49 protein-coding genes (1 of these 49 running past the window's edge) are annotated in these 57131 nt (G+C 68.9%); 25 read left to right on the top strand and 24 right to left on the bottom strand.

The genetic code is table 11. From position 1 onward, the window contains the following. Positions 1–611, bottom strand: the 5' portion of a protein-coding gene (locus EBL85_RS07505) for a bifunctional diguanylate cyclase/phosphodiesterase (protein ID WP_123142560.1). It extends 1483 nt beyond the left edge of the window; 611 of the gene's 2094 nt are visible here — the first part of the coding sequence; it begins with the start codon at positions 609–611; the stop codon falls past the left edge of the window. A 115-nt stretch (positions 612–726) separates the two neighbouring features. On the opposite strand from EBL85_RS07505, the gene EBL85_RS07500 reads away from it, so the two are divergent. From EBL85_RS07500 to EBL85_RS07490, 3 genes are read left to right on the top strand one after another with little or no spacing between them, the layout of a single operon-like run. Beyond that, positions 727–1065, top strand: a complete 339-nt coding sequence (locus EBL85_RS07500; RefSeq protein WP_123142562.1) for an Hpt domain-containing protein — start codon at positions 727–729, stop codon at positions 1063–1065. Then, positions 1065–2297 carry an EAL and HDOD domain-containing protein gene (locus EBL85_RS07495; RefSeq protein ID WP_123142559.1) on the top strand — a complete coding sequence of 411 codons (1233 nt, stop codon included), beginning with the start codon at positions 1065–1067 and terminating at the stop codon, positions 2295–2297. Before EBL85_RS07500 ends, EBL85_RS07495 begins: the two co-directional genes overlap by 1 nt. A gap of 11 nt (positions 2298–2308) precedes the next feature. Beyond that, positions 2309–3241, top strand: a complete 933-nt coding sequence (locus tag EBL85_RS07490) for a DUF3298 domain-containing protein (RefSeq protein WP_165913549.1) — start codon at positions 2309–2311, stop codon at positions 3239–3241. A gap of 105 nt (positions 3242–3346) precedes the next feature. Here EBL85_RS07490 and EBL85_RS07485 read toward each other — a convergent pair whose 3' ends face one another. Next, complete coding sequence (locus tag EBL85_RS07485; RefSeq protein WP_123139769.1) at positions 3347–3700, bottom strand: HMA2 domain-containing protein; 354 nt, start codon at positions 3698–3700, stop codon at positions 3347–3349. 310 nt (positions 3701–4010) lie between these two features. On the opposite strand from EBL85_RS07485, the gene EBL85_RS07480 reads away from it, so the two are divergent. After that, a complete protein-coding gene (locus EBL85_RS07480; RefSeq protein WP_005220313.1) occupies positions 4011–4361 on the top strand; it encodes a cupin domain-containing protein in 351 nt (116 codons plus the stop codon). 8 nt (positions 4362–4369) lie between these two features. On the opposite strand, the gene EBL85_RS07475 is transcribed toward EBL85_RS07480, so the two are convergent. The 5 genes from EBL85_RS07475 to EBL85_RS17075 all read right to left on the bottom strand — a co-directional run bounded on the left by EBL85_RS07475 (position 4370) and on the right by EBL85_RS17075 (position 8257). After that, positions 4370–6508, bottom strand: a complete 2139-nt coding sequence (locus EBL85_RS07475; protein ID WP_123142557.1) for a heavy metal translocating P-type ATPase — start codon at positions 6506–6508, stop codon at positions 4370–4372. Between the two features lie 73 nt (positions 6509–6581). Next, entirely contained in the window at positions 6582–7007 is a 426-nt protein-coding gene (locus EBL85_RS07470) for a hypothetical protein (protein WP_123139771.1), read from the bottom strand. After that, the gene (locus tag EBL85_RS07465) at positions 7004–7180 is read right to left on the bottom strand and encodes a hypothetical protein (RefSeq protein WP_062276597.1); all 177 of its coding nucleotides are present in this window, start codon (positions 7178–7180) and stop codon (positions 7004–7006) included. Before EBL85_RS07465 ends, EBL85_RS07470 begins: the two co-directional genes overlap by 4 nt. Continuing rightward, positions 7173–7520, bottom strand: coding sequence for a magnetosome protein MamC (locus tag EBL85_RS07460; RefSeq protein WP_132230531.1), 348 nt, complete (start codon positions 7518–7520; stop codon positions 7173–7175). The genes EBL85_RS07465 and EBL85_RS07460 overlap by 8 nt, the downstream gene beginning before the upstream one ends. Next, positions 7517–8257 carry a hypothetical protein gene (locus EBL85_RS17075; RefSeq protein WP_148040523.1) on the bottom strand — a complete coding sequence of 247 codons (741 nt, stop codon included), beginning with the start codon at positions 8255–8257 and terminating at the stop codon, positions 7517–7519. The genes EBL85_RS07460 and EBL85_RS17075 overlap by 4 nt, the downstream gene beginning before the upstream one ends. A gap of 266 nt (positions 8258–8523) precedes the next feature. Here EBL85_RS17075 and EBL85_RS17070 point away from each other — a divergent pair, with 266 nt between their 5' ends. From EBL85_RS17070 to EBL85_RS07435, 4 genes are all read left to right on the top strand, one after another. Then, positions 8524–9027, top strand: a complete 504-nt coding sequence (locus EBL85_RS17070) for an HMA2 domain-containing protein (protein WP_148040522.1) — start codon at positions 8524–8526, stop codon at positions 9025–9027. 218 nt (positions 9028–9245) lie between these two features. Continuing rightward, positions 9246–11630, top strand: coding sequence for a phosphoketolase (locus EBL85_RS07445; RefSeq protein WP_123139774.1), 2385 nt, complete (start codon positions 9246–9248; stop codon positions 11628–11630). Positions 11631–11704: 74 nt separating this feature from the next. Next, positions 11705–14218 (top strand): glycogen/starch/alpha-glucan phosphorylase, encoded by a 2514-nt coding sequence (locus EBL85_RS07440; protein WP_123139775.1) that lies wholly within the window; start codon positions 11705–11707, stop codon positions 14216–14218. Between the two features lie 186 nt (positions 14219–14404). Continuing rightward, positions 14405–14830 (top strand): PIN domain-containing protein, encoded by a 426-nt coding sequence (locus EBL85_RS07435; RefSeq protein WP_123139776.1) that lies wholly within the window; start codon positions 14405–14407, stop codon positions 14828–14830. Between the two features lie 26 nt (positions 14831–14856). On the opposite strand, the gene EBL85_RS07430 is transcribed toward EBL85_RS07435, so the two are convergent. Beyond that, positions 14857–15174 (bottom strand): hypothetical protein, encoded by a 318-nt coding sequence (locus EBL85_RS07430; protein WP_123139777.1) that lies wholly within the window; start codon positions 15172–15174, stop codon positions 14857–14859. Positions 15175–15344: 170 nt separating this feature from the next. On the opposite strand from EBL85_RS07430, the gene ruvB reads away from it, so the two are divergent. Then, positions 15345–16385 carry a Holliday junction branch migration DNA helicase RuvB gene (gene ruvB, locus EBL85_RS07425; RefSeq protein ID WP_123139778.1) on the top strand — a complete coding sequence of 347 codons (1041 nt, stop codon included), beginning with the start codon at positions 15345–15347 and terminating at the stop codon, positions 16383–16385. Positions 16386–16422: 37 nt separating this feature from the next. Further along, entirely contained in the window at positions 16423–17055 is a 633-nt protein-coding gene (locus tag EBL85_RS07420) for a trimeric intracellular cation channel family protein (protein WP_005220290.1), read from the top strand. Here the strand turns inward: EBL85_RS07420 and EBL85_RS07415 are convergent. Genes EBL85_RS07415 through EBL85_RS07405 form a run of 3 tightly spaced genes read right to left on the bottom strand, consistent with a single transcriptional unit; the run spans position 17034 to position 19978 of the window. Next, complete coding sequence (locus EBL85_RS07415) at positions 17034–17708, bottom strand: uracil-DNA glycosylase family protein (RefSeq protein WP_123142555.1); 675 nt, start codon at positions 17706–17708, stop codon at positions 17034–17036. The two genes, EBL85_RS07420 and EBL85_RS07415, sit on opposite strands and share 22 nt — an antisense overlap. A gap of 18 nt (positions 17709–17726) precedes the next feature. Further along, positions 17727–18308 carry a DinB family protein gene (locus EBL85_RS07410; protein ID WP_123142554.1) on the bottom strand — a complete coding sequence of 194 codons (582 nt, stop codon included), beginning with the start codon at positions 18306–18308 and terminating at the stop codon, positions 17727–17729. Continuing rightward, a complete protein-coding gene (locus tag EBL85_RS07405) occupies positions 18305–19978 on the bottom strand; it encodes a glutamine--tRNA ligase/YqeY domain fusion protein (RefSeq protein ID WP_123142553.1) in 1674 nt (557 codons plus the stop codon). The genes EBL85_RS07410 and EBL85_RS07405 overlap by 4 nt, the downstream gene beginning before the upstream one ends. 549 nt (positions 19979–20527) lie before the next feature. Between EBL85_RS07405 and EBL85_RS07395 the strand changes: the two genes are divergently transcribed. Both EBL85_RS07395 and EBL85_RS07390 read left to right on the top strand, forming a co-directional pair. Continuing rightward, positions 20528–20836 (top strand): DUF1840 domain-containing protein, encoded by a 309-nt coding sequence (locus EBL85_RS07395; RefSeq protein ID WP_123139782.1) that lies wholly within the window; start codon positions 20528–20530, stop codon positions 20834–20836. A 138-nt stretch (positions 20837–20974) separates the two neighbouring features. Then, a complete protein-coding gene (locus EBL85_RS07390) occupies positions 20975–21727 on the top strand; it encodes a PEP-CTERM sorting domain-containing protein (protein WP_123139783.1) in 753 nt (250 codons plus the stop codon). A gap of 71 nt (positions 21728–21798) precedes the next feature. On the opposite strand, the gene gltX is transcribed toward EBL85_RS07390, so the two are convergent. Continuing rightward, positions 21799–23214, bottom strand: coding sequence for a glutamate--tRNA ligase (gene gltX, locus EBL85_RS07385; protein WP_123142552.1), 1416 nt, complete (start codon positions 23212–23214; stop codon positions 21799–21801). A 257-nt stretch (positions 23215–23471) separates the two neighbouring features. On the opposite strand from gltX, the gene EBL85_RS07380 reads away from it, so the two are divergent. Then, on the top strand, positions 23472–23843 hold the full coding sequence (locus tag EBL85_RS07380) for an Mth938-like domain-containing protein (protein WP_223806088.1): 372 nt from the start codon (positions 23472–23474) through the stop codon (positions 23841–23843). A gap of 20 nt (positions 23844–23863) precedes the next feature. Beyond that, positions 23864–24562 (top strand): hypothetical protein, encoded by a 699-nt coding sequence (locus EBL85_RS07375; RefSeq protein WP_123142550.1) that lies wholly within the window; start codon positions 23864–23866, stop codon positions 24560–24562. Here EBL85_RS07375 and EBL85_RS07370 read toward each other — a convergent pair. The 8 genes from EBL85_RS07370 to mtnA all read right to left on the bottom strand — a co-directional run bounded on the left by EBL85_RS07370 (position 24541) and on the right by mtnA (position 35474). Then, positions 24541–25407: a prephenate dehydrogenase/arogenate dehydrogenase family protein gene (locus EBL85_RS07370; protein WP_123142549.1), complete on the bottom strand. Its 867-nt coding sequence runs from the start codon at positions 25405–25407 to the stop codon at positions 24541–24543. The two genes, EBL85_RS07375 and EBL85_RS07370, sit on opposite strands and share 22 nt — an antisense overlap. Beyond that, positions 25404–26516 carry a histidinol-phosphate transaminase gene (gene hisC / locus EBL85_RS07365; RefSeq protein WP_123142548.1) on the bottom strand — a complete coding sequence of 371 codons (1113 nt, stop codon included), beginning with the start codon at positions 26514–26516 and terminating at the stop codon, positions 25404–25406. The genes EBL85_RS07370 and hisC overlap by 4 nt, the downstream gene beginning before the upstream one ends. Before the next feature lie 141 nt (positions 26517–26657). Then, on the bottom strand, positions 26658–27758 hold the full coding sequence (gene pheA / locus EBL85_RS07360) for a prephenate dehydratase (protein ID WP_123139788.1): 1101 nt from the start codon (positions 27756–27758) through the stop codon (positions 26658–26660). 2 nt (positions 27759–27760) lie between these two features. Continuing rightward, entirely contained in the window at positions 27761–28945 is a 1185-nt protein-coding gene (locus EBL85_RS07355) for a 3-phosphoglycerate dehydrogenase family protein (protein ID WP_123142547.1), read from the bottom strand. Between the two features lie 53 nt (positions 28946–28998). Beyond that, on the bottom strand, positions 28999–30084 hold the full coding sequence (gene serC, locus EBL85_RS07350; protein WP_123142546.1) for a 3-phosphoserine/phosphohydroxythreonine transaminase: 1086 nt from the start codon (positions 30082–30084) through the stop codon (positions 28999–29001). A 33-nt stretch (positions 30085–30117) separates the two neighbouring features. Continuing rightward, positions 30118–32730, bottom strand: a complete 2613-nt coding sequence (gene gyrA, locus EBL85_RS07345) for a DNA gyrase subunit A (protein WP_123142545.1) — start codon at positions 32728–32730, stop codon at positions 30118–30120. Positions 32731–33259: 529 nt separating this feature from the next. Continuing rightward, positions 33260–34309 carry an EAL domain-containing protein gene (locus tag EBL85_RS07340; protein ID WP_123139792.1) on the bottom strand — a complete coding sequence of 350 codons (1050 nt, stop codon included), beginning with the start codon at positions 34307–34309 and terminating at the stop codon, positions 33260–33262. 109 nt (positions 34310–34418) lie between these two features. Continuing rightward, complete coding sequence (mtnA, locus tag EBL85_RS07335; protein WP_123139793.1) at positions 34419–35474, bottom strand: S-methyl-5-thioribose-1-phosphate isomerase; 1056 nt, start codon at positions 35472–35474, stop codon at positions 34419–34421. 70 nt (positions 35475–35544) lie between these two features. On the opposite strand from mtnA, the gene EBL85_RS07330 reads away from it, so the two are divergent. The 3 genes from EBL85_RS07330 to EBL85_RS07320 all read left to right on the top strand — a co-directional run bounded on the left by EBL85_RS07330 (position 35545) and on the right by EBL85_RS07320 (position 43077). Further along, entirely contained in the window at positions 35545–36861 is a 1317-nt protein-coding gene (locus tag EBL85_RS07330) for a TRZ/ATZ family hydrolase (RefSeq protein WP_123139794.1), read from the top strand. A 201-nt stretch (positions 36862–37062) separates the two neighbouring features. After that, a complete protein-coding gene (locus tag EBL85_RS07325; RefSeq protein WP_123142544.1) occupies positions 37063–39249 on the top strand; it encodes a tRNA(Met) cytidine acetyltransferase TmcA in 2187 nt (728 codons plus the stop codon). Between the two features lie 162 nt (positions 39250–39411). Beyond that, on the top strand, positions 39412–43077 hold the full coding sequence (locus tag EBL85_RS07320) for an ABC transporter substrate-binding protein (RefSeq protein WP_123142543.1): 3666 nt from the start codon (positions 39412–39414) through the stop codon (positions 43075–43077). 6 nt (positions 43078–43083) lie between these two features. On the opposite strand, the gene parE is transcribed toward EBL85_RS07320, so the two are convergent. Further along, positions 43084–44970 (bottom strand): DNA topoisomerase IV subunit B, encoded by a 1887-nt coding sequence (gene parE / locus EBL85_RS07315; protein WP_123142542.1) that lies wholly within the window; start codon positions 44968–44970, stop codon positions 43084–43086. 120 nt (positions 44971–45090) lie between these two features. On the opposite strand from parE, the gene EBL85_RS07310 reads away from it, so the two are divergent. From EBL85_RS07310 to EBL85_RS07275, 8 genes are all read left to right on the top strand, one after another. Beyond that, positions 45091–45333 carry an exodeoxyribonuclease VII small subunit gene (locus tag EBL85_RS07310; RefSeq protein WP_062276649.1) on the top strand — a complete coding sequence of 81 codons (243 nt, stop codon included), beginning with the start codon at positions 45091–45093 and terminating at the stop codon, positions 45331–45333. Next, complete coding sequence (ispA, locus tag EBL85_RS07305) at positions 45326–46225, top strand: (2E,6E)-farnesyl diphosphate synthase (RefSeq protein WP_123139798.1); 900 nt, start codon at positions 45326–45328, stop codon at positions 46223–46225. The genes EBL85_RS07310 and ispA overlap by 8 nt, the downstream gene beginning before the upstream one ends. Before the next feature lie 127 nt (positions 46226–46352). Continuing rightward, entirely contained in the window at positions 46353–47201 is an 849-nt protein-coding gene (folE2, locus tag EBL85_RS07300) for a GTP cyclohydrolase FolE2 (RefSeq protein ID WP_123139799.1), read from the top strand. Between the two features lie 10 nt (positions 47202–47211). Beyond that, a complete protein-coding gene (locus EBL85_RS07295; protein ID WP_123142541.1) occupies positions 47212–47934 on the top strand; it encodes an alpha/beta fold hydrolase in 723 nt (240 codons plus the stop codon). Further along, entirely contained in the window at positions 47931–49133 is a 1203-nt protein-coding gene (locus EBL85_RS07290) for a Bcr/CflA family multidrug efflux MFS transporter (protein ID WP_123142540.1), read from the top strand. Before EBL85_RS07295 ends, EBL85_RS07290 begins: the two co-directional genes overlap by 4 nt. Then, positions 49130–49819, top strand: a complete 690-nt coding sequence (locus tag EBL85_RS07285; protein ID WP_123139802.1) for a Crp/Fnr family transcriptional regulator — start codon at positions 49130–49132, stop codon at positions 49817–49819. Before EBL85_RS07290 ends, EBL85_RS07285 begins: the two co-directional genes overlap by 4 nt. A 244-nt stretch (positions 49820–50063) precedes the next feature. Continuing rightward, on the top strand, positions 50064–50249 hold the full coding sequence (locus tag EBL85_RS07280) for a DUF2892 domain-containing protein (protein WP_062276659.1): 186 nt from the start codon (positions 50064–50066) through the stop codon (positions 50247–50249). Between the two features lie 225 nt (positions 50250–50474). Further along, on the top strand, positions 50475–51740 hold the full coding sequence (locus tag EBL85_RS07275) for a diguanylate cyclase (protein WP_165913539.1): 1266 nt from the start codon (positions 50475–50477) through the stop codon (positions 51738–51740). On the opposite strand, the gene EBL85_RS07270 is transcribed toward EBL85_RS07275, so the two are convergent. The 3 genes from EBL85_RS07270 to EBL85_RS07260 all read right to left on the bottom strand — a co-directional run bounded on the left by EBL85_RS07270 (position 51737) and on the right by EBL85_RS07260 (position 56555). Further along, positions 51737–52846 (bottom strand): osmoprotectant NAGGN system M42 family peptidase, encoded by a 1110-nt coding sequence (locus EBL85_RS07270; protein WP_123142538.1) that lies wholly within the window; start codon positions 52844–52846, stop codon positions 51737–51739. The two genes, EBL85_RS07275 and EBL85_RS07270, sit on opposite strands and share 4 nt — an antisense overlap. Beyond that, positions 52843–54591: an N-acetylglutaminylglutamine synthetase gene (gene ngg, locus EBL85_RS07265; protein ID WP_123139805.1), complete on the bottom strand. Its 1749-nt coding sequence runs from the start codon at positions 54589–54591 to the stop codon at positions 52843–52845. Before ngg ends, EBL85_RS07270 begins: the two co-directional genes overlap by 4 nt. A gap of 188 nt (positions 54592–54779) precedes the next feature. After that, a complete protein-coding gene (locus EBL85_RS07260) occupies positions 54780–56555 on the bottom strand; it encodes an N-acetylglutaminylglutamine amidotransferase (protein WP_123139806.1) in 1776 nt (591 codons plus the stop codon). Between the last annotated feature and the right edge of the window lie 576 nt (positions 56556–57131).

The following is a 57131-nucleotide window of genomic DNA, read 5'->3' as shown; positions in this document are numbered from 1 at the left end:
AGCCGGGGGCGATCGGCGGGGTGGACCAGCGCCAGCACCGAGGACACCCGCTCGAGCGCACCGGCATCGACCCCGAGCAACACGGCCGCGTCATCGGACCAGGACAGCGCATCATCCTCCAGCGACCATTGCCAGAAGGTCAGCCGCGCGATGCCGCGCGCCACCCGCTCGTGCTGACGATTGCGCCGCACCTGCAGGTTGAGTGCACCGGCGTGCAGCGCATAACGGACCCGCTGGCTCAGCAGCGACCAGTTGATCGGCTTGACCATGAAATCGGTGGCGCCGGCCTCCAGCGCCGCCTCGATGGTCTCGACCTCGTCGGCCCCGGTGACCATGATCACCGGCGTGGCGATCTCGACCTCGAGCGCGCGGATCCGCCGGCAGACCTCGAGCCCGTCCATCCCCGGCATGCAGACATCGAGCAGCACCAGATCGGGCTGAATGCGGGCAAAGCACTCGAGCGCCTGGGCGCCATCGGCGGCGGCCTCGACGGCGAACCCCTGGCGGCGCAACGCGCCACAGATCAGCCCCCGGGTCGGGGCATCGTCATCGACGACCAACACCCGCCCGAGCGCACCCGTCCCCTGCGTATCCGCCCCCTGCGTCCCCATCTAGTCCTCCATCTCCCGATGGCCCGCGATCTAAGGTTGAGGCAGGGGCAACCGATACAAACCGTCGCGGCTCGAACGGCACCCAGTCAGCAGCCACAAGCCCGAGGTGATCATCATGCACCATGTCGACCCCGAGACGATCGCCGAGCTGCGCGACCTGCTCGACGAGGAGCTCGACGCCATCATGCTCGCCTTCGCCCAACAGCTCCCCGTCCAGCTCGAGCGCCTGGAGCAGGCCTCACCGAGCGAGTGCGGGGCGCTGGCCCATGCCCTCAAGGGCAGCGCCGGCAACATCGGCGCGACCATGCTGGCCAGCGCGGCCGGCGCGCTCGAACAGGCCGCGCGCGCCGGCGAGCCCGAGACGATCGCCGCGGCCCGCGCGCGATTGCGTCCACTGGCCAGCGCCGCCCTGGACGAGCTGCGCGCGCTCGGCGCGCTGCGCGAGGCGCCCTGATGCCCACATCGCTCCAGAGCGCGGGCGCCATGCGCCCGGTCTTCGTCGGTCGCCAGCCGATCTTCGACGCCAGCGCGGGGATCGTCGGCTTCGAGCTGCTGTTTCGCGCCGGACACACCGACAGGGCCGCGATCGACGACAGCGACCGCGCCACCACCGAGCTGCTGCGTACCGTCTTCGTCGACATCGGCGTCGAGAACCTGGTCGGTGACCGGCTCGCCTTCATCAACCTCTCGCCGCGCTTCATCGGGCGCGAGGTGATCGCCGCCCTGCCCGCCGAGCGCACCGTACTCGAATTGTCGGTCAGCGCCGGGATCGGTCCCCAGACCCTAGCCGCCATCCGTCTGCTCAGGGACCAGGGCTTCAGGGTCGCGCTGCAGTGCACGGGCGCGGGCGCGCTGCCGGCGCACGCGCTCGAGGCCGTCGATCTGGTCAAGCTCGACGCCCGCGCCACCGCGGCACCGGAGCTCGAGGCGCAGTGCGCCCGGCTCGCCGCCCACGGGCTCACCCTGATCGCCGAGAAGATCGAGGACGAGACCACGCTCGCCCGCTGCCGGGCGCTGGGCTTCGATTATTTCCAGGGTTTCTATCTCTCCTACCCCAACGTGATCGAGGGGCAGCGCATGGCCGGCGCGGCGCTCGCGCTGCTGCGCCTGATCGAGACCCTGCAGCGCCCCGATACCACGGTGGCCGAGATCAACCGCAGCATCACCAGCGACGCGGCGCTCAGCCTGGAGATCCTCAGGCTCGCCAACAGCCCCCGCTTCCGTCGCCGCGAACCGATCGAATCGGTCGAGCACGCGATCGTCGTGCTCGGGCGCGACACCATTCGTCACTGGGCGCTGCTGCTCACGCTGCGCCGCACCCAGGGCTCGCCGGTGGCGATCGAGCAGATCCTGATACGCGCACGCATGGGCGAGTTGCTCGCACCCGTGCTCGCACCCGGTGATGCACCCCAGCGCTACTTCACCCTGGGGCTGCTCTCGGCCGTCGAACGCTTCCTCGGCGTCGCGCTCGAGGAGATGGTGGAGCAGGTGCGACTGGGACCGGAGCTGCGCGCGGCCCTGTTCAATCATGAGGGGATCATGGGGCTGGCGCTGGAGATCATCGAGGGATTCGAGCAACCCGACACCCCCTTGCCCGACGACCTCACGGTCACCGCCGAGGCGCTCTCGACCCGCTATATTCAGGCCATCGACTGGGCGCGCGAGACGCTCGACACACTGAAATGAAGGACGATCGAATGGATGTGACGCGTCATTGCACCGCCGCGCTGCTCGGTGTCGCGCTCCTGCCGACACTCGCTGCCGGCGCCGGGTTCGACTGCGAGCGCGCCTCGACCCCGATCGAGCACAGCATCTGCGCCGACGCCGAGCTCGACGCGCTCGACGCCCGGCTCGCCGAGCTCTATCGCGCCGCGCGCGAGCGGCTCGCGCCCGCCGAGCGCGAGGCATTGCGCCAGACCCAGCGCAGCTGGCTCGCCGCGCGCAACCGCTGCGGCCCGGATCGAGACTGTCTGCGAGCGCAGTATCTGCAGCGCATCGAAACGCTCGCACCACCACGGGCACGGCTCACCCGCACCGGCCCGCACTACCAGCTCGAGGCCAGTTATCCGGTGTTCGCCGGGGCGCCGGAGACGATCAACCGCGCGGTGCGTGCATTCGTCCAGGAGCAGGTCGATGCCTTCCTCGCCAGCACCGAGGAGCTCCTGGCCGATCCCGAGCCGCCGCTCGGACCGGCATGGTCGTTCGCGCTCGAGGGCGAGGCCGGCCACCGCACCGACACCCTGCAGGTCGTCGCGTTCGAGGGCTATGCCTATTACGGCGGGGCGCACGGCATGCCGCTGTTCGCGCCGCTGCTGCTGGATCTGTCCGAGGCCCGCGCGCTCGACCCGGCGGAACTCTTCCGCGCCGACAGCGACTGGCTCGCGCGGCTCGCCCGACTCAGCCGCGCGGCACTCGCCGGACGCGACCTGCTCGGTGCCGATGCCGACTGGGTCAACCAGGGCACCGCGCCGGTGGCGGAGAACTATCAACTGTTGCTGCCCGGCCCCGATGGGATCACGGTGATCTTCCCGCCCTATGCGGTCGCCGCCTATGCCGCCGGCGCACAGCGGGTGCTGATCCCCTATGCCGAGATCGACGACCTGCTCGCACGCCCCCTGCGGGCGCCTTGAGTCAGGCGCGCCGGAACCGGACGCGATGGCGCGGGTCGAAGGCGATCGCCCGCATCCCGTCCCGCCGCTATTGCGAGACCGGCGGGGACGGGATGGGGGCGGCGATCAGAGCAGCACGCTCACCAGCTTGTAGGCCGAGCGCTCCACCGCCTTGTTGACGAAGGCGCCGACGAGCGCCTTGCCGAACAGGGTGCCGGCCCTGGTCGCCAGCTCACCGGAGCGTGAGTCGATCTCGACACAGCCATGACGCTCGAGGGCCTCGAGCAGCTGGGCACGACCGATGCGTGCCGGATCATAGAGCAGGGTCAGGCTCGATGCGCGCGGATTGAAGCGCACCTCGGTCACCCCCTCGAGCGCCTGCAGCTCACGCTGCGCCTCGCCGTCGAGCAGCGAGCGACAGCGCAGTGCCGCCGAGCGGATACGCAGTCGCCCTGGAACATGATGGATGTAGTGACTCATGGAACCCTCGGTACTCTCGTCGCTGGAAGGTCATCGATGTGCCTGGCCTGTCGCCGGCGCCCACCGGCCCGGGAACAACCGAATCCGTGCCGTTTCGCGTCGTCGCTGCGCTCCTGCAACGGCCTGTCGGAGTGTCGTCGTCCCGACGCCATCGCAAACGCGAACGGTTATCGATAATAGTTCTCGATCAGGCATTAAGCAAGGGTTGTGCGCGTTTGTTTCTTGCCGACAACCTTGCTATTTTCGATCGAATCAGCGGGATCGGCCCGCCCTCTTCCACCTCAAGCTCGCGGAGCGTTAGAACGATTTCATGAAAGAAGCAGACTGGCTCCTCTTCCAGCTCGACGACCTGGTCTCGAGCGTCGATCGCAACGGTGTCGCCTTCAAGGAATTCCTGCGCACCCCGTCGCTCTCCTGCTCGGTCTATCACCTCCCGGCAGGCTCCAAGGACATGGCCAGCGCCCATGAGGAGGACGAGCTCTATCTGGTGCTCGAGGGACGCGCGCAACTGCGGGTCGGCGACAGCGTGCGGCTGGTCGAGAAGGGCACGCTGATGTACGTGCACGCCGCCTGCAGCCATGCCTTCTTCGACATCGAGGAGGATCTCACCGTGCTGGCCTTCTTCGGCGCGCCGGTACGCGCACACCTGCAGCGCGGCTGACCCCGCTCTCAGTCGTCGACCGGCGGCGCGAGACGACGCTCCTCGGCACCATCGAAGTCCACCCCGCGCAGGGCGTTGAGCAGCACCGCCAGGGTGGTGCCGTTGTGCAGCACCGCGCTGGCCAGGGGCGAGACCCGACCGCTCGCCGCGCCGACCAGGATCGCGGTGTTGATGCCGACGGCGGCGCGGAAGTTGTTGCGGATCAATCGCATGGTGCTGAGCGCCAGGGCGCGCGCGTCGGCCACCGCATCGAGCCGATCGTCGGTGAGCAGGATGTCGGCCGTGGCGCGGGCGATATCGGCACCGCGCGGCATGGCGATGCCTACATCGGCGGCAGCGAGCGCCGGACCGTCGTTGACCCCGTCGCCGACGAAGGCGACCTTGGCCCCGGCATCCTGCAGGCGCATCAGGATCGCCGCCTTGTCCTCGGGCGCGACCTCGGCGTGCACCGCGTCGAAACCGAGCTCGCGACCCAACGCCTCGGCCTTGCTGCGGCGGTCGCCGCTGATCATCACCAGCCGCTCGATGCCGAGCGCACGCAGCCGCGCCAGCGTCTCCGGGGTCTCGGGGCGCAGCGTGTCGCGCAGCGCGATCAGCCCGACCGGGCCCTCGCGGTTGGCGACGAAGAGCAGGATCTTGCCGGCGTCGTGGAAGCTCGAGATACGCGGCTCGAAGGGCGAGAAGTCGATGCCCTCGTGCTCCTCGAGATAGTGACGGCTGCCGATCATGATCCGCCCCCCGGCGACATCGGCCGAGAGCCCGTGGGCGACCAGATAGTCGACCTCGCCGTGGCTGATGTGCTCGAGTCCGCGCGCCTGTGCGGCGTCGACCACGGCGCTGGCGATCGGGTGCGAGGCGTGCTCCTCGATCGAGGCGACCAGCGCGAGCAGGTCACACTCGTCGCACCCCGGGTGGGTGGCGAGCACCTCGACATCGGTGACCGCCAGCTCGCTGTGGGTCAGGGTGCCGGTCTTGTCGAACACCAGGGTATCGACCCCGGCGAGCTGCTCGATCGCCTCGCCACCACGCATCAGCACCCCATTGCCCGCCGCACGCGCCATCCCCGACTTGATCGCCACCGGGGTGCCGAGCTTGAGCGCGCAGGCATAATCGACCAGGAACACCGACTGCACCCGACGCAGGTCGCGGGTGGCGGCATAGACCGCCGCCCCCGTGCCCAGGGTCAGCGCCACGCGCTGATCGGCGAGCCGATCGGCCTCGCTCTGGGTGACCGAGCGCTTGGTGAGCGCATCGCCGATGAAGCGCGCCACCCGCGCCGAGGTGGTCTCGGCGCCGACCTGGGTGGCCTCGATGCGCAGCCGCCCCTCGACCAGCACCGAGCCGCAGATCACCCGTCGATAGACCGACTTGCGCACCGGCACGTCCTCGCCGGTGACCGCCGACTGATCGACCAGCGCCACCCCGTCGATCACCCGACCGTCGACCGCGATGCGCTCCCCCGGCCCGACCTGAACGATCTCGCCGACCTCGACCTGATCGCCGGGCACGCGCACCAGCTCACCGTCGCGCTCGACCCAGGCCGGCGCGGGGTCCGGGCGCAGCAGCCGCGCCAGCATGCGATCGGAGCGACGCGCGGTGCGCTCCTCGAGATAGGCGCCGAGACGCAGCAGCAGGTCGGTGACGGTGGCGGCATAGACCTCGCCACGCGCCGCCGAGAGCCCTACCGCCACGGCATCGAGCACCTCGACCTTGACCCCTTCGTTGACCAAGGTGTCGACCCCGCGCGCCAGCGTCGGCGCGGCACTGGTCACCGCCAGCGCCAACCGCCAGCTCGGCGGCAACAGCGGCAGCAGCGCCAGCGCCAACAACGAGGTCGCCACCGGCGCCAGCCCCGAGTCCGGCTCGCCGGCGGACACCGGCAGCGCGTCGTGACCGACATGGGGCACATAGGCGCGCAGCCGCTCGATGACGCGAGCGCGCGCCTCGGGCGTAGGCGTGAACTCGATCACCAGCGAACCCGTCGCCACCCCGGTACGCACCTCGCGCACCTCGGGCAGGGCATCGAGCCAGAGTTCAAGGGTGTCCGGTGCATAACCGGGGGCGCCGAGGGCGGGGAGACGCAGCCGCAACCGACCGGGCAGCTGGTGAACGACGCGATAGCGCAGCGCGGGCAAGGAAGGGGTCACGAGATCAGGGTCCTGAACTGGGCGTGGGCGGGCGGACGCACCCGCCCACGTGGGCTGGGGGAGAGGGTGACGCTCAGGGATCCTGACGCTGCGAGGCGTGCCGCAGCTCGGCCTCGGCGTCGCCGAAACGCTCCTTGATCTCCTCGACCCCGCCCTGGACCATCGCCCAGGCGCGTACCATGCCGTTGATCGCGGTGCGCTGCACCTGCTCGTTGGTGAGCAGATAGGTCGCAGCGGCGCCGATCACCAGCCCCTTGAGGAAGCGGTCACGCGACAGCGTCGCCAGCGTGCCCTGCTGGTTCTGGGGGTTCCACTGGGGCTGCTGCATCGCCATGGGCGCATGATAGCCCTGGTAGTAATAGGCCTGTCCCTGAGGCGGAAGAGCCGCACCCTGGCCCTGGTGATACTGCTGATACTGCCCACCCTGGGCCTGTCCCTGGGGGGCACCCCCCGGTTGGCCCTGGGCGCCCTGCCCTGGATAGCCGTATTGATTGCTCATGCCGAGTCTCCTGTGGTCGGTCGTGCGTTGTTCGGTGCCGGTTGCCGGTTGCCGCGCGCCTTGACCAGGCCACGCAGCAACATCACCAGTGCCGCGCCGGTGATCAAACCGCCGATGCCCTCGGCGATGTTCTTCGTGACCCCGTGCTGATGACGTTGACGTTGATCAGTCATGCATATCCCCATCGGTCCATTGACGCAGCCCGTAGAAGACCGCCGACCCGGCCAGGAACATCAGCCCGAGCCGCAGCGCCCCCTGATCGGCGACGGTGGAGGCCACGGCGCCGGCCGCAGCGGTGGCCACACCCGCGGCCACCGCGCTCTTGCCGGTCTCGACCAGGGCCAGGTTGGGAAGCTGCTCGCCGGCCTGGATGCGATCGACCTGACGGGCCGCGGCGAGACTGCCGCCGATCACCGCACCGAGGGTGGCGAGCCGCACCAACGACCCGCAATCGCTGCTGATCGCCGGGGCCGTGGGCGCCGTGCCCGGCCAGAAAACGGGAGGCTGGCTCATGCCTTCTGCTCCTCGCCACCACCCTGACCCTTGTCGCCACCGAAGAGGGTGCGCTGGACCGAGCCGTTGGTGAACACCAACACGGCGGCGGCACCGAGCAGCGCGCCCTTCCAGAAGTCGGTGTCATTGAAGTCGATCAGCTTGGAGAGGCTGTTGAGTCCGTTGCCACCATTGGCCAGCTCATCGACCAGTTCCGCCACCCCGGCGCCGGCGCCGTGCTGGGCACCGAACCCCTGGTGCGCACCGGCCCCCGGGGGATAACCACCCGGCGCCGCGCCATGACCGGCCCACTCGGGCTGCCCACCCTGGTACGGCGCGCCCTGATAGGGCATGGCCCCAGGCGGCATGCCACCGGGCTGATAGCCGTACTGCGGCGGCTGCGCCCCCGGGTACGGCTGTCCCGGATACGGCTGCTGCGGCGGCATCATCCCCGGCATCCATTGCGGCTGGCCACCGGCCTGAGGCCCATATCCACCCTGCGCGGTCTGTGGTCCCTGGGGCTGAGCCGCGGCGGCGCCCGGCGGCGGCGCGCCCCAGGCCGGCTGCGGGGCCTGCTGCTGGCCGGGGTGCATGCCCATGCCAGGCTCCTGGCCCTGCGCCGACCAGGGTACGCCGGCGCCCTGGACACCCTGGCCCGCAGCGCTGTCGCAGCCCTCGGCCTGCCAGGCCTGCGCGCCCTCCTGGCCGCCTCCGGGCATATCCGGTCGCGCCTGCGCCTCTGACTTGTGTTCGCTCATGGTGACTCCGCTTGGATGGATGGGTTGCGGCACCGCACTCGAGACGGTGCTCATCGTCGTCCTCGACCTCGCGATGCACGGACCGCTCGATCGAGACCGCAGCGGTGGGGGCACCGCACTGCCACGGCGGACGGTCCCGACTGGAGAATAAAGTTAACGCAGCCGCCCGTCGTAAACAATAACGATTTACGTTTGCATAGAGAGCGGGGCGCGGTTAGACTCGGAGGGTCTGGAGATGGTTGGAGTATCCCCCGGAGGAACCAGCGATGCCGTCCGTACCCGCAGCACGCCAGGGGCAGCCGCCCCCGGTCTCGATCTGTCATCAGGTGCCGGGGCGCGTGCGGCTGCGCGTGCCGCTGCTGCTCGCCGAGCCCGCTGCGGCGGCGGCGCTGGTCAAGGCGCTGCGCGCCCTGCCCGGGGTGGAGGGCGTACGCAGCAATCCGGCCTGCGCCAGCCTGGTGGTGCGACATCATGCGTCCCAGCCACTGGCGGCGAGCACCATCCTCTCGACACTGACTCCATTGATCCATCAATCGCGTCCTCCGGCGGCCGCTCCTCTGGTCCATCCTATACGAAAAACGCCAAAGTGGAACAGGGCGCACCCCCAGCGCGTACAGCGCCGGCGCTCGCGTACCGACTGCCCGCTGTGCCGACTCAAGCTCAGGGCGGCGCGCTGGATCATGGCCGACGTGTGGCGCTGCTGGCAGGAGCGTACGCGCGCGCGTATTCGTACCCTTATGGTCACGGCGCTCTCGCCGCTGCGTCACTGACCGAGCCGACACCGCTCACACGCCCGAATGGCGATGCCATAAAAACTTAATATTCAGCGCATTGCCATATGACCTTGACGATGCCCGGTGATGTCGCGGCGCCATGGCGCCATCACGCACCCACCCGCCCCCACTCGGCCATCCTGTCTGGCCTTCCCCCCGACCATCGACTATCGTGAGCACCTGAACTCACGCAATCACCGATTGAGGAGTCTGCAATGGTCACCCCCGTCGCGCATCCTGACGCGAACCTGTCCCCAGAGCTTTTGAAGCGGATCGACGCCTACTGGCGCGCCTGCAACTACCTGGCCGTCGGCATGATCTATCTGCGGGACAACCCGCTGCTGCGCGAACCGCTGCGCGAGGAACATCTCAAGCAGCGCCTGCTCGGTCATTGGGGCGCGAGTCCCGGACTGTCGTTCATGTACGTCCATCTCAACCGCATCATCAATGCCTACGACCAGCGCGCCATCTTTCTCGCCGGCCCGGGTCACGGCGCCCCCGGGGTGCTCGCCCCGGTCTATCTCGAGGGCACCTACTCCGAGGTCTATCCCAACAAGAGCGAGGATGAGGAAGGTCTGCGCGCCTTCTTCAAGCAGTTCTCCTTCCCCGGCGGCATCGGCTCGCACTGCACGCCCGAGACCCCCGGCTCGATCCACGAAGGCGGCGAACTCGGCTACTCGATCTCGCACGCCTTCGGCGCGGCCTTCGACAACCCGGATCTGTTGGTGGCGGTCGCCGTCGGCGACGGCGAGGCCGAGACCGGACCGCTGGCCACCTCCTGGCACTCGAGCAAGTATCTCAACCCGATCCGCGACGGTGCGGTACTGCCGATCCTTCATCTCAACGGCTACAAGATCAACAACCCCACCCTGCTCTCGCGCATCCCCAACGAGGAACTGAGCAACCTGATGCGCGGCTACGGCTGGACCCCGCACTTCGTCGAGGGCGACGACCCGATGGAGATGCATCAGCGCATGGCCGAGACGCTCGATCGCTGCCTCGCCGAGATCCGCGGCTTCCAGCAGCAGGCACGCGAGAGCGGCCAGGCCAACCGCTGCCACTGGCCGATGATCGTGCTGCGCACCCCCAAGGGCTGGACCGGTCCGAAGACGGTCGACGGCAAGCGCGTCGAGGGTTTCTGGCGCGCCCATCAGGTGCCGCTCTCGGGGATGCACGGCAATCCCGCCCATCTCGAACAGCTCGAGGCGTGGATGCGCAGCTACCAACCCGAGGAGCTGTTCGACGAGCAGGGCCGGCTGCGCCCCGAGCTCAAGGCACTCGCGCCCCGGGGCGAGATGCGCATGAGCGCCAGCCCCCATGCCAACGGCGGCCTGCTGCGACGTGCGCTGCGCCTGCCCGACTTCCGCGACTACGCCCAGCCGATCAGCCGTCCGGCCACCGAGCGGGCGATGAACACCCGTCCCCTGGGGGCGATGCTGCGCGACGTGATGGCGCGCAACACCGACAACTTCCGTGTCTTCGGCCCGGACGAGAACACCTCCAACAAGCTCGACGCCATCTACGAGGTGAGCAAGAAGCTGTGGCTGTGCGACTACCGCGAGGAGGACGCCGACGGCGGTGAACTCTCACCCGATGGCCGGGTGCTGGAGATGCTCTCGGAGCACACCCTCGAGGGTTGGTACGAGGGCTATATCCTCACCGGGCGGCACGGTTTCTTCGCCACCTACGAGGCCTTCGTCCACGTCATCGACAGCATGTACAACCAGCATGCCAAGTGGCTGTCGATCTGCGAGGACATTCCCTGGCGCGCCCGTGTCTCCTCGCTCAACCTGCTGATCACCTCCACCGTCTGGCGCCAGGACCACAACGGCTTCACCCACCAGGACCCGGGCTTCCTCGACGTGGTGGTCAACAAGAACCCCGAGGTCACGCGGATCTACCTGCCCCCGGACGTCAACACCCTGCTCTCGACCGTCGACCACTGCCTGCGCAGCCGCGACGACATCAACGTGATCGTCGCCGACAAGCAGAACCATCTGCAGTACCTGGACATGGACGCGGCCATCAAGCACTGCACCAAGGGCATCGGCATCTGGGAGTGGGCGAGCAACGACCAGGGCGGCGAACCCGACCTGGTGATGGTCGGCTGCGGCGACATCCCCACCAAGGAGGCGCTGGCGGCCACCGCGCTGCTGCGCGAGCACTTCGCCGACATCCGCATCCGCTTCATCAACGTCGTCGACCTGTTCCGTCTGCAACCGGCCGGCGAGCACCCCCACGGGCTCAACGACGCCGATTTCGACAGCCTGTTCACCAAGGATCGGCCGGTGATCTTCAACTTCCACGGCTATCCCTGGCTGATCCACCGTCTCGCCTATCGCCGCACCAACCACAGGAACCTGCACGTGCGCGGCTACAAGGAGAAGGGCAACATCAACACCCCGCTGGAGCTGGCGATCAACAACGAGATCGACCGCTTCAGCCTCGCCATCGACGCCATCGATCGGGTACCGCGGCTGCAGGTGGCCGGCGCCCACGTCAAGGAGCGGCTGCGCGACATGCAGATCGAGTGTCGCAACTACGCCTTCGAGCACGGCGTCGACAAGCCCGAGGTCGACGACTGGACTTGGCCCTATTGATCTGATCCGACCGGGGCGCGTTCACGCGCCCCGCCCCGACGCATCTCCCCTCTCCCCACACTGAGGCGTCACCGATGAGCAAGGCGCAACGACCCGAGTCACCCTGCGAGCCCCGCGAGCCGACCCGCACCGGGATGTCGAAGGAGGCGCTGAAACAGGCCTATATCGACAACCTGTTCTTCATCCAGGGACGCTTTCGCGAGGTCGCCACCCCCCATGACCTCTACATGGCCGCGGCCTACACCGCGCGCGACCGACTGCTCGAGCGCTGGGTGCGTTCGGCGCAGCTGTTCAAGTCGAGCCATGCGCGCACCGTCTGCTACCTCTCGGCCGAGTACCTGCTCGGTCCGCACCTGGCCAAGACGCTGATCAACCTCGGCATCACCCAGGCGGCGCGCGAGGCGGCCGAGGAACTCGAACTCGACTTCACCGCGGTACTCGAGGAGGAGGAGGAGCCGGGACTCGGCAATGGTGGGCTGGGGCGGCTGGCCGCCTGCTTCATGGACTCGCTCGCGACCCTGCGCATCCCCGCCATCGGCTATGGCATCCGCTACGAGTTCGGCATCTTCGACCAGCGCATCGAGGACGGCTGGCAGGTCGAGGTCAGCGACAACTGGCTGCGCAACGGCAACCCCTGGGAGATCCCGCGACCGAAGATCTGCTTCCCGGTCTGCTACGGCGGGCACACCGAGCGCTATCGCGACGCCGATGACCAGTGGCGCACCCGCTGGGTACCGGCGATGGTGATCCAGGGCGTCGCCTACGACACCCCGATCCTCGGCTTCGGTACCGACAACGTGAACCTGTTGCGGCTGTGGAAATCGGAGGCGGCCGAGTCGCTCGACTTCCAGGCCTTCAACATCGGCGACTACTACGGCGCGGTGCACGCCAAGATCGAGGCCGAGACCATCTCCAAGATCCTCTACCCCAACGACGAGCCCGAGGCGGGCAAGGAGTTGCGGCTCAAGCAGCAATACTTCTTCGTCTCCTGCTCGATCCAGGACATGATCCGGCTGCACCTCAACACCGTCGGACCGATCGAGCAGTTCGATCAGAAGTTCGTCGCCCAGCTCAACGACACCCACCCGGCGCTGGCCATCGCCGAGCTGATGCGGCTGTTGCTCGACGAGCACGGGATGGACTGGGAGCAGGCCTGGGGGATCACTCACCGCACCTTCTGCTACACCAACCACACGCTGCTGCCCGAGGCCCTCGAGACCTGGCCGGTGGCACTGCTCGAACGGCTGCTGCCGCGCCATCTGGAGATCATCTACGAGATCAATCAGCGCTTTCTCGATCAGGTGCGGGTGCGCTTCTTCGCCGACGACGCGCGGGTGGCGCGGATGTCGTTGATCGGCGAGGACGGCGAGCGCCGAGTGCGCATGGCGCACCTCGCGGTGGTCGGCAGCCATCAGGTCAACGGGGTGGCGGAGCTGCACTCGGAGCTGGTGCGCACCACCATCCTGCGCGACTTCCACGACCTCTGGCCCGAGCGCTTCACCAACGTCACCAACGGGGTCTCGCCGCGACGTTTCATCATGGTCAGCAACCCGCGGCTGGGGCGGCTGATCAGCGAGGTCTGCGGCAACACCGGCTGGGCGCGCGACCTCGAGCAGCTGCGCCGACTCGAGGAATACGCCGACGACCCCACCTTCCAGGCCCGCTGGCGCGAGATCAAGACCGCCGCCAAGCGCGATCTGGCCGACTGGATGGCCGCGCGCACCGGGGTCGACCTCGACCCGGTGCAGCTCTTCGACGTCCAGGCCAAGCGCATCCACGAGTACAAGCGCCAGCACCTCAACGTGCTGCACATCATCCGCACCTACCAGCGCATCAAGCAGGACCCCGATCACAACCTGGTGCCGCGCGCCTTCATCTTCGGCGGCAAGGCCGCACCCGGCTACTTCGCCGCCAAGCTGCTGATCAAGCTGGTCAACGCCGTGGCCGAGGTGATCAACCACGACCCCGAGGTCAACGGCACCATCCGCGTCGCCTTCATGCCCGACTTCAACGTCAAGAACGGTCAGCGACTCTACCCCGCCGCCGACCTCTCCGAGCAGATCTCGCTGGCCGGCAAGGAGGCCTCGGGGACGGGCAACATGAAGTTCTCGATGAACGGGGCACTGACCATCGGCACCCTCGACGGCGCCAACATCGAGATCCGTCGCGCCGTCGGCGAGGACAACTTCTTCCTCTTCGGCATGGACGCCGAGACCGTGGCGCACCGCCAGGCCGAGGGTTACCACCCCTGGGAGTACTATCGCAACGACCCGGAACTACGCGCCGATATCGACCTGATCAACTCGGGGCTGTTCTCGCACGGCGACACCAGCCTGTTTCGCCCGCTCACCGACCAGCTGGTCAACCACGACCCCTTCATGGTGCTGGCCGACTATCGCGCCTATGTCGAGGCCCAGGAGCATGTCAGCAGCGCCTACCGCGACCCCGCACGCTGGACGCGGATGTCGATCCTCAACGTCGCGCGCATGGGCCGCTTCTCCTCCGACCGCGCCATCCGCGAATATGCCGAGCGGATCTGGGCGGTCGAGCCATTGCCGGTGGAGAGCGGGGCGGAGACGACGCGCTGACCACTCATCCGGCCACGAAATGTGACGCTTGTCACACCGATGAGTCTTGACTTATAAGGGTTTCCTGATTGATAGCCCCGCATCGACAGCTGCGGGGCGCTCCGGCATGGACCGCGACACCGGGCATCCGCTCGGCATACCCACCGCTCGCCGGCCATGACAGGCGAATACCACAGGGAACGAACGATGTCCGACACCCCCAAGGCGCTCTTCGACGTCACCGTGCTGACCGCGGCCATGGCCGCGGAGGACTCCCGCAACGGCCCCGCACGCGCGGCCTTCGGCCTGGTCACTGATGGACGCGTACGCGGCTATATCTGCGCCAGCGCGATCGACGCACTGCACGACTTCCTCTCCCGCACCCAGGGCCAGCGCCAGGCGCGCGGCGCGCTCGACCGGCTGCGCGCGCTCTTCGAGATCGCCCCGGTCGACGCCGGCATCGTCGACGCGGCCATGGAGCTCGGTTGGGACTATCTCGACGATGCCCTGACCCACGAGTGCGCCCGCGCCCAGGGACTCGACTACCTGATCACCGCCAACCCCGAGGACTTCCCCGGCAGCGCGCTCAAGGTGCAGCCGCCCGAGACCTTCCTGCGCGAACTCCACGGCTGACGCCAGCGCCGGCGGCGGGCCCTGGATCAGCGCTTGCGCACATCCAGATACTCGCGCTCGACCGCCGTCTCCAGCGCCTGCATGCCCTTGACCAGCTCCTCGTAGCGCATCCGCAGCGCATGCAGCCGCGCCACCGCCTCCTTGCCCGGCAGCTCGCCGTTACTCTTGGTGGCGATCTCGAACAGCGCCTGCAGATAGCTCGCGCGCGCACGCGCCACCATCTCGATCACCGGATTGAGATCGCTCAGGGTCAGCGCCGAGATCGCCGGATTGATGTGGCGGCGGTTGATCTCGCGGATCGCGGCGTCGATCTCCAGCAGCAGTCGACTGTTTTCGTTTGGCATGCTTGCTCCTCAATTCGCTCACAGAAAGCGTCCCGCTTCTCGCCTGCGCGGGGACCATACGTCACGCTGGCGCGCACGTCGATCGAGGCGCGATCTCCGGCACGAAGATGTCCGCATCCCCTATCATAGGCGCACCCGACCAACTCCCTTGTCTCCCCTCGCCGCCCGACATGACCGACCCAGACCGTATCATCAGCCCCCAGGCCGCCACCGACGACAATGCGCTCGATCGCGCCATCCGCCCCCGCACGTTGGCCGACTATGTCGGCCAGCCGGCGGTCTGCGACCAGATGGAGATCTTCATCGGCGCCGCCCGGGCGCGCGCCGAGGCGCTCGATCACGTGCTGATCTTCGGCCCCCCCGGTCTCGGCAAGACCACGCTCGCCCACATCATCGCCCAGGAGATGCAGGTCAACCTGCGCCAGACCTCGGGACCGGTGCTGGAGAAGCCCGGCGATCTGGCCGCGCTGCTCACCAACCTCGAGGAGGGCGACGTGCTCTTCGTCGACGAGATCCACCGTCTCAGCCCGGTGGTCGAGGAGGTGCTCTACCCGGCGATGGAGGACTACCAGATCGACATCATGATCGGCGAGGGTCCGGCGGCGCGCTCGATCAAGCTCGACCTGCCGCCCTTCACCCTGGTCGGCGCCACCACCCGCGCCGGGCTGCTGACCTCACCGCTGCGCGATCGCTTCGGTATCGTCCAGCGGCTCGAGTACTACTCTGCCGCCGACCTCACCACCATCGTCGAGCGCTCGGCACGACTGCTCGGCATCGCCGCCGACACCGCCGGCGCAAGCGAGATCGCGCGCCGCTCGCGCGGCACCCCGCGCATCGCCAACCGGCTGCTGCGACGGGTGCGCGACTATGCCGAGGTGCGCGCCGACGGCCATATCGACGCCGCCGTCGCCGATCGCGCGCTGGAGATGCTCAAGGTCGACGCCCAGGGCTTCGACCACATGGACCGACGCCTGCTCGAAGCGGTGATCGAGAAGTTCGACGGCGGCCCGGTCGGGGTCGAGAGCCTGGCCGCGGCGATCGGCGAGGAGCGCGGCACCATCGAGGACGTGCTCGAACCCTATCTCATTCAGCAGGGCTTCCTGATGCGCACCCCGCGCGGGCGCATGGCCACCCAGATCGCCTACGACCACTTCGGCCTGCGCGCGCGCCGCGACGCCGAGCCCGGGCTGTTCGATCAGCCGACGGAATGAGACGGCCCGCCCCCCTGGCGACGGAATCAGTGACGACATGCCCCAACTGCACATCCCGCTCGATCTGCTGATGTACTGCACCAGCCTCGCCGCGGTGGCGATGATGGCCGCCGCCGCGGTATTGGAGGCCGGGCGCAAGCGCTTCGACCTCTTCGGCATGGTGGTGGTGGCGCTCGCCGCCGCGCTCGGCGGCGGCTCGCTGCGCGACCTGCTGCTCGATCGCCCGGTGTTCTGGATCGCCGACCAGACCTATTCGATCGTCGCCCTCGGCGCGGCGCTCTTCACCTTCTTCCTGGCGCGGGTGTTCTCGCTGCCGGCGCGGCTGTTCCTGATCCCCGACGCGCTCGGACTGGCGCTGTTCACCGTCACCGGCACCAAGGCCGCGCTCGCCTGGGACGCGCCCTGGTTGGTGGCGAGCTTCATGGGGGTGATCACCGGGGTGGTCGGCGGCATCCTCCGCGACGTGCTCTGCAACGAGGAGCCGCTGGTGTTCCAGGGCACCCTCTACGCCACCGCCTCCTGGCTCGGCGCACTGGTGCTCCTGGCGATGCTCGAACTGGAGATCAACCCCAGCATCGCCGCCGTCACCGGCGGCAGCCTGGTGTTCCTGCTCCGGCTGGCGGCGATCCGCTGGGAGATCAGCCTGCCCTACTTCACCACCAAGGAGTGATCGGCGCGCAGCTCGCGCCACGCCGGGTGCGCCTCGATCAGCGCCAGCGCCTCGGCCAGCAGGGTCTTGCCCGGCTCCATCTTGAACCAGGTCGAGGCCCCCGAGGAGTGCGGCAACGGGATCATGTCCGCCTCCCACCCGGCCGGGTCGCGATAGCGCCACTGCTGACCGACCACCTCGTTGAGCCGCTTGAAGTCCATCAACTGAGCGATGGCGAGCTTGCCCACCGGGATGATCAGCCGTGGCCGCAACAACGCCAGCTCGCCGCGCCACCACTCGGCGCAACGCGCGATCTCCTCGCCATCCGGCACCCGGTCCCCGCCCTTGGGGTTCTTGCCCGGGAAGCAGCGACACACGGCGCTGATCAGCAGCCGCTCGCGACAGACCGGCTCGTCCATGCCGATCGAGCCGAGCCAGCGGAACAGCGTCTTGCCCGCGGTCCAGCAGAACGGCAACCCCTGCTCGATCTCGCGGGTACCCGGCGCCTGACCGACCAGCATCACCGGCGAGATCAGGGTGGCGCTGTGCACCGAGGGGCCGAACATCGCCGGGCAGCGACGACAGCCCTCGAGTTCCTGATGCAACCGGGTCAGGGCGGCGAGCCGGTCGGCCGGGGTGGCGTCGGCATCGGCGGCGAAGGGGGATGAAGACATCGGATACCTGTGGTGGGATCAGTCGAGACGGCGCGCGATCCGCTGGATCTGCACGCGATGGATGCGGTTGTGCAGCGCCGCCAGGGCGTGCCACTGGCGAGCGCTGAGGGGGCCGAACCAGGGATGGGGATAGGGTTCACGACCATTGAGCACGCCGAGGCGTTCGATCACCTCGGTGTGGCGTTCGACGCTCGCGCGCAGCGCATCGATACGGTCGGGTCCGGCGTCGAGATGCGGGGTGACATCGGCCGGCGCGATCTCGACGCTGTGCCCCTGGCTGACACAGAGGGCATGGACCAGCGCGGTGACGGCGGTGTTCACCATCACCAGGTGATCGAGCACCATGTAGACCGACCAGTCACGTCCACCGGGCTCGAGTCCGGCGACGCGACGGATGCGCACCGCACGCCGCCCCTGCACCTCGTCGAGCCCGGCGGCGATGGCACAGGCCTGCTCGGCCTCGCGGCGAAACAGACGCAGCACCGACCCCGGCGACGACAGCGCGGCATAGGCGCGCAGGCCGAGATTGGCCACCAGGCGCTCGTGTGCCGGGAGGCGCTGACCCGTCGGATCGGTTGCGTCGGTCTCGCGTCTACTCACCCGTTGCCCTTGCCCCAGCTGTCGCGCAGCCCCACGGTGCGGTTGAACACCGGGCGCTGCGCCGTCGAATCGGGATCGACGACGAAATAGCCCTCACGCTCGAACTGGAAGCGCTCGCCCGGCTGTGCCCCACCGAGGCTCGGCTCGAGCATGCAATCGACCAGCACCTCGAGCGAGTCGGGGTTGATGTCGTTGCGATAATCCTGCCCCTCGGCGCCGGGCATCGCAACCCGGAACAGACGGTCGTAGAGACGCACCTCGGCGGCCACCGCGTGCGCGGCGGCGACCCAGTGGATCACCCCCTTGACCTTGCGTCCCTCGGGCTTGCAGCCGAGGGTGGCCGGGTCGATGCTTGCGCGCAGCTCGACGACCTCGCCGGCAGCGTCCTTCACCACCTCGTCGCAACGGATCACATAGGCGTTGCGCAACCGCACCTCACCGCCCGGCACCAGCCGCTTGAAGCCCTTCGGCGGGACCTCGGCGAAGTCCGCGCGATCGATATAGAGCTCGCGCCCGAAGGGGATCTCGCGGCTGCCCATCGACTCGTCCTTGGGATGGTTGGCCGCGCTGATGTTCAGCACCTCGTCCTCGGGGTAGTTGGTCAGCACCACCTTGAGCGGGCGCAGCACCGCCATGCGCCGGGGCGCGTGGGCGTCGAGATCGTCGCGGATGGCGCTCTCGAGCATCGCCATCTCCACCCGGTTCTCCGACTTGGTCACGCCGATGCGCTCGCAGAACTCGCGCAGCGCCGTCGGGGTGTAGCCACGCCGACGCAGCCCGGCGATGGTCGGCATGCGCGGATCGTCCCAGCCATCGACGTGCCCCTCGGCGACCAGCTCGGTGAGCTTGCGCTTGCTGGTGACGGTGTACTCGAGGTTGAGCCGGCTGAACTCGATCTGACGCGGCCGGCTCGGCACCGAGACGTGCTCGACGCACCAGTCGTAGAGCGGACGGTGGTCCTCGAACTCGAGGGTGCAGAGCGAGTGGGTGACGCCCTCGATGGCATCGCTCAGCGGGTGGGTGAAGTCATAGGTCGGGTAGAGACACCAGGCGTCCCCGGTCTGGTGATGGATCACCCCGTGCTTGATGCGATAGAGCACCGGGTCGCGCAGATTGATGTTGGGCGCGGCCATGTCGATGCGCGCGCGCAGGGTGCGCGAACCATCGGGGAACTCACCGGCGCGCATCCGCGCGAACAGCTCGAGGTTCTCCGCCACCGGGCGATCGCGCCACGGGCTCGGGCGACCGGGCTCGGTGAGGGTGCCGCGATACTCGCGCATCTGCTCGGCATCGAGCTCGCAGACATAGGCCAGCCCCTGCTCGATCAGCTCGACGGCGAAGCCATAGAGCCGCTCGAAGTAGTCGGAGGCGAACCGCGCCTGCCCGCCCCACTCGAAGCCGAGCCAGCGCACGTCGGTCTTGATCGCCTCGACGAACTCGAGGTTCTCCTTGTGCGGATTGGTGTCGTCGAAGCGCAGGTTGCACTGCCCACCGAGCGACTCGGCCAAGCCGAAGTTGAGCGCAATCGACTTGGCGTGGCCGATGTGCAGATAACCATTGGGCTCAGGCGGGAAACGGGTCACCACCCGGTCGTGGGTCCCGGCGGCCAGATCCGCTTCGACGATCTGGCGGATGAAGTTGGTGCGGGTCGGCTCGGCAGCGTCGGTCATGATGTCTCGGGCAGGCGATAGATTGATTGGACGACGAACAGGATATTTTATCGCGCGCGCCCCTGGGCGTCAGCCTGACTGATCGGTCGACAGCGGGCAGCGCTCAGCTGCCAGCCGCCAGTGGGCGTACAGACTCGACGAACGCAGCGGGCACGAACCACCCCACGCCGCCTCTCGCTGTCAGCCCCAAAACACAGCAGGACCTGCGTGAGGCTCTTGCTGTTGATCTGCTCACCACCACCCACCGAGAGCGCCCCCCTTCGCGATTTTGCGATCCGCGCCCCGGCTGCCACCATCCAACTGGAGGCTGGAGGCTGGAGGCTGGAGGCTGGAGGCTGGAGGCTGGAGGCTGGAGGCTGGAGGCTGGAGGCTGGAGGCTGGAGGCTGGAGGCTGGAGACTCTTCCCCTTGCCTCGTCTCCTTTGCGTCTTTGCGGTTCAATCCCCTGGCGACTGGCGACTGGCGACTGGCGACTGGCGACTGGCGACTGGCGACTGGCGACTGGCGACTGCTAGCCTAGCACTTCACCCGCCCATCATCGGAGCCGATCATGCTCGTTCATTTCCAGACCAGTGCCTATGCCACCATCACCATGTTCGGCGAGGTCGCCGTGCCCCTGATCAAGCTGATGGGGCACAGCGGCAGCGTGCCCGGCGCGCTGCTCGCCGCCGATGTCCCCCGGGCGCTGGAGCGACTGCGCGACGGGGTCGCGGATCACCCCGGGCTTTATCTCGATCCGCGGCGCGATGAGGACGACGGCGAGCGCCGCCATGTCAGCCTCGCCCATCGCGCCCTGCCGCTCATCGAGCTCCTGGAGGCGGCCGCGGCCGCCGAGGCCAATGTGATGTGGGACCACTGAACGGGCACTGGCGCACTCAAGGCGGCACGCCCGGAGTGGTAATCTGATCCGTTCTGGAGGGATTCCAGGCACGGGCGCGAAGGCGCCCGGTCCCCACCGCCGGGACCGGTCGGCGGCGATCACGACAACGATAAGCACATGCGCACGCACAGCAGACGACTTCTCGGTCTCACCCTCGGGCTCACCAGCCTGTCGGCGCTGGCCACACCGATCGACCTCTCCGGCTGGCAGGCCGAGGGACCCGGCAAGTGGCAACTCGGCGACCCGGGCAGCGTCACCCAGACCCGCAACGAGGCCCCCACCGTTTTCTTCAGCAGCGACCCGGCCCAGGGCTTGAGCCTCTCCGGACAGCTCCAGGTCGACTATGCCAAGGACAACGATGTCATCGGCTTCGTCCTCGGCTATCGAGCCGGCGATCTCGGCGCCAGCGACGTCGACTATCTGCTGATCGACTGGCGCCGCTCGGACCAGAGCCGCTACGGCGGGCGCGCCGAGGGCGGTCTGGCCATCTCGCGCGTCACCGATCGGCTCGACGAGAACAGCGGCGCCTGGTGGCACGACCCGGCTCAGGGCGTCGAGGAGCTGGCGCGCGGGCTCACCCTCGGCGATACCGGCTGGGACCCCTACACCAGCTACGACTTCGACCTGCACTTCACCGCCACCGGGGTCGAACTGTTCATCGACGGCATCAAGGAACTCGATCTGGCGGGCAACTTCGCCGACGGCGGGATCGGTTTCTACAACTACTCGCAGCGCAACGCGATCTACTCCGGGCTGCAGTTCACCGCGCTCGCCGCGGACGATAGCGGCGGTAGCATTCCGACGCCGACGAGCCTCGCCCTGCTGCTCGCGGGCGTCCTCGGGCTGGGGCTGAGTCGCCGCAGGCGCTGAGCCCGAACGCAAGCGCGCCGGGGCCCGCGAGGACCCCGGCGCGCGGGTCGTTCAAGCCGACGACGGACCGATCAGGCGGCGCTCTCGCGCTCGGCGATATAGGCGAGCGCCTTGTCGATACGACGCAGCGTCGCCTCCTTGCCGACCAGCATCAGCGTCTCCTCGATCCCCGGGGAGGCGGCGCGACCGACGATGGCCACGCGCAGCGGCTGGGCGACCTTGCCCATCTTCACCTCCAGCTCCTCGGAGACGCGCTCGACCACGCGCTTGAGATCGTCCGGGTTCCAGTCCTCGTAGGCCATCATCTCGAAGGCGGCGCGCAACCGCTCGAGCGCCTCGCGCGCGACCGGACGCAGGTGCTTCTTCGCCGAGGTCTCGTCGAACGCCTCGAAGTCCTGGTAGCAGAAGGCGCTGATCTCGGCCAGCTCGGCGAGGGTCTTGGCGCGCGCGGCCTGGGCCTTGACCACCGCGGCCAGCTCCGGGCCGGTGCTGGGGTCGATCCCCAGCCGGCCCATGTGCGGGCTGAGCAGACGGGCGATGCGGGAAGGCTCGGCATGGTGCAGATAGTGCTGGTTGAGCCAGTCGAGCTTGTCGGTGTTGAAGGCCGAGGCGGCCTTGTTGACCGCGCCGATGTCGAACAGCTCGACCATCTCCTCGAGCGAGAAGATCTCCTGATCGCCGTGCGACCAGCCCAGACGCACCAGATAGTTGAGCAGCGCCTCGGGCAGATAGCCCTGATCGCGATAGGACATCACCCCCACCGCACCGTGACGCTTGGACAGCCGCGCGCCGTCGTCGCCGAGGATCATCGGCACGTGGGCGTACTGCGGCACGTCGCGACCGAGCGCGCGCAGGATGTTGATCTGGCGCGGGGTGTTGTTGATGTGGTCGTCGCCACGGATGACATGGGTGATGCCCATGTCGGCGTCGTCCACCACCACGGTGAGGTTGTAGGTCGGCGAGCCGTCGCTGCGACGGATGATCAGGTCGTCGAGCTCGGCGTTGTTGAACGGCATCCGTCCGCGGATCATGTCGTCGACCACCACCACGCCGTCGGCGGGGTTCTTGAAACGGATCACGTGCGGCTTGTCGGGGTCGACCTGACGGGTGCGGCAGCAGCCGTCATAGCGCGGCTTGACCTTGCGCGCCATCTGGTCCTCGCGCAGCTTCTCGAGCCGCTCCTTGGGACAGTCGCAGCGATAGGCCAGACCCTTGTCGAGCAGCTCGTCGATGACCTGGTTGTAACGATCGAAGCGCTGCGTCTGGTAGAAGGGCCCCTCGTCGTACTCGAGCCCGAGCCAGGTCATGCCCTCGAGGATCGCGTTGACCGACTCCTCGGTCGAGCGTTCGAGATCGGTGTCCTCGATCCGCAGCACGAACTGCCCACCGTGCCTGCGGGCGAAGAGATAGCTGAACAGCGCGGTACGAGCGCCGCCGACGTGCAGATAGCCGGTTGGAGACGGTGCGAATCGGGTACGAACGGTCATGGGATTCCGGATCGGTTGTGATGGGAGTGAGCGCAGATTCTAGCAGAGCCGACCGCCGCGAACCCGGGTGGCGCGGTCGGCGGAAAATCGAGACGAGCGAAGCGCAAATGATACGACCGACCGCCAGCCGCCAGCGTCACGCCGAGCGCGCTGCGGCTGGCGGCTGGCGGCTGGCGGCTGGCGGCTGAAGGCTGAAGGCTGAAGGCTGAAGGCTGGCGGCTTGTCCCCTCCCCGAGCCCTGGGGTATGGTCCGAGACATGAAATTCGCCCAGACAGAAGACGCCGACAGCAACCGGGTACAGGGTTACGGCCCCGAGGGGACCCAGATCCGCGACCGGCGCTACACCCATGCCCTGCTGGTCTCGGCCGAACGGCTCGACCCCGACTGGGGACCGGCGCGCGCCGAGGCGCTCACCCCCGAGCACATCGCCGCGCTGCTCGAGGGCGATCCCCAGGTCATCGTCATCGGCACCGGGGCGCGTCAGGTCTTCCCCGACCCCGCGGTCTATCGCGAGGCGATCGCGCGCGGGGTCGGCGTCGAGTTCATGGACACCGGCGCGGCCTGCCGCACCTTCAACATCCTCCTCGCCGAGGACCGGCGAGTGGTGGCCGGGCTGCTGCCCTACTGACCCGCACCGGAGCACACGCCATGGATCGCGCCCTGGTCCCCGGTCTCCTCATCGCCGCCCTGCTCGCCATCCTCGGACTGGCGCTGCTGATGCCCGATCCGCCGGCGCCCGCCGGTGCGCGTCTGCCCTGGCAGGTGAGCCTCAGCGCCGACGGCGCCACCGAGGTCTTCGGTCTGACCCTCGGCATCAGCACCCTGGCCGACGCCCGCACGCTGTTCGGCGAGTCGGGCGAGCTGAACCTGTTTCGCGCAGGCACCGAGCAGGCGCCGCGCCTGAGCGTCGAGGCCTATTTCGCGCGCCTGCACCTGCACCGGCTGCGCGCCGACTTCATCCTCAGTCTGGCGATCCCGCCCGAGCGGCTGACCGCGGCCTATGCCCGCGGGCTGCGCATCAGCCAGCTGCCGAGCGGCGACAAGAAGGTCCGTCTCGCCCCCGAGGACGAGACCGCGTTCGCCGCCGCGCCGATCCGCGCCATCACCTACCTGCCCCAGGCGCGGCTCGATCCGGCGCTGATCGAGCGCCGCTTCGGCCAGCCGGCACAGCGCCTCGTCGAGTCCGAGGGCGGCATCGTCCACTACCTTTATCCCGACCGCGGCATCGACATCGCCCTCGCCGCCGACGGCGAGACCGTCATCCAGTACGTCGCCCCGGCGGCCTTCGACACCCTGCTCGCGCCGCTCGAGGCGCGCGCGCTCGATCAGCGCACGCCGTCGATGTAGCGGTCGCGCGCCTCACGCGCGCGCGCGAACAACGCCAGCAGCTCGTCGCCGTCCTCCTCGCGGATCAACCGCGCGAGATCGGCCAGCTCGACGCTGAAGCGTCCGAGCATCGCGCTCAACGCCTCGCGGTTGGCCAGACAGATGTCGCGCCACATCTCCGGGCTGCTCGAGGCGATACGGGTGAAGTCGCGAAAGCCGCCGGCGGCGTAGCGGAAGATCTCGTCGTTCTCGCGCATCCGCGCCAGGGTGTCGACCAGACCGAAGGCGAGCATGTGCGGCAGGTGGCTGGTCGCGGCCAGCACCTCGTCGTGGTGGGAGACGTCCATCCGCGTCACCTCGGCCCCGCAGGCCCGCCACATCGCCTCGACCCGATCGACCGCCTCCGGCGCGGTCTGCTCCACCGGGGTGAGGATCACCCGACGATCGCGATAGAGTTCGGCGAAGGCGGCCTCGACCCCGCTGCGCTCGGTGCCGGCGATCGGGTGTCCCGGCACCAGGAACGGCGGCGGCGCGCCGAACACCGCGCCGGCATCGGCCACCACGCTGCCCTTGACGCTGCCGCCGTCGGTGACCACCGCACCCGGCGCGAGCGCCGGGGCGATGGTCTCGAGCACCCCCCGCATCGCCCGCATGGGCACGGCGAGGAAGACCATATCGGCGCCGGCGACGGCCTCGGCCGGGTCCTGGCTGAAGCGATCGATCACCCCCAGCTCGCGGGCGCGCTCGAGGTTGGGCAGCGAGCGGCCGCAGCCGACCACCTCGCCGACCGCCCCGGCCTCGCGCAGCGCGCACGCCAGCGAGCCGCCGATCAGCCCGACGCCGATGACCGCGAGCCGCGCGATCATCGGCCCAGCACCTGCTCGAGTGCGGCGATGCAGCGGGCGTTCTCCGCCTCCAGCCCGATGCTGATGCGCAGGTGATTGGGCAGCCCGTAGTTGGCCACCGGACGCACGATCACCCCCAGGCGCAGCAGGGCGTCGTTGACCGGACCGGCCGGCCGGCCGACGTCGACGGTGATGAAGTTGCCCACCGAGGGGATGAAATCGAGCCCCAGACGCGCGAAGGCCTCGGTGTACTGGCGCATCCCGGCGCGGTTGAGCTCGACCGAGGCGCGCACGTGCTCGCGATCGTCGAGGGCGGCGACCGCCGCGGCCTGGGCCAGGGCGTTGACATTGAACGGCTGGCGCACCCGGTTGAGCAGGTCGGCGACCTTGGGGTGGCTCAGCCCGTAGCCGACGCGCAGCGCCGCCAGCCCGTGGACCTTGGCGAAGGTGCGGGTGACGATCAGGTTGGGGTGCTTCTCCAGCCACAGGGTGGCGTCGGGGAAGTCGGGCTCGCTGACATAGTCGGTATAGGCCTCGTCGATCACCACCAGACAGGTGCGCGGCAGCGCCTCGATGAAGCTCTTGAGCGCGGCGGCGTCGAGCCAGGTACCGCTGGGGTTGTTGGGGTTGGCGATCCACACCACCCGGGTGCGCTCGTTGACCAGCGCGGCCATCGCTTCGAGATCGTGGCCGTAGTCGCGCGCCGGGGCGATGCGCGCGCGCGCCCCCACCGCCTGGGTGGAGATGGCATAGACGGCGAAGGCGTGTTCGGAGAACACCGACTCGGTGCCGGGCTGGAGGAAGGCGCGCGCGATCAGGTCGAGCACGTCGTTGGAACCGTTGCCGAGGGTCACCGCACTCGGCGAGACGTCGTGGTGGGCGGCGATCGCCATGCGCAACTCGAAGCCACCGCCGTCGGGGTAGCGACCGAGGTCGCCGCAGGCCTCGGCGATCGCCGCGCGCGCCTTGGGGCCGGGGCCGAGCGGATTCTCGTTGGAGGCGAGCTTGACCGCGTCGGTGATGCCGAGCTCACGTTCGAGCTCGGCCATCGGCTTGCCGGGGACATAGGGCGAGAGACCGGCGACCCAGGGTGCGGCGATCTCGAGGAAGGGGTTGTCTTGATTGGGCATGATGCAGACTCGCGATGTTCTCGTCCTGATCGTCCCGGGGGATGGGACGAGATCCGTGATTGATGATCGGAGGCCGGGCGACGCGCGATCGCCCGGTAGCAGTCTCGACCGGCGCAGGGGCTGCGCCGGGGTCGGTCGCGGCTAGAGTACCGCCACCGGATAGGAGCCGAGCACCTTGAACAGCTGCGCCTCGCGCTCCAGGTGTTCGAGCGCCGCGGCGACCGGCAGGTCCTCGCGGTGACCGATGATGTCGACGAAGAAGACATAGTCCCAGATACCGCGTCGCGAGGGCCGCGACTCGATCCGGGTCATGCTGATGCCGTGGGCGGCCAAGGGCATCAGCAGCGCATGCAGCCCGCCGGCCTTGTTGCGACACGAGAGCAGCAGGCTGGTCTTGTCCTCGCCGCTCGGCGGTGCGTCCTGCTTGCCGATGACGAGAAAACGGGTGGTGTTGCCCGGCTCGTCCTCGATGCGCTCGGCGAGCACCGCCAGGCCGTAGATCTCGGCGGCCTGATGGCCGGCCACCGCCGCCGCGCCCGACTCCTTGGCGGCGGTGCGCGCGGCGTCGGCGTTGCTGCCGACGGCCACCCGCTCGGCGTGCGGCAGATAGCGATCGAGCCACTCGCGACACTGGGCGAGCGACTGCTGGTGCGAATAGACGGTGCGGATCGCGCCGAGCTCGGTCTCGGCGCTCATCAGATGATGATGGATGCGCAGCGTGACCTCGCCGGTGATCGCCAGCGGCGAGGTCATGAACAGGTCGAGGGTGTGGCTGACCACACCCTCGGTGGAGTTCTCCACCGGCACCACGCCGAAGTCGCAGGAGCCGGCCTCGACCTCGCGGAAGATCTCGTCGATGGTGGCCATCGCCCGGGTCACCACCGAGTGACCGAAGTGCTTGATCGCCGCGGCCTGGGTGAAGGTACCCTCGGGACCGAGAAAGGCGGCCTGCAACGGACGCTCGAGCGCCAGACAGGCGGACATGATCTCGCGAAACAGCCGTGCCACCTCCTCGCCGTCGAGGGGCCCCGGGTTGGCGTCCTTGACCCGGCGCAGGATCGAGACCTCGCGCTCGGGACGATAGAACTGTACCGCGCGGCCATCGGTCTCGGTCTTGATGTGGGCAACACGCTGGGCACAGCGCGCCCGTTCGCTGATCAGATCGAGCAGTTCCTGGTCGATGGCATCGATCCGTCCACGGACCTGATCGAGCCCGTCCTGGTCGTGTGTGTTGTCGGCCATGGTCAGCACGCCTCCGGCAGCGGGTCGAGCGCACGCGCCGAGCACACCCCATCGATCGCCGCCAGGGCGGCGAGCGTCTCCGGCGGACAACGCCGGTCGACGTCGATCAGGGTCACCGCGATGGTCTCGCGCGAGCGGTTGAGCATATCGAGGATATTGAGCCCGGCGGTGCCGAGATGGGTCGAGATCTGACCGACCATGTTGGGGACATTGTTGTTGACGATGGAGATCCGTGCACCGCCGTTGCGCGGCAGCACGATCTCGGGGAAGTTGACCGAATGGGTCACGTTGCCGTTCTCCAGATAGTCGCGCAGCTGCTCGGCGACCATCACTGCACAGTTGTCCTCCGCCTCCCGGGTCGAGGCACCCAGGTGCGGCAGCACCACCACCTGCGGGTGGGCCTTGAGCTGGTTGTTGGGGAAATCGCAGCAGTAGCCGTGGAGCCGCCCCTCGTCGAGCGCCGCGAGCACCGCCGCGTCGTCGACGATGCCGCGCCGCGAGAAGTTCAGCAACAGCGCCCCGTGACGCATGCCGCGGATACGCGTGGCATCGATCAGATGACGGGTGTCCTCGGTCAGCGGCACGTGGAGGGTGACGCAATCGGCACGCGCGAGCACCTCGTCGACGCTGTGCGCGGCCTCGACGTCGTGTTCGAGCTGCCAGGCGCGGGCCACGGTGATGGTGGGGTCATAGCCGATCACCCGCATCCCCAGCGCGCGCGCGGCATTGGCCACCTTGACGCCGATCGCACCGAGTCCGATCACCCCGAGGGTGCGTCCCGGCAGCTCGAAGCCGACGAAGGCGCGCTTGCCCTGCTCCACCGCCTGCTGGATGACAGCGTCATCGCCCTCCAGCCCCTCGACGAAGCGCAGCGCCTGGGCGATGTTGCGCGAGCCGATCAACAGCGCCGCGAGCACCAGCTCCTTGACCGCGTTGGCATTGGCCCCCGGGGTATTGAACACCGCCACCCCGCGCGCGGTCATCTCCGCCACCGGGATGTTGTTGGTGCCCGCGCCGGCGCGCCCGACGGCGCGCACCGAGGACGGCACCGCCGCGGCCTGCAGCGGCGCCGAGCGCAGCAGGATGGCGTCCGGGTGGACGATCTCCGAGGCCACCTCGTAGTGCTCGCGCGGCAGCCGCTCGAGCCCGGCCACCGCGATCTGATTCAAGGTCTGGATCCTGAACATGCCCGCTCGGCCTCCTGCATGATGACGGACGCGCGCCGACGCCCGGACGCGCCTCAGCCGTGACGACGCTCGAACTCGCGCATGAACGCGACCAGCGCCTCGACCCCGGACTCGGGCATGGCGTTATAGATGCTCGCGCGCATCCCGCCAGCCGAGCGATGGCCCTTGAGCGCGGTCAGCCCCGCGGCCGCGGCCTCTTCGAGGAAGCGCCCGTCGAGCGCCGGATCGGCCAGGGTGAAGGGGACGTTCATCCACGAACGCGACCCCGGGTCCACCGGATTATGGTAGAAGTCGGATGCGTCGATGGTGCCATAGAGCAGCGCCGCCTTGCGGGCGTTGATCTCGGCCATCGCGCCCAGCCCGCCGTTCTCCCGGAGCCACTGGAACACCAGCCCGGCGAGGTACCAGGCATAGGTCGGCGGGGTGTTGTACATGGAATCGGCGTCGGCGTGGACCTTGTAGTCGAACATGGTCGGGGTCGCCGCCTGCGGCTGGCCGAGCAGGTCGTCGCGGACGATGACGATGGTCAGTCCGGCCGGACCGATGTTCTTCTGCGCCCCGGCATAGATCAGCCCGAAGCGCGAGACGTCGATCGGGCGCGACAGCAGGGTCGAGGACATGTCGGCGACCAGCGGCACCACGCCGGTCTCGGGGACGTAGGAGAACTCGACCCCGGCGATGGTCTCGTTGGGGGTGTAGTGGACATAGGCCGCGCGCTCGCCGCTGAGCGCCAGCTCGTGCTGCGCCGGGGCGCGGCCGAGCGACTCCTCGACGGTGCTGGCGGCGACATTGACCGCGCAGTAACGCCGCGCCTCGGCGATCGCCTTCTTCGACCAGGTGCCGGTGTTGACGTAGTCGGCCTCGCCCTTGCCGCGCAGCAGGTTCATCGGCACCATCGCGAACTGGCTCGAGGCACCGCCCTGGAGGAACAGCACCCGGTAGTTGTCCGGGATGCCCAGCAACGCGCGCAGGTCGGCCTCGGCGCGCTCGGCGATGGAGACGAAGGCCTTGCCGCGGTGGCTCATCTCGGCCACGCAGGTCCCCGTACCATGCCAGTCGAGCATCTCCTCGCGGGCCTGCTGCAGCACCGCCTCGGGCAGCATCGCTGGCCCGGCGCTGAAATTGTACACTCGAGCCATTCTCACTCTTCCCCTAGCACAGAATCAGGATTGTCAATCGCGCGGCTCGGCATCCGCGCCCGCCTCGTCGGCAACATCCGAGGCATCGGCCTCGGCCTCCGCCGCCTCCTCCTCATCGAGCGCGACCACGCGCTCGACATAGGCCAGCCGCTCGCCGGCGCCGAGGTTGATCAGCTTGACGCCCTGGGCATCGCGCCCGACCACCGGGATCTCGTCGACCGAGGTCCGGATCAGGGTGCCGTGCTCGGTGATCAGCATGATCTCGTCGCCCGGCAGCACCAGCACCGCGCCGACCTGCTCGCCGTTGCGCTCCGAGGTGCGGATGGCGATCACGCCCTGGGTCCCGCGCCCCTTGGTCGGGAACTGGTCGACCGTGGTGCGCTTACCATACCCGTTTTCGGTGACGCTGAGCACGGTACCGGGCTCGGGCACCACCAGCGAGATGACGCGCTGATCGGGCTGCAGCTTGACCCCGCGCACGCCGTGCGCGGTCCGCCCCATCGCCCGCACCTGGTCCTCGGAGAAGCGTACCGCCTTGCCGGCGGAGGTAAACAGCATCAGGTCCTGGTTGCCGTCGGTGATCGCCACCCCGACGAGATACTCGTCCTCGTGCAGATCGATGGCGATGATGCCGCGCGAGAGCGGACGCGAGAAGTCCTGGAGCGGAGTCTTCTTGACCGTGCCGGCGCTGGTGGCCATGAACACGAAGTAACCGTCCTCGTACTCGCGCACCGGCAGCATCGCGGTGATGCGCTCGCCCTGCTCGAGCGGCAGCAGGTTGACCATCGGTCGACCGCGCGCGCTGCGTCCGCCCTGGGGCAGCTCGTAGACCTTGATCCAGTAGACCCGACCACGGCTGGAGAAGCAGAGCACGGTGTCGTGGGTGTTGGCCACGAACAGCCGATCGATGAAGTCCTCCTCGCGGAAGGAGGTCGCGCTCTTGCCGCGCCCGCCGCGGTGCTGGGCCTGGTAGTCGCTGAGCGGCTGGGCCTTGACGTAGCCCTGGTGGGAGAGCGTCACCACCAGGTCCTCGGGGGCGATCAGGTCCTCGAGGGTGAGGTCGGTGTGGTCGATCTGGATCTCGGTGCGACGCGCGCTGCCGAACTGCTCGCGGATCGCCTCCAGCTCCTCGCGGATCACCGCCATCAGCCGCTCGGGATCGCCGAGGATCGACAGCAGCTCGCCGATGCGGGCGAGGATCTCCTCGAACTCCTTGAGGATCTTCTCCTGCTCGAGCCCGGTGAGTCGGTGCAGCTGCAGCTCGAGGATCGCCTTGGCCTGGCGCTCGCTCAGGCGGTAGCCTTCATCGGTCATGCCGAAGCCGGGATCGAGCGTCTCCGGACGGGTCTGCTCGGCCCCGGTGCGCGACAGCATGTCGCTGACCGCGCCCGGCGCCCAGGCCCGCGTCATCAGTCGCTCGCGGGCCTCGGCCGGGCTCGGCGAGGCCTTGATGGTGGCGATCACCTCGTCGATGTTGGCCAGGGCGATGGCATAGCCCTCGAGCACGTGGGCGCGATCGCGCGCCTTGCGCAGCTCGTAGAGGGTGCGGCGGGTGACCACGTCGCGCCGGTGACGCAGGAAGTATTCGAGGATCTGCTTGAGATTGAGGGTGCGCGGCTGACCGTCGACCAGGGCCACCATGTTGATGCCGAACACCTGCTGCATCTGGGTGTGCTGGTAGAGGTTGTTGAGCAGCACCTCGGGATGGGTGTCGCGCTTGAGCTCGATGACGATGCGCATGCCGTCCTTGTCGGACTCGTCGCGCAGCCCGTCCTGGGCGATGCCCTCGATCTTCTTCTCCTTGACCAGCTCGGCGATGCGCTCGAGCAGCCGCGCCTTGTTGACCTGATAGGGCAGCTCGGTGACCACGATCGCCTCGCGACCGCTGCGACTCTGCTCCTCGAAGTCGGCGCGCGCGCGCATCACCACCCGGCCCCGGCCGGTGCGATAGGCCTCGCGGATGCCACGTACCCCGTTGATCAGGGCACCGGTGGGGAAGTCCGGGCCGGGCACCAGCTCGATCAGCTGCTCGAGATCGACCAGGGGGTCGTCGATGATCGCCAGACAGGCGTCGATCACCTCGTTGAGGTTGTGCGGCGGGATGTTGGTCGCCATGCCCACGGCGATGCCCGAGGAGCCGTTGACCAGCAGGTTCGGGAAACGCGCCGGCAACACCGTCGGTTCCTGCTCGGTGTTGTCGTAGTTGGGCGCGAAGTCGACCGTCTCCTTGTCGAGGTCGTCGAGCAGCGCATCGGCGATGCGGGTCATCCGCACCTCGGTGTAACGCATCGCCGCCGGCGGATCGCCGTCGACCGAACCGAAGTTGCCCTGACCGTCGACCAACAGGTTGCGCATCGAGAACGGCTGGGCCATGCGCACCATGGTGTCGTAGATGGCCGAGTCGCCATGGGGGTGGTACTTACCCATGACGTCACCGACGACGCGCGCCGACTTGCGATAGGCGCGATTCCACACGTTGCCCTGCTCGTGCATCGAGAAGAGCACCCGGCGGTGCACGGGCTTGAGACCGTCGCGGACATCCGGCAGCGCGCGCCCCACGATCACGCTCATGGCGTAATCAAGATAGGACTGACGCATCTCGTCCTCGAGATTGATGGGCAGGACTTCTCTGGCGAATTCTGGCATGGGTGTGGTGAACCGGCTGTAAGCGTGCTTGAGGGAACCTCAGAGCGAGGCCCCTGATGCGTGTTCTGAACCTGTCGATTCTACCACGCCGCGCCAAGGCACGCTGGAGACGATCGGCTGGGCGGGGAAGCAGCGACCAGGGAAGAGCGAACCGCCGAGAGGATCGAACCGCCAAGATACCGTCTTGCCCGTCAATCGCCGATCATGCACACCAGCCTCCCCGACTGGAGGCTGGAAGCTGATCGCTGGAAGCTGGTTCGAACCGCCAAGCCGCCAAGAGCGCGAAGATGGAGAAAGGCTTCCAGCCGCCAGCTTCCAGTGAAGGGGCTGGGTTGTCTCGTCGCGTCGCGGTTGACCGCAAACCGACACTGGAGGCTGCTTGCTGAAGACTGGTCGCTTTCTTCGCGCACTTTGCGGCTTTGCGGTTCAATCTCCTGGCGGCTGGCGGCTGGCGGCTGGCGGCTGGCGGCTGGCGGCTGGTAGCTGGTAGCTGGCGGCTGATAGCTGGCGACTGGCAGCGACCCTCCGCTCAGCCCCCGGCCACCCCGGGACCGGGGCGTCCGAACAGATAGCCCTGGACCAGATCGGCGCCGTGACGGCGGACGTAGTCGAGTTCGGCCTCGGTCTCGATGCCCTCGGCGAGGAGTTCGATGTCGAGCTCGGCGGCGATGCCGGCGAGGGCGCGATAGATCGACTGGCGGGCGGGATCGCGGTCGATGTCGCGGATGATCTCCATGTCGACCTTGATGATGTCGGGGCGCAGCTGGGCGAGCAGGTTGAGCGAGGCATAACCGCTGCCGACGTCATCGAGCGCCACCCGGTAGCCGGCGTCGCGATAGTAGTCGAGGATGCGTTTGAGGTGCTCGATATCACCGACGCGCTCGGTCTCGACCACCTCGAAGACGATCCGACCGGGATCGATGCCGAGCTTGCGCGCCCAACCGACGGTGCTGCGCAGACAGTGCACCGGATCGTAGATCGCCGTCGGCAGGAAGTTGATGAACAGCAGCCCGTCGAGCCCCTGGGCGGCGGCGCAGTGCAGCGCCGCGGCACGCGCCTGACGATCGACCTGGAACAACAGGTCGTTGGCCGCAGCCAGCGAGAAGATCTCGCCCGGGAACATCAGCCCGCCCTCCGGCAACCGTCCGCGCAGCAGCGCCTCGTGCCCGACCACCGCACCATCGGCGATCGAGACGATCGGCTGGAACCAACTGACGAAGCGCTGGTATTCGAGGATCTCGAGCAACGGGCGCGCCGCCAGCAGGGCGAACCAACGCTCCAGCGAATGGGCGCGGGTGAAGGCGTGAAAATCCAGGCCCTCTCCCGGAGCGAGCAACAGTGCCAGGATGCCCTCGCGCTCGAGGGCGTTGAACGGTTGATCGACCCGCAGTCGCTCGAGGAAGTCGAGCAGGCAGGTGTCGGGCAGGCGCACCACCATCTCCTCGACCCGGTGGACCAGCAACGCCTGCTCGAGATAGCCGAGACACTTGTCGCGCAGCTCGCGCACCGCAAAGGTCAACAACAGCTCGCCCCGCGCCGAGGACGTCAGGGGCAGTGTCTGACAACGCGGACAGGCCATGAGGATCTCCATCTGTGAGGACCGCGGGTCAAGGGCCGGACCGCACAGGCCCGACCCCTTGATCTATGGATAACAGGCGCGCGGCCCAAGGTCCAACCCGACGCCCGCCTCAGCCCATCAGCGCGCGCATCCGCTCAGGGGTCGGCTCGAGCACCACCCCGCGCTCGGTGACGATGGCATCGACCAGCGCCGCCGGGGTGACGTCGAACACCGGGTTGCGCGCCGCGCAGCCCGCCGGCGCCACCGGGTTGCCGCCGCAGCCGAGCAGCTCGGCCGGATCGCGCTCCTCGATCGGGATCTCGGCGCCGGTGGCCAGCCCCATGTCGATGGTCGAGGTCGGCGCCGCGACCATGAAGCGGATGCCGTGATGACGCGCCATCACCGCCAGACCATAGGTACCGATCTTGTTGGCGACGTCGCCGTTGGCGGTGATGCGATCGGCGCCGACCACCACCCAGCCGACCCGCCCCTGCGCCATCAGGCTGGCGGCCGCACAGTCGGCCTGGAGGGTGACCGGGATATCGTCCTGCATCAGCTCCCAGGCGGTCAGCCGCGCGCCCTGCATCCACGGCCGGGTCTCGTCGGCGTAGACCCGCTCGACCTTGCCCGCGGCGTGCGCGGCGCGCACCACGCCGAGCGCGGTGCCATAACCGCCGGTGGCCAGGGCGCCGGCGTTGCAGTGGGTGATGATCTCGGTCGGCGCGGTGATCAGCGCCGCGCCCAGCTCACCGATACGCCGGTTGGCCGCGCGGTCCTCCTCGTGCACCGCGCGCGCCTCGGCGAGCAGCGCGGCGAAGGGGTCGGCGGCACCCAGGGTGGCGATCAGCGCGCGCATCCGCCGAATCGCCCAGAACAGGTTGACCGCCGTCGGACGCGACCCGGCGAGCCGCTCCAGATCACCTTCGATGGCCTGCTTCCAGTCCGTCCCGGCGGCGGCGAAGGCGGTGCGCCCGGCAAGCGCCACGCCATAGGCCGCGGCCACACCGATCGCCGGCGCGCCCCGCACCACCATGTCGCGGATCGCCTCGGCGACGGCGGCGGCGTCATCGTAGGCCAGCACCTCGATACGCGCGGGCAGCACCCGCTGGTCGAGCAGATAGAGACGATCGTCCTGCCAGCGCACGGCGTCATCGGGGGTGGGGACGAACGGGGTTGCAGTTTCCATCAAAGGCTCCTTGTGGCATTTTGCGCGCATTGTCCCCGATTTTGCCGCCGTCACCAAAGGACCCCTATCGATGCAAGCCGAGCTCCTCATTCATGCCCCGTGGATTCTCCCGGTCGACGCCGCCGACAGCCAGCTCGACGACCATGCGATCGCGGTGTCCGAGGGGCGTATCCAGGCGCTGCTACCCTCGACCGAGGCGCGCGCCAGCATCGAGGCGCAACGCGAGATCGAGCTCCCAGGGCACGTGCTCATCCCCGGGCTGATCAACGCTCACACCCACGCGGCGATGAGTCTGATGCGCGGGCTCGCCGACGACCTGCCGCTGATGACCTGGCTGCACGAGCACATCTGGCCGGCCGAGCAGCGCTGGGTCGATCCCGCCTTCGTCGGCGACGGCACCCGCCTGGCGGTGCTCGAGATGCTGCGCGGCGGCGTGACCTGCTACAACGACATGTACTTCCACCCCGAGGTCAGCGCCCAGGTCACCGCCGAGGCCGGGATGCGCGCGGTCATCGGCATGATCGTGATCGATTTTCCCACCGGCTATGCCGCCGACGCCGACGGCTATATCGCCAAGGGGCTGGCGCTGCACGAACGCTATCGCGATCATCCGCTGATCCAGGTCGCCTTCGCCCCGCACTCGCCCTATACCGTCTCCGACGCGCCGCTGGGCCGGGTGCGCACCCTCGCCGATCAGCTCGAGATCCCGATCCACATCCATGTCCACGAGACCCGCGACGAGGTCGCGCAGTCGCTGCGCGATCACGGCCAGCGCCCGCTGGCGCGGCTCGACGGGCTCGGGCTGCTCGACCCGGCGCTGCTGGCGGTGCACATGACCCAGCTCGAGGACGCCGAGATCGAGCGTCTCGCCGCCACCGGCGCCCATGTCGTCCACTGCCCCGAGTCCAACCTCAAGCTCGCCAGCGGCTTCTGTCCGCTCGCCAGACTGCTCGAGGCCGGGGTCAACGTCGCCCTCGGCACCGACGGCGCGGCCAGCAACAATGATCTCAGCATGCTCGGCGAGATGCGCACCGCCGCGCTGCTCGCCAAGGGCGTCTCCGGCTCGGCCGCCGCCGTCCCGGCGAGCGCCGCGCTGCGCATGGCCACCATCAACGGCGCGCGCGCCCTCGGGCTCGATGACGAGATCGGCTCGCTCGAGACCGGCAAGGCCGCCGACATCGTCGCCGTCGACCTCGGCGATGCCCACACCCAGCCGGTCTATCACCCCACCTCGCAGCTGGTCTACGCCGCCAGCAGCCATCAGGTGCGCCAGGTCTGGATCAACGGCCGCCAGGTACTGCGCGACGGTGCCCCGACCCTGATCGACACCGCCGACACCTTCGCCCGCGCCCGCACCTGGGGCGAGCGCCTGGCCGCGAGCGACTGAGTGCTGCCGGAGAACCGTTGCAAGCTGTTGAACCGCAAAGACGCGAAGGACGCAAAGAAAACGACCGTTTGGCCTGGGGGCCTGTATTCAAGCGTTGTGATCATCACCAGATCGCCTCTCCTCCAGCAGCCTTTCATCCCTTCGTGCGCTTCGCGTCTTTGCGGTTCAAACCGCTGGCGACCGAAGGCTGACGCCTGAACCATGCCCACCCCGGCCCCGTCACCACAAGCAACGGCCATCGTCGCGCTGGCGCGGGCGCTGCGCGCCGAGGCGCTGGGGTGTCGACAGCGCCGGGTGTTGCTGGTCAGCGGCGAGGTCGGCTGGTGTGAGCGTCAGGCGCTGGCGGTGCTCGCGGCGCTGCCGGGGCTGGCGACGACCTGGCTCTCGGCACGCGCGAGCCCACCCCAGGCTGAACCGCTGGGCGCTGCCCGCAAGCTGCTCGGGGGCGAACTGGCGCTGCTGGTCTACGACGCCCACGGCGGCTTCGACCCCGACGCCTTCGGCGCCGCCACCGGCGCGCTGATCGGCGGCGGGCTGTTGCTGCTGCTGACCCCGCCGCTGGCCGAGTGGTCGACCCTGACCGACCCGCAGACCGCGCGCCTCGCCCCCTGGCCCCATCCGCCACAACCGGGCGGGCGCTTCATCGCGCGGCTGGCGCGGGTGCTGGCGAGCGACCCCGCGCTGGTCCACATCGACCAGTCGCAGCCCCCTGCCCACTGGCCGCAACCCGACACCCCCGCGCCGGCCCCGGCCCCGCCGCCAGCCCCGGACGCCGAGGGCGCGGCGAGCGCCGATCAGGCGCGGGCGATCGCGGCGGTGCTGCGGGTCGCGCGCGGACGCGCTCATCGCCCGCTGGTGCTCAGCGCCCATCGCGGGCGCGGCAAGAGCGCGGCGCTCGGCATCGCCGCGCGGCGGCTGCTCGCCGAGGCCGAGGACTATCGCATCCTCGTCACCGCGCCCAACCGGGGCGCGGCGGCGACCCTGCTCGGACATGCCGGAAGCCACTCGGGGCTCGACTTCGTCGCCCCCGCCGACCTGCTCGACCGCCACCCCGCCGCCGATCTGGTACTGGTCGACGAGGCCGCGGCGATCCCCGCCCCCCTGCTCGAAGGGCTGCTGCACCGCTACCCGCGACTGGTGTTCGCCGCCACCGTCCACGGCTACGAGGGCACCGGACGGGGGTTCGAGCTGCGCTTTCGCGATGCGCTCGAGCGCCACACCCCGGGGTGGCGGCTCGAGCGGCTCGAACAACCGATCCGCTGGGCCGCGCACGACCCGCTCGAGACGCTGGGCTTCCGCGCCCTGCTGCTCGATGCGGCCATCCCCGCGATCGACCCGCCGAGCAGCACGACGCTCGCGGGCATCACCTGCGAACGCCTCGATCGCGACACCCTGGCCGGGGACGAGACGACGCTCGGGGCGCTGTTCGGGCTGCTGGTCCAGGCCCATTACCAGACCCGCCCGGCGGACCTGCGGATGCTGCTCGACGGCCCCGGGGTGCGGGTCTATGCCTGTCGGCTCGCGGGCCGGGTGGTGGCGACCCTGATCGCCAGCGCCGAGGGCGGCATCGACGACCCGGCGCTGCGCGCGGCGATCTTCGAGGGACGCCGGCGCCCGCGCGGTCATCTGCTGCCGCAGACCCTCTCGGCCCATGCCGGGCTGGCCGAGGCGCCGGCGCTGCGCGCGCTGCGGGTGGTGCGCATCGCCACCCACCCGGCGCTGCGCCGACACGGGCTGGGCGCGCGACTGCTGACGACCCTGCAGGCGGCGGCGCGCGCCGAGGGCCTCGATCTGGTCGGCACCAGCTTCGGCGCCACCCCCGGGCTGCTCGCCTTCTGGCGCCACCAGGGCTGGCGACTGGCGCAGGTCGGCACCAGCCGCAACGCCGCCAGCGGCGAACACGCGGTGGTGCTGCTCGCGGCCTGCTCGGCGGCGGGTGAGCGACTGGCGACTCGCGCCGAGCGCCGACTCGGCGCGCGGATCGGGGTCCTGCTTGCCGGGCCGTTGCGCGCCCTCGACCCGAGGATCGCCGCGGCACTGCTCAGCGCACTGCCCCCGCCGAGCCGCAACGCCCTGGAGGAGGACAGCGCCGAGCTGCACGCCTTCGCCAACGCCCACCGCACCCTCGAGGCGAGCCTCGCGCCACTGGCCGGGCTGACGCGGGTGCGGCTCGCCGAGACGCTGCGGGCAGGACGGATCACCCCGGACGAGGCGGCACTGCTGGTCGCCTGCGCACTCCAGCTGCATGCCCCGGCGACACTGGTCGAGCGCTTCTCCGCGAGCGGCCAAGAGGCGCTCACCGAGCAGCTCAGGATGGTCACGGGACGATTGCTGGAAGCGGCCATGCCGGGGGCAGGTGCCGACAAGACCACACCCCGGACACCCTGAGCCTGACACCGCGATCCGACCAGGGATGACGCCGCTGGAATCGACTGGAAAGCGATCGCATTTCCCCCTCGGGGCCGTGCGTTCGAGGTCCAACTGCGTCTACACTGCCAGTGAATGCCCACAAGCTGCCAGCCGCCCCTTTCAAGCTCGACCTGGATTCGCATGCCGGACAGTATCGCTACCCCGATCCGAATTGGCCTGATGCCGCCGCTCACCGGCCTGGTCTCGCTCTACGGCCCGGAGATCTCCTGGGCCGGGCGTATCGCCTGTGCCGAGATCAACGCCGCCGGCGGGGTACTCGGCCGCCCCCTCGAACTGGTGATCGTCGACGACGGCAGCCAGCCCGAGACCGCCGTACCGACCGCCGCCCGACTGATCGACACCCATCGCTGCGTGGCACTGATCGGCAACCTGCTGTCGAACTCGCGCATCGCCGTGGCCGGGCGGGTCTCGCTGCCACGCCGCGTGCCCTATCTCAATTTTTCCTTCTACGAGGGCAGCATCCACCACCGCTATTTCTTCAATTTCGCCGCCCTGCCCAACCAGCAGATCGATCATATGATCCCCTACATGGCGCGGCTGGCCGGCCCCAAGATGTTCTTCGCCGGCAGCAACTACGAGTGGCCGCGCGGCTCGATCGACGCGGCCAAGCGCGCGCTCGTCGCCTGTGGCGGCGAGGTGGTGGGAGAAGAATATCTTCCCTTCGGCAGCGCCCGGCTCGGCGCCCTGCTCAACCGGGTCGAGCGCTCCGGCGCCGATGTCTTCGTGCCCTACTTCGCCGGGGCCGACCAGATCGAGCTGCTCAACCGCTTCGACCAGCTCGGTCTCAAGTCACGCATGGCCGTGGTCATGGGCCATTTCGACGAGGCCATGGCCGCGCACCTCGCACCCGAGGTGCGCGAGGGCTTCTATTCGAGCAGCACCTATTTCATGGGCCTCGACACCCCGGCCAACCACCGCTATCTGCGCGCGCTCGCCGCCCTCCCCGAGGTCGAGGCGCTGCACCCCGAGGGGCGTGGCGTGCTGACCAACTTCGGCGAGGGAACCTATGTCTGCGTGCACGCCTTCGCCCAGGCAGCCAATTGCGCCGGCTCGGTCGAGCCCGAGGCGCTGGTCGAGGCGCTCGAGCAGGTCGTCATCGAGGCGCCACAGGGAGAGGTACGGATGGATCCGATCACCCATCACGCGGCGGTCAACGGCCATCTGGCGCGCTGCGACTTCGCCGGGCGTTTCGAGATCATCGAGTCCTTCGGCCGTACCACCCCTGAGATCCCCGAGCGTTACTCCCACCTGCAGCGGCGACCGCACCCCGACGACGCCAAAGACAAGCCCGGCGGGCAGGAGCACGAGACCAGGGCCGTGGTCCCCCAGGTCGCCGTGGTCGGTGTCGACGACCGTGACCGGATCGAGTACGTCAACCGGGCACTGCTCAAGCGCTGGGGGATCGCCGAGGAGTCCGAGCTGCTCGGCAAGCCGATCACCCTGCTCTGGGCCGAGGCCGACGAACCACTGGCCGAGGCGCGCCGCAACCTGGCCGAACAGGACGAGTGGCAAGGCATGCTGCAGGCACGCCTGAACGACGGCAGCCTGCGCCAGCTGGCCGTGGTCGCCGAACCGACGCTGCGCGCCGATGCCCGCGCCGGCTACACCCTGGCCTGTATCGACACCGAGCCACCATCGGCCAGCCAAACCTCGCCCTTCGGCCCCGAGCAGATGCTGTCGATGGCCGATGTCGCGGTGCTGGCCATCAGCGCCGAATCGATGGTGATCGAGGCCAACCGGCGCGCCGCCGAGCTGTTCGGCTATCGGGGCGACGAGATGGTCGGGCTGGCGCTCGAACAGCTCATCCCGCCGCAATACCGTCAGCGCCACGGCCAGCTCATCCAGCGCTTCCTCAATGGGCCGGAGCACGAGCGGCGGATGGGCATGCGCACCGAGGTCAGCGGATACCGCAAGGATGGCTCGTCCTTCCCCGCCGCGGCCTCGATCTCCAAGGTGATGAGCAACGGCGAGTGGGTACTGGTGGTCACCCTCAGCGACATCACCGACCGCAAGGTGGCCGAGGAGGAACTGGAGTGGCGCGCCTCGCACGACACCCTCACCGGACTGCCCAACCGCGCGCTGATCCGCGAACGGCTGGCCCACGCGCTGACCCGCTCACGCACCCAGGGACACGGGGTGGGCGTGCTGTTCATCGATCTCGACGGCTTCAAGCTGGTCAACGACAGTCACGGACACGCCACCGGCGACGCCCTCCTGAAGGGCATCGCGCAACGACTGGTCAGCCATGTCCGACCCGGCGACACCGTGGCGCGACTCGGTGGCGACGAGTTCGTGGTGCTCTGCGACCGCGTCGACACCGCGGCGACCCTCACCGCGCTCGCCGAGCGCATCAACGACCTGCTGCGCGAGCCGCTGCAACTCAACCAACACCAACTGTTCGCCACCGCCAGCATCGGCGTGGCGCTCGGTCACGGCACCACCCACAATGCCGATGACCTGCTGCGCAACGCCGACGCGGCGATGTACTCCGCCAAGGAGCAGGGACGCGACGGCGCCCGGCTGTTCAGCGAGGAGATCCACGAACAGGCGCGACGGCGCTTCGATATCAGCAACGGGCTGCGCCAGGCGATCGAACGCGACGAGCTGGAGGTCCGCTTCCAGCCGATCCTCAGCGTCGATACCCTGCAGATCCGCGGCGCCGAGCTGCTGCTGCGCTGGTTCCCGAGCGCCGGCGAGGTCTCACCGGCACACTTCGTGCCGATCGCCGAGATGAACGGGGCGATCGTGCCGATCGGCAAGTGGGTCTTCCGTCAGGCCTGTCTGGCCGAGGCCGAGTGGCGCGCCAGCTTCGGCGCGCGCGCCCCTTATATCAGCGTCAACGTCTCGGCGCGCCAGCTCAACGACGCCACCCTGGTCGATGACTTCGTCGCCATCCTCGAGGCCACCGGAGCCGATCCCGAGCGCATCCTGCTCGAGCTCACCGAGACCTCGCTGATGAGCAACGTCAACTTCAATCTCGGCATGCTGCGCCGACTCGCCGAGCGCGGGCTGCGAGTGGCGGTCGACGACTTCGGCACCGGTTACTCGTCGCTCGCCCAGCTGCTGCGCCTGCCGGTGAGCAGCCTCAAGATCGATCGCGAGTTCGTCGACGGACTCGACAAGCGTCACGACAGCCGCGCCATCGTCTCGGCCGTCTGCAGCATGGCGCGCGCCATGGGACTCGGGGTGATCGCCGAGGGGGTGGAGAACCCCCGCCAGTTCGACTATCTGCGCGACATGGGTTGCGACCACGTCCAGGGCTATCACTTCTATCGCCCGCTGACCGCGCAGACGATGCGCGAGCTGCTCGGTGCCGCGCCGTCCGAGACCACGGTGCTCGCCGAGCACGACCTCTACGCCCTGCTCTATGTCAGCCAGGCCACCGAACCGATGAGTCCGCGCGAGCTACAGGAGCTGCTCAAACAGTCGCGCGAGTCCAATCGACGCCAGGGGCTCACCGGCTTCCTGCTCTATCTCAACGGCAGCTTCATGCAGTTGCTCGAGGGCAGTCGTCCCCGCCTGCTGCGCCTGCTGCAGCAACTGCGCGAGGATCCGCGCCATCACGGCGTGCGGGTGGTCTACGAAGGGGTGGTGAAGCAACGCATCTTCGCCGACTGGAGCATGGGCTTTCGCGACCTCGAGCACCTCGAGGACGACTACGACTTCGCGCGCTGGCGCGCGCGCACCCTCAACTTCGTCGACATGTCCGAGGATGCGCGTGCCTGCTTCAACCTCATCGCCGCCTTCGCCACGCAGACACAGGAACAATCGCGCAACGCACGCTGAACCGCATCAGAGTTCGGCCAGGTCCCCCTTGTGCTGCAGCCAACGGCGCCGGTCGGCGGCGCGACGCTTGGCCAGCAACATGTCGAGCAGCTCGCCGCTGCCATCCTCCGGATCGACGGTGAGCTGAACCAGCCGGCGGGTGTCCGGGGCGATGGTGGTCTCGCGCAGCTGCGCCGGGTTCATCTCGCCGAGTCCCTTGAAGCGCTGCACCCCGACCTTGCCGCGGATGCCCTCGGCGGCGATGCGATCGAGCACGCCGCGCTTCTCGTCCTCGTCGAGGGCGTAGAAGACCTGCTTGCCGACATCGATACGATAGAGCGGCGGCATCGCCACATAGACGTGTCCCTCGACGACCAGACGAGGGAAATGCCGCAGGAAGAGCGCGCACAGCAGGGTGGCGATATGGGCACCGTCGGAGTCGGCGTCGGCGAGGATGCAGATCTTGCCGAAGCGCAGCCGCGAGAGGTCCTCGCTGCCCGGATCGACACCGATGGCCACGGCGATGTCGTGCACCTCCTGCGAGGCAAGCACCTCGGCGGGGTCGACCTCCCAGGTGTTGAGGATCTTGCCGCGCAGCGGCAGGATCGCCTGGAACTCGCGATCGCGCGCCTGCTTGGCCGACCCCCCGGCCGACTCGCCCTCGACCAGGAACAGCTCGCTGCGCTCGGGGTCGGTGGCGGTGCAGTCGGCAAGCTTGCCGGGCAGCGCCGGTCCCTGGGTGACCTTCTTGCGGGTGACGGTGCGCCCGGCGCGCAACCGCGCCTGGGCCGCGCCGATGGCCAACTCGGCGATACGCTCGCCGGACTCGACGTGCTGGTTGAGCCACAGGCTGAAGGCATCCTTGACCACCCCGGAGACGAAGGCTGCGCACTCGCGCGAGGACAGTCGTTCCTTGGTCTGGCCGGAGAACTGGGGGTCGATCAGCTTGACCGAGAGGATATAGGCGATGCGGCTCCAGACATCATCCGGGGTCAGCCGCACGCCGCGCGGGAGCAGGTTGCGGAACTCGCAGAACTCGCGCACCGCCTCGGTCAGCCCGGTGCGCAAGCCATTGACATGGGTGCCACCCTGCAGCGTCGGGATCAGGTTGACATAGCTCTCGGCCACCGGCTCGCCGCCCTCGGGCAGCCACACCAGCGCCCAGCTCGCCGCCTCGTTGGTGCCCTGCATGTCGCCGACGAAGGGCTGCTCGGGGAGGCGCTCGACGCCGCCGAGCGCCTGCAGCAGATAGTCCTTGAGTCCGTCCTGATAGCACCAGCAGTGCTCCTCGTCGGCGGCCTCGTCGCGCAGTCGCACCTCGAGCCCGGGGCAGAGCACCGCCTTGGCGCGCAGCAGATGGATCAGCGCACGCACCGCGATCCTGGGGCTGTCGAAATACTTGGGGTCGGGCCAGAAGCGCAGCCGGGTGCCGGTGTTGTTGCGCCCGACACTGCCGACCACGGTCAGCTCGCTGACCTTCTCGCCGTCGGCGAAGGCCATGTGCGACTCCTGACCGCCACGACGCACCCACACCTCGAGGCGATTCGACAGGGCGTTGACCACCGAGACGCCGACACCATGCAGGCCGCCGGAGAAGCGATAGCTGCCGCTGCCGAACTTGCCCCCGGCATGGAGCTTGGTGAGGATCACCTCGACGCCCGGCTGGCCGAGCTGGGGGTGCAGATCGACCGGCATGCCACGACCGTCGTCGGCGACCTCCAGCGAGCCATCGGCGAACACCACCACTTCGATGCGCCTGGCATGGCCGGCGAGCGCCTCGTCGACGCTGTTGTCGATCACCTCCTGGGCGAGGTGGTTGGGGCGGGTGGTGTCGGTGTACATCCCGGGGCGCTTGCGCACCGGGTCGAGACCGCTGAGGACCTCGATGGCTGAGGCGTCGTAGTTGCCGGTCATGGCCGTGCTGGATCTTCCTGTGGCGGGGTGATGGACGAGAACGAGCGGTGCGCAAGACGCGCTGGTTTGACCACTCAACCGACCTACGGTACCGTACCTGCAAACACCGGTTCAAACCCGATGACGAAAGCCCCCGAGCACTCCCCGCCAACCTTCGAACAGGCACTCGCCGAACTGGAGTCGATCGTCGACGCCCTCGAGCAGGACGAGATGACGCTCGAGCAGTCGCTCGACGCCTTCGAGCGCGGCATCGGCCTCACCCGCACCTGTCAGCAGGCACTGGAGACGGCAGAGCAACGGGTGCGCATCCTCACCGACGCTCGGCCGGACGCCGAGCCAGAAGCCTTCGACACCCATGACTGAGACCAATCTGGACGCCTTCCGCTCGCGCTACCAGGCGCGCGTCGAGAACACGCTCGAGCAACTGCTGCCGAGCACCAGCGTGGAGCCGGCTCGCCTGCACGAGGCCCTGCGCTATACCGTGCTCGGTGGCGGCAAGCGCATCCGCCCGCTGCTGACCTATGCCGCCGGCGAGGCGCTCGCCATCGACCCCGAACTGCTCGACCGGCCGGCCTGCGCGGTGGAGCTGATCCACGCCTACTCGCTGATCCACGACGACCTCCCGGCAATGGACGACGACGACCTGCGTCGCGGCCAGCCGACCTGTCACCGCGCCTACGACGAGGCCACCGCGATCCTCGCCGGCGACGCCCTGCAGACGATCGCCTTCCAGGCCCTGGCCGAGGCCCCGGGGCTCTCCGCCGAGAGTCGGGTGGGCATGGTCACCGCGCTGGCGCGCGCCAGCGGCTCGCGCGGCATGGTCGGCGGTCAGGCGCTCGACCTCGCCGCCGAGGGCGAGGGGACCCAACTCGACGTCGCCATGCTCGAGCACATCCATATCCACAAGACCGGCGCGCTGATCCGCGCCTCGGTACAGATGGCCCTGCTCGCCCGCAGCGACGCCACCGACGACCAGCGCGAGCGGCTCGACCGCTATGCCAAGTGCATCGGTCTGGCCTTCCAGATCCAGGACGACGTGCTCGACGTCGAGGGCGACACCGCGCTCATCGGCAAGACCGCCGGACGCGACCAGGTGCTCGAAAAGGCCACCTATCCGTCGCTGGTCGGGCTCGCCCAGGCCAAGGCGATGGCGCGCGAGCTGACCGACGAGGCACTCTCGGCGATCAGCATCTTCGGCGAGCGCGCCGCTGCGCTCACCGCCATCGCCGAGGGGCTGAGCACCCGCCGCAGCTGAGAACCCCGTCACCGCCCGGGGCCGACCCGGGCGACTGTCGACACCAGACCCATTGTCTTGTCGCCGCAACACCCCCAGGGTTTGCGGCGATATCTCTTTTCCGCCGATCCGTCGAGGAAGCGAACCCATGGAGCATGTGCTCGAGTCCAACCGTTGCAACGCGACCGCCGATATCGCTGACGTCCAGGGGAGCGCCGACACCCGTCGCATCGCCATCGACAAGGTCGGCATCAAGGACATCCGCCACCCGGTGCGGGTGCGCGACCGCAGCGGCAATGAGCAGCATACGGTGGCGACCTTCAACATGTACGTCTACCTGCCGCACGATTTCAAGGGCACGCACATGTCGCGCTTCGTGCAGGTACTCAACAACCATGAGGAAGAGATCGGCGTCGCCTCCTTCAAGGACATGCTCGCCGAGATGTCGACCCGGCTCGAGTCCGAGGCCGGCCACATCGAGATGCGCTTCCCCTTCTTCATGCGCAAGCAGGCCCCCGTCTCCGGGGTGCAGAGCCTGCTCGACTACGAGGTGACGCTGATCGGCGAGATCCGTCACGGCGAGCCGGCGCTGCAGGTCAAGGTGGTGATCCCGGTCACCAGCCTGTGCCCCTGCTCGAAGAAGATCTCGGCCTACGGCGCGCACAACCAGCGCTCGCACGTCACCCTGCAGGTGCGCATGCGCGACTTCATCTGGATCGAGGAGCTGATCGAGATGGTCGAGTCGGAGGCCTCCTCCGAGCTGTTCGGCCTGCTCAAGCGCCCCGACGAGAAGTACGTCACCGAGCACGCCTACGACAACCCCAAGTTCGTCGAGGACATGGTGCGCGACGTTGCCAAGCGGCTCAACGAGGACGATCGCATCCTCTACTACGTGGTCGAGGCGGAGAACTTCGAGTCGATCCATAACCACTCGGCCTACGCCCTGATCGAGCGCGACAAGGAGGCCGAGGCCCGCACCGCCGAGGCCTCGCTCTGACCATCCCGGCGTGAGCGCACCGCGTCGCCTGCTGCTGCACGGTTTCACCGGCACCGCCGCCGACTGGGCGACGCGCTGCGCGCACGACCCCGAGGCGCTGGCCATCGACCTCCCCGGTCACGGCGCCGCCCCGCCCCCACGGGGCGACTTCGCGAGCACCATCGCCGCGCTGCTCGCCCAGCTACCGCCCTCGATCGACGAGCTGATCGGCTACTCGCTCGGCGGCCGGGTCGCACTCGGCCTGCTGCAGGGCGCGCCCGAGCGCTTCCGGCGCGCCACCCTGATCTCCGCCCATCCCGGACTCACCGACCCGGCCGCGCGCGCGCGCCGTCGCGCGGCCGACCGACGCTGGATCGAGCTGCTGCGCACACAGGGCATCGGCGCCTTCGTCGACGCCTGGGAGCAACTGCCGCTGTTCGCCACCCAGACCCGCGCCGCCCCCGCCGCACTCACCCGCCAGCGCGCCCAACGTCTCGCCCAGGACCCCGAGGGCCTGGCCGCCGCGCTCGCCGTGCTCGGGCTCGGCGAGATGCCGCCGACCTGGCGCACCCTCGCCCGTCACCCCGGTCGAGTGCGCTGGATCGTCGGCGCCGACGATGCCAAGTTCCTCGGACTGGCGCGCCGGGTGGCGATGCTGCGCCCGAGGCTCCAGCTCCACGTCATCCCCGGCGCCGGGCACAACCCGCTGATCGAGGCCCCGGCGCGGCTCGACGCATTGCTCGACCCACGATGAACCGCGCCATCGCCCCGACCAGCCCCGCGCTCATCCTGCCCCTGGCGCTGCTCGCGGCGCTGACCCCCTTCGCCATCGACATGTACCTGCCCGGCCTGCCCGAGATCGCCCGCGCGCTCGACGGGCCGATCGAGCTGGCGCAGCTCAGCGTGGCCATCTATCTCGGTGTCTTCGCCCTCGCCCAGCTGGTCATCGGCCCGCTCTCCGACGTGCTCGGCCGACGCCTGACCATCAGCGCCGGGCTGGGGCTGTTCATGACCGCCGCGCTCGGCTGCGCCCTGGCGCCGAGCCTGCCGGTGCTGATCGGCGCGCGCGCCATCCAAGCCCTCGGCGGCGCCGCGGTGGCGGTCACGGTGCCGGCGCTGGTGCGCGATCTCTACGACAAGGAGGACTATGCCCGCGTCATGGCGCTGATCATGCTGGTGATGTCCTTCGCGCCGCTGGTCGCCCCCACCCTGGGCGCACTGGTGATCGGGCTCGGCGGCTGGCGCACGGTGTTCATCGCGCTGCTGGCGATCGGTACGGTGGCGCTGGCGCTGTTTCTCGCGCTCATCCCCGAGACCCTGCACCACCAGCACCGTCATCGTCTCGACCTCGGCCACATCCTGCGCAACTATCTGCGCCTGTTCGGCCACCGCGCCGCGCTCGCCTATCTGCTCGCCGGCGCCAGCAGCTTCTCCGGGATGATGGTGTTCATCGTCGCCTCGCCCTATGTCTATATCGAGTACTACGGGCTCGGCGCCGGCCAGTTCGGCCTGGTGTTCGCCGCCAACGTCGCCCTGACCATGGTGACGGCCACGCTCAACGCCCGACTGATCCCCCGTCTCGGCGCCGACCGTCTGCTCGCCATCGGTCTCGCCACCCAGGCGACGGTGGCGCTCGTGGCCTTGGGGCTGGCGCTCCACGGCGCACCGCCGATCTGGTTGCTGGCACCGACCACCGCGCTCTATCTGGGGATGATGGGACTGGTGCTGGGCAACGCCACCGCCGGCTTCATGAGCTTCTTCCCGCGTCTGGCCGGGACCGCCTCGGCGCTCGCCGGTGCCGCGCGCTTCGGCGCCGGCGCCGCGGTGGCCACGTTGATCAGTCTGGTCCACGACGCCAGCCCGACGCCGCTGCTGCTGGGCATGGCCGGCAGCGGACTGGCGGCACTGTTGTTGTTCCATCTCGTCCGTCCGCGCCACGACGCCCCGTCATGATCCAGGACCCCCAGCAACGGGCTCGACTGCTCGAACACTTCGCCTTCCTGCGCACCGCCGAGCGCGATTTCCGCGAGGCCTTCTTCGACCGCGCCGTCACCGCGCGGCTGCCGGCCGGACACATCATCTGTCACGACGGCGGCAGCTGTGCACAGCTGGCGCTGGCGCTGGCGGGCACGGCGCGGATCTACAAGCTCGGCGAGAACGGTCGCGAGGTCACCCTGTATCGCATCGGGCCGGGCGAGAGCTGCGTGGTCACCGCCGCCTGCATCCTCAGCGCGCGGCCCTTCCCCGCCTTCGCGGTGTGCGAGACGGCGATCGAGGCGGTGGTCGTCGGCGCCGCCGATGTCCGACGCTGGATGGCCGCATCGGCGCCCTGGCGCGAGTTCGTCTTCGGGCTGGTCGCCGAGCGCCTCGGCGAGGTCTTCGGGGTGCTCGACGCGATCCTCTTCAAGCCGCTCGACCAGCGCCTCGCGGCCTTGCTGCTGCATCGCTGGCAGGCCGCCGGACGACCGGCGATGCTGCACACCACCCATCAGGCGCTGGCCGTCGAACTCGGCAGCTCGCGCGAGGTGATCACCCGACTGCTCGGTGAACTCGAGGGCCGCGGCGCGCTGCGTACCGGGCGCGGACGCATCGAGCTGCTCGACCCCGGTCTGCTCGGGGCGCGCGACACGATCGACTGAGGACAGCGGTCTGGACCGCCAGCCGGCAAAACGCGCACAAGTCATGATGACCTGGGTTTGCTCGACGCCGACACGCCAGGACAGGCGCCCCATGGCTCGAGCCCGACCCACGCCTGGGGCGCCGCCTCGACAAGGCCGAGCGACTGCTCGCCACGCCTCTGGCGCTGCTGGGTGACATAGTCACAGAGTGGCGCAGCGCTACGCGTTAACCTCTCGACCATCAACCCATCGACGAGGTAACGACATGACCAAGAACATCGGCTCCACCGACCGCAACATCCGTCTGGCCATCGGCGCAGTACTGCTGCTCTGGGGCCTGATCGCCCAGAACTGGCTCGGCGCCATCGGTCTGGTGCCGCTGGCCACCGCACTGATCGGCTGGTGCCCGGCCTATGTGCCCTTCGGCATCAACACCGCCGCCAAGGACTGATCGTCCGCGACCATATCGGATCGGGGTCACGGCATCAGGCGCCGGTTGGTGCACCTGACCCCGATCTCACGTATCCTTTAGCAGCCAACCCGATCGCACACGATCGGCGGACGCCACGGGAGACGCGAAGGCACCGGCCAGCGCCGGCATCAGGATAGGCCTCTCCCCCCATCCTCGAACCTGGACGCCCGGCCGGACAGCGCCATGCGTCCGAACCGCCCCGTCATGGCCGCACACGACCTACCGAACGGCGACCTCCCCTCCGATGAACTGCTCGCGGTGCTCAACGAGGCCCTGACCAGCGTCATCATCACCAGCGCCGAACTCGACGACGACCACCCCAAGATCCTCTACGTCAACAAGGCCTTCGAGCGCATGACCGGCTATACGCGCGCGGAGCTGATCGGGCGCACACCGCGCATCCTCCAGGGCGAGCGCACCGAGCGCGCGGTCCTCGACCGGCTGCGCCGCAACCTCGAACGGGGCGAGGAGTTTGCCGGCCAGACCGTCAACTATCGCAAGGACGGCACGCCTTACTGGGTCTCCTGGAACATCACCCCGATCCGCAACCCCGACGGCAGCATCCGCTACTTCTTCTCCAACCAGAAGGACGTCACCGAGGAGGTGCGGCTGCGCCAGGCGCTCGAGCGCGAGCGCGCGCTGCTCGCCCAGATCATCGATTGCAACCCGGCGATGATCGGGATCAGCGACGGCCAGCGACTCAGACAGGCCAATGCGGCACTGCGCGAGTATTTCGGCATCCACGACATGGCCGCCTTCCAGCGCGAACGCGGCTGTATCTGTCACTACTTCAAGACGCTCAACGGCCGCCCCTTCACCCCCTCTCCGGCCTGGATCGAGGAGTCGGCGGCGCGCGGACCGGTCAAGCTCCAGGTGGAGTGTCGCGGACGACGCGGCTATCTGCTCGCCGAGTGCCGACGGTTGCCGGATGTCGGTGGTTTCGTGCTCACCCTGCACGACATCACCGACGCCGAACTGGCGCATTGTCGCGCGCTGGAGCAGGCCGAACGCGACCCCTTGACCGGACTGCTCAACCGCCGCGGACTCGACCGGGCGATGGCGCGCACCCGCGGTCGGGCCTGTGAGTACGCGACCGTGTTCATCGATCTCGATCACTTCAAGCGGATCAACGACGAACTCGGGCACGATCGCGGCGATGCGGTACTCCAGGCCGTCGCCAGGGTACTGTGTCAGCACACCCGCAAGAGCGACCTGTGTGCGCGTTGGGGGGGCGAGGAGTTCCTGCTGGTGCTGCCCTACAGCAACCTGAGAGACGGCGAGCGCACCGCCGAGAAGCTACGCCGGGCGATCGCGCGCGAGTCGGCCGTGCCCACCACCGCCAGTCTCGGGGTCAGTCTGGGCCGTCCCGGCGAGCCGCTCGACCAGACACTGGCGCGCGCCGACCAGGCGGTCTATCGCGCCAAGCACAGCGGGCGTAATCGCGTGGCCTGTCTGGCGCCCGAGGACTAGCCCGGCTGGGTCGGGAAGCCGGCGCGCGGCCCCATCTCGTAGCGGTCGCGACTGAACAGCGGCGGTGCCTGCATGTAGACCCCGACCAACCGCGCCAGCGATTCCAGGGCATCGAGATGGATGCGCTCGTAGCCGTGCGAGGCATCGACGCCGAAGGTCACCAGCGCGGTGCGCACGTCGTTGCCGGCCTCGAGCGCGGCGGCGCTGTCGGAGCGGTAGTAGCGGAAGACATCGCGCTGATGGGGGATGGTGAACTCCTGGCAGAGCTGGATGACGCGATGGGTGAGGTGGTAGTCGAAAGGACCGCTCTGGTCGGCCATCGCGATGGTCACCCCGAACTCGCTCGAGTTCTGTCCCGGCGCGGTGGTGCCGTTGTCGATGGTGAGCATCTCGGCGACGTCCTGATGCAACGCCGCCGAGGCGCCGGAGCCGACCTCCTCGGAGATGGTGAACAGCGGATGGCAGTCGACGGGCAGGTCGGGGCGCTCGCGCTGCACCGCCTCGATGGTCGCCAGCAGCACCGCGGCACCGGCCTTGTCGTCGAGATGACGGGCGTTGATGAAGCCGGTGTCGGTGATCTCCGGGCAGGTGTCGATGGCGAGGAAGTCGCCGACGTGCACCCCCAGGCGCAACAGCCCGTGCAGGTCAGAGACCCGTGTGTCGATGCGAAACTCGACGTGATCCCAGCCCCCGGGCTGATTGTCGATCTCGGGACCGAAGGTGTGTCCCGATGCCTTCATCGGCAGGATGGTGCCGCGCAGCTGGCCGGTGTCGGTGAACAGGGTCGCGCGCGCGCCCTCGGCGAAACGCGCGTTCCAGTGCCCAACCGGCACCAGCTGCAAGCGGCCGTTCTCCTTGAGTCCCTTGACCATGGCGCCGAGGGTGTCGATGTGGGCGACCACGGCGCGGTCGGGCTGTGACACCCGCCCTTCCAGGGTGGCGCGGATCGCCCCGCGCCGGGTCAGCTCGAAGGGCACGCCGAGGCGCTCGAGCTCTTCGCACACCAGGTGCACCACCCGATCGGTATAGCCCGAGGGGCTCGGCGTGAACAACAGCTTCAGCAGGATATCGACCAGGTAATTCGAGTCGATGGCGGGTAACTTCAAGGGAACTCCTCCCGGGTCGCGGTCTGCGGGAACAACAGGTCGACGAAGCGCTCGGCGGTCGGCTGCGGCTCGTGGTTGGCCAGGCCCGGACGCTCGTTGGCCTCGATGATCACATACTCGGGCTCGGAAACCGAGGGCACGATGAAGTCGAGTCCGGTCACCGGGATCTCGAGCGCGCGCGCCGCGGCCTCGGCGGCCTCGGCGAGCGCCGGGTGCAGCTCGGCGGTGACATCGTGGATGGTCCCGCCGGTATGCAGGTTGGCGGTCTTGCGCACCTGCAGCATCTGCCCCTCGGGCAGGATGTGCTCGAGCACGAAGCCGGCCTCGCGCACGCAGCGCGAGGTCTCCTCGTCCATCGGGATGTTGCTCTCGCCGCCGGTGGCGGCGCGCCGGCGGCGGCTCTGCGCCTGGATCAGGTCGCGGATACTGTGGCGCCCGGTGCCGACGACGTGCGCCGGACGGCGGATGGCGGCGGCCACCACCTGGTAGTCGATGACGATGATGCGCAGGTCGTGGCCCTGCACGTACTCCTCGAGGATCACCGTCTCGCAGACCCGACGCGCCGCGCCGATCGCCAGCTCCAGCGACTTGGCGTCGCGCACATCGACGCTGATCCCCGCCCCCTGCTCGCCGCGCGCGGGCTTCACCACCAGGCTGCCGAGCCGCGAGAGCAGCGCTTCGGCCTGATCGAGCGCCTGGAAGCGGGCCTGTTCGGGCACCCGCAGCCCGGCATGGCGCAACAGCCGGTGGGTGACCGCCTTGTCGTCGCAGCGGCTCATCGCCACCGCACTGGTCATCTCGCTGAGACTCTCGCGACACACCACCCGACGACCGCCGAGGGTCAGCGCGAAGTAGCCCGCCTCGGCGTCGATCACCTCGACCCCGATGCCGCGACGCCGCGCCTCCTTGACGATGATGGTGGCATAGGGGTTGAGATCGGCCTCGGGCTGACGTCCCATGAACAATGGCTCGTTGAAGGCGTTCTTGTTCTTGACCGCGAACGCCGGGATGCGGCCGAAGCCGAGCTTCTGGTAGAGACGAATGGCGTTGCTGTTGTCGTGGATCACCGAGAGATCGAGGAAGGCGCGACCACGCGCCAGATAATACTCGATGACCTGACGCACCAGCGTCTCGCCGATCCCCGGATAGGGGGCCTGGGCGTCGACGGCCAGCGCCCACAGGCTGGCGCCGTTCTCGGGATCGTCGAAGGCTGCGGCATGGTCGACACCGTTGACCACGCCGAGCAGCGAGCCGTCCTGCTCGTCCTCCGCGACCCAGTAGGTCAGCACCTTGGAGGTGCGGTTCGCCCAGACGAAGTCCGCCCCCGGCGGCACCATGCCGCGACTGATATAGAGCCGCTGGATCGCCTCGGCGTCGGCACGGCAGTTGACCAGGCGGATATGGAACCCCTTGGGGCGGCGCTGGCAGGACTGGTAGCGCTCGAACCACAGCCGGAAGGTGTGCGAGGGGTCGAGGAAGAGGTCCTGCGGCGCCTGCGCCAGCACCACGTGCGGCTCATTGAGATAGAGCGCCACGTCGCGGGTACCGGGGCGCTCCTGCTGGAGCGCGCGCGCGATCTCGGCCGGGTCGCTGAAGGTCTGCCCGAACAACAGCCTGCCCCAGCCGCAGTCGACGCTGGCCGACTGCCCCAGGGTCTGATCGGTCCGTGGTCGGCGGTCCCAGTTCTTGACCGATGGGGCACGGCTGCGCTCGAGACGGTGATGGATGCGCTCTTTCATGGTCATGCTGGCTGTCCTGTCTGCGTCACTGGCATGGATCGGATGACGTCGCTCGGGCGCCAGGGCGAAGTCCGACCGGACGCATCCGACCGAACCCCAGGCCAAGCGCTCGCAGCCGCCGCGAGGCGGGTGCGAGCGCATGATTCAACGCATGCCGGGCGGCCCGGCAGGTCGTTCCCTGACGCCGCCCGCGCTCAGATCCCGTGTTCCTGCAGCCACAGCTCGAGCAGCGCCACCTGCCACAGCTTCGAGCCGCGCAGCGGGGTGATGTGCTCGTCGGGCGCGGCCAGCAGGTGCTCGACATAGTCCGCGCGGAACAGCCCGCGCTCGCGGGCACGCTGCGAGCGCACCAGGTCGGTCACCGTCTCCAGCACCTCCCCGCGCAGATACTTCAGCGCGGGCACCGGGAAATAACCCTTGGGACGATCGATCACCTCGCTGGGGATGATCTTGCGTCCGATCGCCTTGAGCACACCCTTGCCGTCATCGGTGAGCTTGTGCTCGCCGGGCATCCGCGCCGCCAGCTCGACCAGTTCGTGATCGAGGAAGGGCACGCGCGCCTCCAGCCCCCAGGCCATGGTCATGTTGTCGACCCGCTTGACCGGGTCGTCGACCAGCATGATCTGCTGATCGAGTCGCAACGCCTTGTCGAGCGCGTCGCTGGCGCCGGCGCCGGCGAAGTGCGCGGCGATGAAGGCGCGGCTGTGGTCGGCGCCGTGGAAGCGCGGATCGACCGCCTCGCAGAACTCGGCATGGCTACGATCGCAGAAGGCGCGGGCATAGTCACCGACCGGGTCGCTGCTGCCGACCATCGGCGGGTACCAGTGATAACCGGCGAAGACCTCATCGGCCCCCTGCCCGCTCTGCACCACCTTGACGTGCTTGGCCACCTCCTGCGAGAGCAGGTAGAAGCCGATGACATCATGGCTGACCATCGGCTCGGACATCGCCCGCACGCAGTTGGGCAGCTCCGGGAGCAGCCGCGCGGCCGAGTCGACACGGATCTTGTGGTGCGTGGTGCCGTAGTGACGGGCGATGATGTCGGAGTACTGGAACTCATCGCCGGCCTCGCCGCCGACCGACTCGAAGCCGACCGAGAAGGTGTTGAGTCCGCGCTGGCCGTGCTCGGCGAGCAGACCGACGATCAGGCTCGAGTCGAGTCCGCCGGAGAGCAGCACACCGACGTCGACGTCGGCCACCAGGCGGCGCTCGACGGCGGTGCGCAGCGCCGCGAGGACGCGCTCCTGCCAGTCCTCGTAACCGAGTCCGCGCTCCTCGGCCAACGGCTCGAAGCTCGGCGACCAGTAGCAGCGATCGCGCTGACGGCCATCGGGCTCGACGACGCGGATGGTCGCCGGCGCGAGCTTGCGCACCCCGGCGAGCATGGTGTGCGGCGCCGGCACCACCGAGTGGAAGTGCATGTAGTGGTGCAGCGCCACCGGATCGATCTCGGTGTCGACGCCGCCGCCGGCGAGCAGCGCCGGCAGGGTCGAGGCAAAGCGTAGCCCGCCGGCGACCTCGGCGAGATAGAGCGGTTTGATGCCGAGACGATCGCGCGCCAGGGTCAACCGCCCGCTGTCGCGCTCGGCGATGGCGAAGGCGAACATGCCGTGGAAGCGCTCGACACAGGCATCGCCCCAGGCATGAAAGGCCTTGAGCACCACCTCGGTATCGCCCTCGGAGAAGAAGCGATAGCCCTTGGACTCGAGCGCACCGCGCAGCTCGCGATAGTTGTAGATGCATCCGTTGAAGGCGATCGACAGCCCCAGCTCGCTGTCGACCATCGGCTGCGCGGCATGATTGCTCAGATCGATGATCGACAACCGGCGATGGGCGAGCGCCACCCGACCCTGTTGCCAGACCCCATGACCGTCGGGGCCCCGCGGGGTCATGGCCGCATTCATGGCACTCAGGGCGTCAAGGTTCGCCGGGAGGTCGTCGAAGCGGATCTCACCGCAGAAACCACACATAGTCAGGTTCTCCTAGGGATTGGGCGAAGACATCCACGGCAGCCGACCGGGGTCGGACTCGAAACGAGAGGACGGCCAATCCACGAGGGGTGGCTCGCAACGACCAGGGGGGAAGTAGACACATGACCGCTGACTGTCAACGGCTCGTGACCCCGGAACGGACCGCACCGCGAGCGGCGCAGGAGGCGAGGAGACTGGCTGGACCGATCGGCTGAGCACTCATGGCCTTTCGTCCGCAGATCTTTGGATTTTGAGAAGAAACGGACTGTTATGTTAACCGACACCGGATCGTGTTTCCACAAACGCCCCGTGTATGACCCTTACGCGCACCGCCAGACTATTCCGTTCTCCCCCCTCGACCCCCATTGTCCGATCTGAAGCGGGCGCGCCTCAGGCCTCCGTCCGCCCATATCTTCTATATCAGCAATGGACCAGGCATCCAGATGGCAGAACAAGCGAGAGCCCCGAAGATCGTCACCCACAGTCACTACGCCACCAGCTTCGAGGCCGAGTCGGAGGCGGAGGTCTATGACCCGCGCAAGGAGGGGCTGGTGCGCGAGATGCTCGACGCGCTCG

The organism is Marichromatium sp. AB32, from assembly GCF_003718675.1.
In the GTDB taxonomy this organism is placed as follows: domain Bacteria; phylum Pseudomonadota; class Gammaproteobacteria; order Chromatiales; family Chromatiaceae; genus Marichromatium; species Marichromatium gracile.
This window is presented reverse-complemented; position numbering and strand designations above follow the sequence as displayed.

Bases quoted from the DNA above. Each gene is read 5' to 3' on its own strand.
- EBL85_RS07500 (WP_123142562.1), top strand. From the start codon at position 727: ATGCACCATGTCGACCCCGAGACGATCGCCGAGCTGCGCGACCTGCTC.
- EBL85_RS07495 (WP_123142559.1), top strand. From the start codon at position 1,065: ATGCCCACATCGCTCCAGAGCGCGGGCGCCATGCGCCCGGTCTTCGTC.
- EBL85_RS07490 (WP_165913549.1), top strand. From the start codon at position 2,309: ATGGATGTGACGCGTCATTGCACCGCCGCGCTGCTCGGTGTCGCGCTC.
- EBL85_RS07485 (WP_123139769.1), bottom strand. From the start codon at position 3,700: ATGAGTCACTACATCCATCATGTTCCAGGGCGACTGCGTATCCGCTCG.
- EBL85_RS07480 (WP_005220313.1), top strand. From the start codon at position 4,011: ATGAAAGAAGCAGACTGGCTCCTCTTCCAGCTCGACGACCTGGTCTCG.
- EBL85_RS07470 (WP_123139771.1), bottom strand. From the start codon at position 7,007: ATGAGCAATCAATACGGCTATCCAGGGCAGGGCGCCCAGGGCCAACCG.
- EBL85_RS07465 (WP_062276597.1), bottom strand. From the start codon at position 7,180: ATGACTGATCAACGTCAACGTCATCAGCACGGGGTCACGAAGAACATC.
- EBL85_RS07460 (WP_132230531.1), bottom strand. From the start codon at position 7,520: ATGAGCCAGCCTCCCGTTTTCTGGCCGGGCACGGCGCCCACGGCCCCG.
- EBL85_RS17075 (WP_148040523.1), bottom strand. From the start codon at position 8,257: ATGAGCGAACACAAGTCAGAGGCGCAGGCGCGACCGGATATGCCCGGA.
- EBL85_RS17070 (WP_148040522.1), top strand. From the start codon at position 8,524: ATGCCGTCCGTACCCGCAGCACGCCAGGGGCAGCCGCCCCCGGTCTCG.
- EBL85_RS07445 (WP_123139774.1), top strand. From the start codon at position 9,246: ATGGTCACCCCCGTCGCGCATCCTGACGCGAACCTGTCCCCAGAGCTT.
- EBL85_RS07440 (WP_123139775.1), top strand. From the start codon at position 11,705: ATGAGCAAGGCGCAACGACCCGAGTCACCCTGCGAGCCCCGCGAGCCG.
- EBL85_RS07435 (WP_123139776.1), top strand. From the start codon at position 14,405: ATGTCCGACACCCCCAAGGCGCTCTTCGACGTCACCGTGCTGACCGCG.
- EBL85_RS07430 (WP_123139777.1), bottom strand. From the start codon at position 15,174: ATGCCAAACGAAAACAGTCGACTGCTGCTGGAGATCGACGCCGCGATC.
- ruvB (WP_123139778.1), top strand. From the start codon at position 15,345: ATGACCGACCCAGACCGTATCATCAGCCCCCAGGCCGCCACCGACGAC.
- EBL85_RS07420 (WP_005220290.1), top strand. From the start codon at position 16,423: ATGCCCCAACTGCACATCCCGCTCGATCTGCTGATGTACTGCACCAGC.
- EBL85_RS07415 (WP_123142555.1), bottom strand. From the start codon at position 17,708: ATGTCTTCATCCCCCTTCGCCGCCGATGCCGACGCCACCCCGGCCGAC.
- EBL85_RS07405 (WP_123142553.1), bottom strand. From the start codon at position 19,978: ATGACCGACGCTGCCGAGCCGACCCGCACCAACTTCATCCGCCAGATC.
- EBL85_RS07395 (WP_123139782.1), top strand. From the start codon at position 20,528: ATGCTCGTTCATTTCCAGACCAGTGCCTATGCCACCATCACCATGTTC.
- EBL85_RS07390 (WP_123139783.1), top strand. From the start codon at position 20,975: ATGCGCACGCACAGCAGACGACTTCTCGGTCTCACCCTCGGGCTCACC.
- gltX (WP_123142552.1), bottom strand. From the start codon at position 23,214: ATGACCGTTCGTACCCGATTCGCACCGTCTCCAACCGGCTATCTGCAC.
- EBL85_RS07380 (WP_223806088.1), top strand. From the start codon at position 23,472: ATGAAATTCGCCCAGACAGAAGACGCCGACAGCAACCGGGTACAGGGT.
- EBL85_RS07375 (WP_123142550.1), top strand. From the start codon at position 23,864: ATGGATCGCGCCCTGGTCCCCGGTCTCCTCATCGCCGCCCTGCTCGCC.
- EBL85_RS07370 (WP_123142549.1), bottom strand. From the start codon at position 25,407: ATGATCGCGCGGCTCGCGGTCATCGGCGTCGGGCTGATCGGCGGCTCG.
- hisC (WP_123142548.1), bottom strand. From the start codon at position 26,516: ATGCCCAATCAAGACAACCCCTTCCTCGAGATCGCCGCACCCTGGGTC.
- pheA (WP_123139788.1), bottom strand. From the start codon at position 27,758: ATGGCCGACAACACACACGACCAGGACGGGCTCGATCAGGTCCGTGGA.
- EBL85_RS07355 (WP_123142547.1), bottom strand. From the start codon at position 28,945: ATGTTCAGGATCCAGACCTTGAATCAGATCGCGGTGGCCGGGCTCGAG.
- serC (WP_123142546.1), bottom strand. From the start codon at position 30,084: ATGGCTCGAGTGTACAATTTCAGCGCCGGGCCAGCGATGCTGCCCGAG.
- gyrA (WP_123142545.1), bottom strand. From the start codon at position 32,730: ATGCCAGAATTCGCCAGAGAAGTCCTGCCCATCAATCTCGAGGACGAG.
- EBL85_RS07340 (WP_123139792.1), bottom strand. From the start codon at position 34,309: ATGGCCTGTCCGCGTTGTCAGACACTGCCCCTGACGTCCTCGGCGCGG.
- mtnA (WP_123139793.1), bottom strand. From the start codon at position 35,474: ATGGAAACTGCAACCCCGTTCGTCCCCACCCCCGATGACGCCGTGCGC.
- EBL85_RS07330 (WP_123139794.1), top strand. From the start codon at position 35,545: ATGCAAGCCGAGCTCCTCATTCATGCCCCGTGGATTCTCCCGGTCGAC.
- EBL85_RS07325 (WP_123142544.1), top strand. From the start codon at position 37,063: ATGCCCACCCCGGCCCCGTCACCACAAGCAACGGCCATCGTCGCGCTG.
- EBL85_RS07320 (WP_123142543.1), top strand. From the start codon at position 39,412: ATGCCGGACAGTATCGCTACCCCGATCCGAATTGGCCTGATGCCGCCG.
- parE (WP_123142542.1), bottom strand. From the start codon at position 44,970: ATGACCGGCAACTACGACGCCTCAGCCATCGAGGTCCTCAGCGGTCTC.
- EBL85_RS07310 (WP_062276649.1), top strand. From the start codon at position 45,091: ATGACGAAAGCCCCCGAGCACTCCCCGCCAACCTTCGAACAGGCACTC.
- ispA (WP_123139798.1), top strand. From the start codon at position 45,326: ATGACTGAGACCAATCTGGACGCCTTCCGCTCGCGCTACCAGGCGCGC.
- folE2 (WP_123139799.1), top strand. From the start codon at position 46,353: ATGGAGCATGTGCTCGAGTCCAACCGTTGCAACGCGACCGCCGATATC.
- EBL85_RS07290 (WP_123142540.1), top strand. From the start codon at position 47,931: ATGAACCGCGCCATCGCCCCGACCAGCCCCGCGCTCATCCTGCCCCTG.
- EBL85_RS07285 (WP_123139802.1), top strand. From the start codon at position 49,130: ATGATCCAGGACCCCCAGCAACGGGCTCGACTGCTCGAACACTTCGCC.
- EBL85_RS07280 (WP_062276659.1), top strand. From the start codon at position 50,064: ATGACCAAGAACATCGGCTCCACCGACCGCAACATCCGTCTGGCCATC.
- EBL85_RS07275 (WP_165913539.1), top strand. From the start codon at position 50,475: ATGGCCGCACACGACCTACCGAACGGCGACCTCCCCTCCGATGAACTG.
- ngg (WP_123139805.1), bottom strand. From the start codon at position 54,591: ATGACCATGAAAGAGCGCATCCATCACCGTCTCGAGCGCAGCCGTGCC.
- EBL85_RS07260 (WP_123139806.1), bottom strand. From the start codon at position 56,555: ATGTGTGGTTTCTGCGGTGAGATCCGCTTCGACGACCTCCCGGCGAAC.